Genomic DNA, 56,330 nt, shown 5'->3' with positions numbered 1-56,330 from the left:
ACCATCCGCGTGTGCGCCTGCTGCGCACCCCGGCGGGCGGTGGCGCGCCGGCGAACTGGAACGCCGTGACCCATGCCGCCACCGGCACCTATCTCAAGCTGCTGTGCGGAGACGACCTGATCGCGCCGACCTGCGTGGAGAAGCAGGTCGCGGCCCTGCAGGCGCACCCGACGGCGGTCGCCGCGGCCGCTCGCCGCGACCTGATCGACCCGGCGGGCGACGTGCTGCTCGCGGGCCGGGGCATCGATCCGTTGAGCGGCCTGGTCCCCGGACCGGAGGCGATTCGCGCGCTGGTGCGTGCCGGGACCAACCTGCTGGGGGAGCCGGGGTGCGTGCTGATCCGTCGTGAGGTCCTGGAGCGCGTCGGTGGGTGGCTCGCGCCTTATCCCTATCTGATCGACCAGTTCACGTACATGAGTGTGCTCGAGCACGGCGACCTCGTCGCGCTGCCCGAGACGCTCGCCAGCTTCCGCGTGAGCGACACGCAGTGGAGCGTGCGGCTCGCTTCCGAGCAGAGCCGCCAGGCAGCCGGCACCCACCGCCACTTCCGCGAGCGCCTGCCGGAGACCGTCACTCGCGGCGACGTGGCGCTGGGCAATGCGCGGGCCCGGATGACCGCCCTCATGCGACGTGCTGCCTACGTCGTCTGGCGCAAGCGCATGAAGGCGTCGGCATGAGGGTGCGCGTCGACTCGGCACGACTCGTCGGCCTCGGCTACTACGCCGCCCAGGCACTCCTGTCCGGGTTGCTCGCGTACCGCATCCTCGGCTTCGCCGGGCGGCGCTTCGACGTCCCGCTGGTCTACCGCAGCGACGCCCTCGCGGGCGGCTCCCAGATCAAGGCGACGCTCGAGACCGGGTGGTACGAGACCAACCCTCGCCTCGGCGCGCCGTACGAGCAGAACCTGCACGACTTCCCGGTGGCCGACAACCTCCAGTTCGCTCTCGCGAAGGTCTTCGGGCTGTTCACCGACCACTGGGCGACGGTGTACAACGCCTCCTATCTCGTCACCTTCCCCCTGACGGCCGTCGCGGCCACGTGGTTCCTGAGGGTCGTGGGAGTCGGTCGCGCGGGCGCGTTCTTCTTCGGACTCCTCTACGCCTTCACCCCCTACCACTTCTTCCACGGCCAGCCGCACCTCGCGCTGTCGATCCTGTTCGTCGTACCGCTCTTCGCGGCCCTCGTGTACAAGGTGCTCGACGAGCAGCCCATCTGGCGACGGCGCGACGACACGCGATGGTTCAATCCCGTCGGCCATCTGACCGGAACGACGCTCGGGACGCTGGCGATCATCGCGCTGGTCGGCTCGTCGAGCTCGTACTACTCGGTGTTCGGTCTCATCCTGATGACCTTGGCGATCCTGGTGAGTGCGTTCCGGCGCCGGTTCGCGCTGGTGGGCCACGGCGCCGTCGCCATGGCGGTTCTCATCGTCGTGATGCTCGCCAACATGGCGCCCGACATCCTCTACCAGCGCTCCGAGGGCGCCAGTCCAGCGGCGTTCGGGCGGGAGCCGCTGGAGTCGGAGCTGTACGCCTTCAAGCTCGCCGGCTTGGTCCTGCCCGTGCCGTGGCACCGGATCGTCTCCTTCGCGGAGTTCCGCTCCGAGTACAACGCCACCTTCCCGCTGCCGTCGGAGAGCCCGGCCCTCGGTGCTGTCGCGGCCGTCGGATTCCTCTTCCTCCTTCTGCTGCCTCTCGTCGTCGCGGTGGTCCGCCGCCGTCTCGATGAGGACGGCCCGTTCGGGCGAGCGCAGCGGAGGCTGTCCATGCTCGCGATCGTCGCCTTCCTGTGCGGCACCGTCGGCGGCTTCGGAACCCTCTTCGCCCTGTTCGTCTCTGCCGACATCAGAGCCTGGAACCGGATCATCGTCTACCTCGCGTTGTTCTCACTGGCGTCTGTCGCCCTCCTGGTCGACGGGGGAGTGCGGTGGCTCGCGGCGCGGCGCGGCGGGCTGGGCGCGGCGCCGCAGCGAGTGCTGTCGGTCGGCGTGTGCGGTGCCGTCGCGCTGGTCGGCCTGTACGACGCGACGCCCCCGCGGTCATGGAACGCCGACCCGGCGGTGCTGCGCGCGTGGGACAACGACGCTGACTATGTCGCCCGTGTCGAGGCGCGGATGCCGGCGGAGGCCAGCATCTTCGAGCTGCCCGTGATGGCCTTTCCCGAGTCCGAGCCGATCCATCGGATGGAGGACTACCAGGCGATCCGGCCGTACCTGCACTCGACCGACCTGCGCTGGAGCTATGGCGGGGTGAAGGGCCGTCCCCTCGCGGACTGGCAGGCGAGCCTCGCCGGCATGAGCACGCCGGCGTTGGTCACGGCTCTGGCCGCCGCGGAGTTCACCGGCCTCCACGTCGACCGCTTCGGCTACTCCCGGAAGTCGTTCACCCAGCTGGAGGCCGACCTCCAACGGCTGCTCGGCGCACCGCTGGTCAGTCGCAACAAGCGGTTCCAGTTCTACGACCTGCGCGACTTCGCCGCCGCGGCCGAGGACGCCTACGGCAGCAGGACTTGGGACGAGCTCGGTGAGCACCTCATCGAGGTCCCGCACTTCTACTGGCAGCCCGGGTTCGAGAACCCTGGCCGTCCGGACGAGAAGGGACGACTTCGACTCATCGGCTCGGAGCCGACGCCCGACGGGCTGATCGACAACCCGGGTGATGCCCGGACGATGCGTTTCTCGTTCCGCGTCGGAGCGGTCGGCGTCGAGCCGCCGACGTCGACCACGATCACGTGGCCCGACGGGAGCGAGCAGGTCGTGGGCGTCGACGCCGAGGGAACCGAGGTCGAGAGGGAGGTCGTCGTCCCGCCCGGACAGTCCCGGCTCCGGCTGACCGGGGCACCGGGCGCGCTGAGCGTCAACCTCTTCGACTTCGCCATGGTGGACCCCGTCGTCGCCGATCTCGAGCTCCGCGGCCCCTCCGCCGAGCTGGCCGGCTCGTCCGGCCGCGCCGATCGGTCCGGCAGGCGGGCCGGCTGATAGCGTTCCGCGGGTGAGCAACGCACAGACGGGGACGGATGCGGGGTCCCCTCCGGTGCACACGGTGTCGGTCGTCGTCCCTGTCTACCAGGGTGAGCGCACCCTCGCCTCCCTCCTCGCAGAGATCGAGCCCTACTGCACCGAGCAGGTGACCGAGGCGGGACACCGCTACGTCGTGACCGAGATCCTGCTCGCCTACGACAACGGCCCCGACGGCTCGGCCGCCGTCATTCGCGACCTCGCCGAGAAGTCGGACAAGGTCCGGCCGGTCTGGCTCAGCCGCAACTTCGGCCAGCATGCCGCGACCCTCGCCGGCATGGCGTCCTCGGGTGGGGACTGGATCGTCACCATGGACGAGGACGGCCAACACGATCCGGCCTACATCCCGGCGATGCTGGACGTCGCGATGCGGGAGCGTGCCGGTGTCGTCTATGCCAAGCCCGTCAACGCCGCGCCGCACGGGCTCCTTCGCAACCTCGCCTCGAAGGGCGCGAAGCGCGTGGTCGACGTGCTCGGCGGCGGGCAGGACATCTCGACCTTCCAAAGCTACCGCCTCGTCCTCGGCGAGATGGGTCGCAGCGTCGCGGCGTACGCGGGAGCCGGTGTCTATCTGGACGTGGCCCTCTCCTGGGTCAACGGCCGCATCGCGCAGTGCCCGATCGAGCTGCGTCAGGAGGGCGACCGGCCGTCGGGATACTCGACTCGGACGCTGCTGTCCCACTTCTGGCGACTGGTCCTGACCTCGGGGACGCGTGGCCTGCGTGCCGTCGCCCTGCTCGGTGCCCTGTTCGGCGTGCTCGGACTGGCCTTCGCGGTCTACGCGGTCGTCGGCAGCATCGTCGGTGGCATCTCCGCACCGGGCTGGACGTCGACGGTGGTCCTGATCTCCCTGGGAACCGGCGCGATCCTGTTCTCGCTGGGCGTGATCGCGGAGTATCTCGGCTCCGTGGTGGGGATGGCGATGGGCCGCCCGCTCTACCTCATCAGCCACGATCCGAACGAGGGCCCCCTCGGTCGCCAGCTCCCAGCCGACGCGGCGGCGCGCGAGTCGTGACCTCCGCCCCCCTGACCTGGGTGCTCGGCGCGGGTGGGCTGCTCGGCGGTGCGGTCGTGCCTGCGCTCCGGCAGGCGGCGACGCCGGTGTGGACGCCTCCGGAGTCGATGCGGTGGGGGACCTCGACGAGCGCCGAGCAGATCGCCTCCCTCGCGCAGCGCTTCCTCGACGCGGCCGCCCGGCATGGACGGGGATGGCAGGTGGTGTGGTGCGCCGGCGCTGGGGTGACCAGCACGGGGCAGGCGTCGCTCGATGCGGAGGTCCAGGCCTTCCGGTCGCTGCTGTCCGCGCTTGCTCCGGGGGCGAAGGCGATGTCCGGCGCGCTCTTCTTGGCGTCGTCCGCGGGCGGCGTCTACGCGGGATCGTCCGGATCTCCCCGTGACGAGCTCACCGAACCGCGGCCGCTCGCGCCCTACGGGCACGCCAAGCTGGCCCTCGAGGCCGCGGCGGCGGAGTTCAGCGAGAGCTCCGGCGTTCCTGTGCTCATCGGACGCCTGTCGAACCTCTACGGGCCTGGACAGAACCTCGCCAAGCCCCAAGGCCTGGTCTCCCACATCGCGCGGGCGCACCTGCTGGGGCAGCCCATCTCGATCTACGTGCCTCTCGACACGATGCGCGACTATCTCTACGTCACCGACGCCGCCCGGCTGGTCGTCGACGGCATGGACCGCCTGCGTCAGCCTGGCCAGGCACGACGGGGAGCCGTCATCAAGGTCTTCGCCTCCCACCAGTCCGTGACCGTGGGCTTCCTGGTGTCCGAGTTCCGGCGCGTCACCCGGCGGAAGCCACGCGTGGTCTACGGCGCGTCCAGTGCCGCGGCCTACCAGGCCCGCGACCTGCGCCTGCGCAGCGTCGTGTGGCCCGAGCTCGACAGCACTCCCGTCGTGCCGCTGCCCGTCGGCATGGGCCGCGTCATCCAGGCCATGACCGACGCGCTGCGGCTGGGCGAGCTGACCTGAGCTGACGTGACTGTCCGCGGACCGGCCTGAGCGCTCTCAGCCGCGTACGACGGAGCGCAGGCGTCGCGCTGCTCGGCGAGCCGCACCGCTCGGGGCCTGCTGCTTGGCCGGCGCCGGAGTGGTGCGGCGCCGGAAGGCCTCCGACGACCAGACCTCCTCCAGCCTGGCGCGGGCCGCCCGAGCGAGCGCGTCGTTGGAGAACTCCTCGGCGATGGTCTTCGCGGCGAGCTCGCCGCGCTCGCTGGCCTCTGCCGGGTTGTCCCTGACGTGCCTCATCAGTCGAGCGGCCTCGTCGAGGTCGGGCTCGGCCCACTGCGCCGTCGTCGGATAGGGATCCGCGCCGGCCGGGACGCTCACCTTGGCATAGGGGACGAGATAGGAGTTCTCAGGGCGAGTGAACTCGAGATTGCCCGAGTAGCCGGTCGCGATGACGGGCTTGCCGATGGCCATCATCTCGGCGAGGGTCTGGCCGAACCCCTCGGAGCGGTGCAGGCTGACGTAGCAGTCGGCGCGGTGCATCAGGTAGTCGAGCTCGGGTCGGCTGAGGTAGCGGTCGATGAGCACGATGTCGGGGCGCCCAGCCGCCGCGTAGCGCAGCTGCTCCTGGTCCTGCTGGCGCTTGCTCCCGTTGATGGCCTTGATGACCAGTCGCGCCTGGCCGGGCTCCGGATAGGCACGGAGATAGGCCTCCACGAGGCCGGCCGGGTTCTTGCGCTCGAAGACGCTCAGGTAGTCGAAGACGAACAGGTAGGTGAAGACGTCGTCGGCCGGTGCCTCGTCGAGGGCGGTGTCGCTGAACGTGGGGGCGTGTGCGGGATGGGGCACGACGACGACCGGACGGTCCGTGTGGGGTGCGATCGCCGCACGGTTGAACTCGCTGCACACCCAGATCTCGTCGAGGAGGCGCGCCGACTTCTGCATCCGCTTGGGGAAGTCGTCGAGCTCCCAGAACCACAGGCCGATGCGGTACCGGTTCTTGAGATAGGCAGCGCCGGCGTCCTTGGTGAACCGGCCGAGCTGGTCGGCGTTCACACAGATCAGCGCGGTGTCGTTGCGGAGACCGGGCGACGGCTGCCGGTCCTCCCAAGGCGCTCCGAGGCGGCTGAGCGTCCGCGTGTAGGTCGTCGTCGAGACCGGCACCCCGGCCCGCTCCAGGCTGGTGATGAACTGGCGTCCGGACTCGCCGAGTCCCAGGTCCGCCGTCAGATAGCCGGCGACCTCCACGCCATGGCGCGGAGTCGCGCCCGCGACCGGTTCGGCCGGGCGGCTCAGGAGGGCGCTGCGCCCAGGAGCGGCGGCGATCCGTCGTCCTGCGTCCAACCTTGCCTGCGGCACCGTGCCCTTGCGGACACCGAACTCCTCGACCCATGCGAGGAATCCGTCGACCCGACCGTTGCGCACCTCCGGGTAGGCACGCTTCAGGTCCACCCGGCCCAGGTACAGCTCTTCGAGATAGCGCGTCAGCCAGGGCAGCCGGCCTCCGGCGGCGGGAGTGTCCAGCCACTCCTGCAGGGACAGGCCCTGGTCCTGGCCGATCGCCAGGTCGCTCTTCTCTCCGTTGTCGATCGCGACGAGCTCGGTGCGGACCAGCCGCTTGGCGAGCGCGTCGAGGACGACCCCGTCCAGTGTCGAGAAGGGCGGCTTGAAGTCGGTCTGCCGCTGGACGAAGCCGTGCTTGCGCAGCCGCTCGCCGTAGCCGTCGCACAGCTCGCGGAGCAGGGGGTCCTCGCTCAGCTTCAAGCGCGGCTTCGCCCCCTGGTGCTTGCTCAGGAGATGAGGCTTCTGCGGGGAGTAGCCCGAGTAGTGGATGAAGGTCGGGGGCCGCCCCGAGATCAGGATGCGCCCGTCCTCGCCGCGGGTCAGGGGGCGGGTCGCCAGGTTCCAGTACGCGGCGTTCCACGACGGGTCCTTGACGATAACGTGGTCGAACAGGCCGGGCACGAGGTCGATGAACCGCTGGTCCGTGAAGAACCCGTTGGCCACGTCGACAACGGCGTCCGAGCGGAGCCGGGTCCGCCACCAGTCGAGCATGGCCCGGCCGTCGTCGGTGTTGCCGACACCGACGAAGCCCAGGTTGTAGGTGCCCGACAGCATGATCGCCTGCTCGCTCGGGGCGCCGCCGTCGCGAGGCATCGGCTCGGTCAGGTGCGGGGTCAGCACGATCGAGTGCTCCCGCGCGAGCCCCGGAAGCTCGTCGATCGCACGCTCGATCGAGATGTCCGGGTCGAAGTAGACGGCGTGGTCGTAGCCACGGTCGAGAAGCGACAGCAAGGACCATGGCTTGACTGCCGTTGCGAGCTCGATCAGCTCATAGATGGCGGTCATCCGCTCGAGGTCCGCCGGGTCCAGCCCGATCTCGTCCAGCATGAGCACGTCGGCGCCGTCCATCGTGGGCCGCTCGCTGGTCGGATCGTCGATGAGCACGACGTCGAAGGTGCCCTCCGGGTGGTGTCGCCGGAAGGAGTCGACCAGGACCTGCGCCTGGGCCAGATAGTTCCGCGCCACGATCGTGCACGCGTGCATCACAGTCATTTATCCGTCCCGAGAGAGTGGTTGATGGTCGATCGATGCTCCGGCTGCACGCGCATGATCATACGGCGGCGGGCGCGGCTACCATCGCGGGTATGCAGGACACCACGGCTGCCGACTACACGGCGCGACTTCGCGCGAAGCAGGATGTCTGGTGGAAGCGTGCCTTGCACGTCCAGGCCCCTTACCAATGGAACATCCGCAGGCAGGGCCTCGGCCGCACACTGGAGATCGGGTGCGGGATCGGCCGCAACCTGGCGACGCTGTCGGCCGGCTCCGTCGGCGTCGATCACAACGTCGAGTCGATCGAGGAGGCGCGGTCCCGCGGCTATGCGGCGCTGACGGTCGAGGAGTGGGAGCGCTCCGACCTCCGCGTGCCCGACGCCTTCGACGGCTTCCTGGTCGCCCACGTGATCGAGCACATGGATGGCGAGCAGGCACGGGCGATGATGAACGACTACCTGCCCTACCTCCGGCCCGGGGGCCGGGTCCTCTTCGTCTGCCCGCAGGAGCGGGGCTACGACAGCGACCCGACGCACGTGGAGTTCGTCGACGGCGAGGCACTGTGCGCCCTGGCCGTGGACGTCGGGCTGGTCCCGCAGAAGTCCTTCAGCTTCCCCTTCCCGCGGTTCACCGGCAAGGCGTTCATCTACAACGAGTTCTGCGTGGTCGCGACGAAGCCCGTGCACTCCTGACGGGCGCCAGTTCGCCCGTCCGCAGGCCAGGCTCGTAATCTCCACGCGTGAGTCGTCAGCAGCCCGAACAGCAGGCACCGCCGGTCCAGCGGATCAGGATCCGGTACGCCAAGCGCGGCCGGCTGCGCTTCACCAGCCACCGCGACGTCAGCCGCGCCATCGAGCGGGCCGTCGTGCGGGCGGGGATCCCGATGGCGTACTCGTCGGGCTTCCACCCGCACCCGCGGATCTCCTACGCCGGGGCGTCGCCGACCGGGGCGGCCAGCGAGTCGGAGTACGTCGAGCTGGGGCTCGCCGAGGTGCGCGAGCCCGTCGCGGTGGGGGAGGCACTGGACGCCGTCCTGCCCGACGGGCTCGACGTGGTCGCGGCGGTCGACGCGGCGTCGTCGGCGGCCGGCTCGCTGTCGGACCTGCTCACCGCGAGCCATTGGCTGATCGACCTCGGGTCGACCCCGGTGGAGCTGGCGCAGCAGGCGGTCGCGGCCTTCCTGGCGACCGACTCGGTCACGGTCGAGCGGATGACCAAGAAGGGGCTGCGCAGCTTCGACTGCCGCGCCGCGGTGGTCCGGCTGACCGTGACCCCCGAGGGTGACCTCGACCTGGTGCTGGAGCACACCGTGCCCGCCGTACGCCCCGACGACGTGGTCACCGGCCTGCGGGAGGCGAGTGGGCTCGAGGTTCCCGCGACCGGCCTGCTGACCCGGGTCGCGCAGGGCGTCCTCGACCGGGCGAGCGGTGCCATCGGCGATCCTCTGGCGACCCGCTGACGCGGCGGAGATGCCGGCCGGGCGGGGGCCGTGTGCGATACTCGCCACAGATTTCCACCCGCGCGCGTCCCACAGGACAGCGTGCGGCGAGATCGACGACGTTCTCGCCGGACGGCAGGTGACTGACCGCCCGGCACGGTGGAGACGGACCACCGCCCGACGCGACGCGCACGGCGACCGCGGCAGGCGAGCGGCCCGCCTCCGGCGACGCACGAACCGCGGAGGGTGTCGTCCCACGAAGGCTTGTGGCGCCGCCCCGTGCGCGCGCCGATGACACCCCGGGAACGTGAGCGGTCCCGGGCGGAGGAGTAGCGCCATGACCGACGCGCCCACGAACACCCCGAACGAGAGCCCCGCCGAGGCGCCCGCCCCCGCGGAGGCCGCGGAGAAGCCCGCCAAGCCGGCGAAGAAGGCCGCCGCGAAGAAGACGGCCGCCAAGAAGGCCCCGGCGAAGAAGGCCGCCGCCAAGAAGACCGCGGCCAAGAAGGCCCCGGCGAAGAAGGCCGCCGCCAAGAAGACCGCGGCCAAGAAGACGGCGAGCAGGGCCAAGGCCAAGGCGGAGGCCGCGCCGACCTCCGAGCAGCTCGAGCTGGCGACCGACGTGGCGCCCGCGCTCACCCCCGACGCCGCGCCAGAGGTGAGCGCCGAGGAGGCGAGGACCATCGCCGCCGCGCCCTCGACCGCGGTGCTCTTCCAGGCGCCCGTGGCGACGGCGACCCCGGCGACGGAGCCTGCCGAGGAGGACGACGAGGCCGGTGAGGCCCTCACCGCCGAGGCCGCGGCGACCGGGGAGGACTCCGGCGAGCGGTCCGGCGGGGCCGAGGCGACGACCGAGGACGCGGCCGAGGAGACCGCCGACGAGAACGCCGAGGAGAACGCCGAGGAGAACGCCGACGACGTGACCGCGACGGACGCCGAGGCCGCGGACCAGGCCACGGGCGAGGACGCCGCGGACGAGACCGACGGCGACGAGGACGCCGACGAGGCGGGCTCCGGCTCGGGCAACGCCCGCCGTCGCCGTCGCCGGGGCGGCCGCCGTCGTCGTAAGCCCTCGACCGGCGCCGACGGGGCCGAGGACGCGGACGGCGCCAGCGGCGAGGACGCCGACGGCGCCGAGGCTGCTCCCGCCACCGGGACCGGCGACGCGGCCGAGTCCGCGGACACCGCCGGTGACGGCGAGGAGTCCGAGGACGGCGAGGGTGCCTCGTCCGGGGGCTCCACCTCCTCGCGCCGGCGCCGCCGACGCCGTCGCGCCGGTGAGGGCGGCGACACCGAGGGCGACGACCCGGAGAACACCGTCACGCGAGTCCGCAAGCCGCGCTCGCCCGAGGACGAGATCACGGCCGTGTCGGGCTCGACCCGCCTCGAGGCCAAGAAGCAGCGCCGTCGCGAGGGCCGCGAGGCCGGTCGCCGCCGCGCTCCCATCGTCAGCGAGGCGGAGTTCCTCGCGCGCCGCGAGTCGGTCGAGCGGGTGATGGCCGTCCGGCAGCGCAAGGACCTCACCCAGATCGCCGTCCTCGAGGACAAGGTCCTCGTCGAGCACTATGTCGCCCGCGAGTCACAGACCTCGCTCATCGGCAACGTCTACCTCGGCCGCGTGCAGAACGTGCTGCCCTCGATGGAGGCGGCGTTCATCGACATCGGCAAGGGGCGCAACGCGGTGCTCTACGCCGGCGAGGTCAACTGGAGCTCGCTCGGCCACAAGGACGGCGAGCCCCGCAAGATCGAGTCCGTCCTGCAGTCCGGCCAGACCGTCCTCGTCCAGGTCACCAAGGACCCGATCGGCCACAAGGGCGCCCGGCTCACCAGCCAGGTCAGCCTCGCCGGCCGGTTCCTGGTGTACGTCCCCGACGGCACCACCTCCGGCATCTCGCGCAAGCTCCCCGACACGGAGCGCTCGCGCCTGAAGAACCTGCTCAAGGAGATCGTTCCCGACACCGCGGGCGTGATCGTGCGCACCGCCGCCGAGGGCGCCTCGGAGGAGGAGCTGACCCGCGACGTCGAGCGGCTCAAGGCGCGGTGGGAGGAGATCGAGGCCAAGGTCGCCAAGGGCAACGCGCCGCAGCTTCTCTACGGCGAGCCGGACCTCACGCTCAAGGTGGTCCGCGACCTGTTCACCGAGGACTTCGCCAAGCTGGTCATCCAGGGCGACGACGCGTGGGCGATGGTCAAGGAGTACGTCGAGCAGGTCGCCCCCGACCTCTCCGAGCGCCTCGAGCGTCACGAGCCGGGGGACGGCGTGGCCGACCTGTTCTCGACGTACCGGATCGACGAGCAGATCGCGAAGGGCCTGGACCGCAAGGTCTGGCTGCCCTCGGGCGGCTCGCTCATCATCGACCGCACCGAGGCGATGACCGTCGTCGACGTCAACACCGGGAAGTTCACCGGCTCCGGCGGCAACCTCGAGGAGACGGTCACCAAGAACAACCTGGAGGCCGCCGAGGAGATCGTGCGCCAGCTGCGGCTGCGCGACATCGGCGGGATCATCGTCGTCGACTTCATCGACATGGTGCTCGAGTCGAACCGCGACCTCGTGCTGCGCCGGCTCGTGGAGTGCCTCGGCCGCGACCGCACCCGCCACCAGGTCGCCGAGGTCACCTCGCTCGGCCTGGTGCAGATGACCCGCAAGCGGATCGGCACCGGTCTGCTCGAGGCGTTCAGCGAGACCTGCAGCCACTGCCAGGGCCGCGGCATCGTGGTCCACGACCTGCCCGTCGAGCCCAAGCGCGGCGGCGGGGAGCAGGACGAGCCCCGTCGCGCCAGCCGGCGCCGCAAGGGCAAGGGCGGGGGGCAGGCCGAGGCCGCAGCCGAGGCGCCCAAGGCGGTCCCGACCCCGAAGGACGTCGCCGCCATGGCCAAGCATCCGGACGAGCACGCCGACGAGCAGCCCGCCAAGCAGCCCGCCGAGCAGCCCGCCGAGCAGCCCGCGGAGCAGCCGGTGGCCGAGCCGACGCCCGAGCCCCAGCCCGAGCCGACCCCCGAGCCCCAGCCCGAGCCGACCCCTGAGCCGACCCCTGAGCTCGCGCCGACGCCCGAGCCCGAGCCCGAGCCCGAGCCGGAGCCTGTGGTGGCGGTGGCGACGACCACCGTGGTGACCCGGACCCGCCGTCGCTCGGCCAGCCGCCCGGCGGGACCGCCGACCACGGAGGGCGCGGTCGAGGAGGCCCCGACGCCCGCCGAGGAGCCGCCGGCCGAGGAGCCGCACGTCGAGCACGTGCCGGTCAAGCGCAAGGGCGGCTCGCGCAAGCGGTAGTCGCGTGCCGGGCCGGACTCCGACGCCGTGGTTTTGGTGGATCCGGCCCGGCTGCGTAACATTGTTCGTCGGTGCGCCGCCGAGGCGTTCCGTTCTGCTGGCACCCGGCATCGCGCGACGTAGCTCGCGACGTGGGATCCGCAGTGTGCCGTAGACCCAGACGTTGAACCAGAAGGAGCCCGGTGGTGTACGCGATCGTGCGCGCAGGCGCGAAGCAGGAGAAGGTCGCTGTCGGCGACGTCATCGAGATCGACAAGGTCGCCACGCCCGCGGGCGAGACGCTGACCCTCCCGGTCGTGCTCGCCGTGGACGGCGACAAGGTCACCAGCACCGGCCTCGACAAGGCCGCGGTGACGGTCGAGGTCCTCGGCGCCACCAAGGGCCCGAAGATCATCATCCAGAAGTACAAGAACAAGACCGGCTACAAGAAGCGCCAGGGTCACCGCCAGAAGTACACCCAGGTCAAGGTCACCGACATCAAGCTCTGAGTCCCCACCGGGCTCGACACACTCCGAAGGACTGAAACATGGCACACAAGAAGGGCGCGGCGTCCACCAAGAACGGCCGCGACTCCAACGCCCAGCGCCTCGGCGTGAAGCGCTTCGGCGGCCAGCTCGTCAACGCCGGCGAGATCATCGTCCGTCAGCGCGGCACCCACTTCCACCCGGGCTCCGGCGTCGGTCGCGGCGGCGACGACACCCTGTTCGCGCTGGTCCCCGGCGCGGTCGAGTTCGGCAAGAAGCGCGGCCGCAAGGTCGTCAACATCGTCCCGGGAGAGTGAGCTGACGCTTCGCTGATCACGAGGTCGAGCGCACGCCGCCGACCCACCCGAGGATTCGAAGGGCGTCCCCGTCGGGGCGCCCTTCGTCCATTTGGTTCGAGGCTCGCGCCTCGACCACCGTAGGAGAGACTGAACCCATGGCCGTGCCCAGCTTCGTCGACCGTGTCGTCCTCTTCGTGGCCGCCGGCCGCGGAGGGAACGGCGTCGCGTCGGTCCATCGCGAGAAGTTCAAGCCGCTCGGCGGTCCCGACGGCGGGAACGGCGGTCCGGGCGGCTCGGTCATCCTGCGGGTCGACCCCGACGTCACCACCCTGCTCGACTACCACCACAGCCCGCGCCGCAAGGCCGAGCACGGCGGCCACGGCGCCGGCGACCGCCGCAACGGGGCGCACGGCGCCGACCTGGTGCTGCCGGTCCCGGCGGGCACGGTCGTCAAGCAGCGCAACGGCGAGGTGATCGCCGACCTGGTCACGCCGGGCGCGGAGCTGGTCGTCGCCCAGGGCGGCCGTGGTGGGCTCGGCAACGCGGCCCTGGCGTCGAAGTCCCGCAAGGCGCCCGGATTCGCCCTGCTCGGTGAGCCCGGCGACGAGCTCGAGGTCGTCCTCGAGCTCAAGGTGGTCGCCGACATTGGGCTGGTGGGCTATCCCAGCGCCGGAAAGTCCAGCCTGATCGCCGCGATCTCCCGGGCGCGGCCCAAGATCGCCGACTACCCGTTCACCACGCTTGTGCCGAACCTCGGCGTCGTCACCGCAGGCGAGACGGTGTTCACCGTCGCCGACGTGCCCGGGCTGATCGAGGGCGCCGCCGAGGGCAGGGGTCTCGGCCACGACTTCCTGCGCCACATCGAGCGCTGCGCGGCGATCGTGCACGTCCTCGACACCGCCACCCTCGAGCCCGGCCGCAACCCGGTGGACGACCTCGAGGTGATCGAGGACGAGCTGCGCCGGTACGGCGGCCTCGAGGACCGCCCCCGCCTGGTCGCCCTCAACAAGGTCGACGTCCCCGACGGCCGCGGCATCGCCGAGCTGGTCGTGCAGGAGCTGCGCGAGCGCGGCCTGCGCGTCTTCGAGATCTCGGCCGTCTCGGGAGAGGGCACCCGCGAGCTGATCTTCGCCATGGCCGAGATCGTGGCCGAGGCGCGGCGCGCGAAGGCGTCCGAGATCCCCGCGCGGATCGTCGTACGGCCCAAGGCCGTGGACGACGACGGCTTCACCGTCAAGCGCACCGGCGCCGGCTGGCGGGTCAGCGGCACCAAGCCCGAGCGCTGGGTGCGCCAGACCGACTTCAGCAACGACGAGGCCGTCGGCTACCTCGCCGACCGCCTCAACCGCCTGGGGGTGGAGGCGAAGCTGCTCGCCCTGGGCGCGGAGGAGGGCGACGCCGTCCTGATCGGGCCCGCCGACGACTCGGTGGTCTTCGACTTCCGGCCGGGCATCGACGCCGGCGCCGAGAACCTGTCGCGGCGCGGCGAGGACGACCGCTTCCACGAGGACCGCCCGGCGGCCGCGCGCCGCCGCGAGATCCAGGAGCGCATGGGCGAGCGGGCCGAGGGCGAGACCCGGGCCGACGTGGCGCGGCGCCTCGACCAGCCCGACGTCTACGGCCCGAGCTCCTACGAGATCGGATCGGAGGAGGACCCGGACGCGAGGCCGGTGGCCATCGACCCGGACGACGACTGGCTGGAGGACGACCCCGGTGAGTGAGCGCGCCCTGGTGACGGCGGCCCGCAGGATCGTGGTCAAGGTCGGCTCGTCGTCGCTGACCACCGCGTCGGGCGGCATCGACCCGGACCGGATGAGCGCGCTCGTCGACGTCCTCGCCGGCGCCCGCGCCCGCGGTGCGGAGGTCGTGCTCGTCTCCTCGGGCGCGATCGCGGCCGGCCTGGCCCCGCTGGGCCTCAAGCGGCGCCCTCGCGGGCTCGCCGCACAGCAGGCCGCGGCCAGTGTCGGCCAGGGTCTGCTCGTGCACCGCTACACCGAGGAGCTGGCGCGCCACGGACTGATCGCCGGACAGGTCCTGCTCACGCTCGACGACGTCACGCGGCGCTCCCACTACCGCAACGCGCACCAGACCTTCGCCCAGCTCCTCGAGCTCGGGGTGATCCCGATCGTCAACGAGAACGACACCGTCGCCACCACCGAGATCCGCTTCGGCGACAACGACCGGCTGGCGGCGCTCGTCGCCCACCTGGTCCACGCCGACCTCCTGGTCCTGCTCTCCGACGTGGACGGCCTGTACGACGGCCCGCCCTCCCGCCCCGGAGCGCGGATGATCGCGGACGTCCGTGGTGCCGAGGACCTCGATGACGTGGTCGTCGGATCGGTGGGGGCCGCCGGCGTCGGGACGGGCGGCATGGTGACCAAGGTCGACGCCGCCGCCATCGCGACCGGCTCCGGGATCCCCGTGGTGCTCACCTCGGCGGACCGCGCCGGCGAGGCGTTGGCGGGCAAGCCGGTCGGGACCCTGTTCCACCCCACCGGCAAGCGGCGTCCCACCCGGCTGCTGTGGCTGCGGCACGCCACCGAGGCCAAGGGGGCGCTGGTCCTCGACGCCGGCGCGGTGCGCGCCGTCGCGGAGCGCCGCGCCTCGCTCCTGGCGGCGGGCGTCACCGGCGTCCAGGGCGACTTCAGCGCGGGCGACCCCGTCGACCTCCTCGGTCCCGACGGCCGCGTGGTCGCCCGCGGCCTGGTGAACTTCGACGCCGGGGAGATCCCGTCCCTGCTCGGCCGGTCCTCGAAGGAGCTCAAGCGCGAGCTGGGCGCCGCCTACGAGCGCGAGGTCATCCACCGCGACGATCTCGTCGTCCTCTAGCGTCCGTCATCCCCGACGAGGTGTGAGAGAAGGGGGTACGAGGTGTGAGAAAAGGCGCTGCCCAACACGCTCGCGCCCCCACGTCTCACCCCTCGCGCCCCCACTTCTCACACCTCGCGCGCGCAGTGGGCCCCGGCGGTTGGTCGTCGCCGACGGCGGCGCCGTAACCTGGAGACCTCATGAGCCACTCCCGGACGGTCTACCTCGACCACGCCGCGACGACGCCGATGTGCGATGTCGCGGTCGAGGCGATGACCGCCCACCTGCGCGAGGTCGGGAACGCGAGCTCCCTGCACGCGTCCGGGCGTCGCGCCCGCCGGATCGTCGAGGAGTCGCGCGAGACCGTCGCGCAGGCGCTGGGCGCCCGCCCCGCGGAGGTCGTGTTCACCTCCGGCGGCACCGAGGCCGACAACCTGGCCGTGAAGGGCCTCTACTGGTCGCGGCGCGACGCCGACCCGCGGCGCACCCGGATCCTCGCCACCGCGGTGGAGCACCATGCGGTGCTCGACGCGCTGGCCTGGCTCGAGGAGCACGAGGGGGCCCAGGTCGAGCTGCTGCCGGTCGACCGCGACGGCCGGCTCGAGGTCGAGGCCCTGCGCGCGAGCGTGGAGCGCGACCCCGGCTCGGTCGCCCTGGTGACGGTGATGTGGGCCAACAACGAGGTCGGCACGCTGCAGCCGGTCACCGAGGCCGTCGCCATCGCGCGGCCGCACGCGATCCCCGTCCACACCGATGCCGTCCAGGCGGTCGGCGCCACCCCGGTCGACTTCGCGGCCGCCGGCGTCGACGCGCTGTCGCTGTCGGGACACAAGGTCGGCGGTCCGCAGGGCGTGGGCGCGCTCGTCGTACGACGCGAGGTCGAGCTGGCCGCGCTCGTGCACGGCGGCGGCCAGGAGCGCGACGTGCGCAGCGGGACGCTCGACGTCCCAGCCATCGCCGGGTTCGCCGCCGCGGTCGAGCTGGCCGTCAAGCAGCAGGTCGAGCACGCCACCCGGATCGCCGAGCTGCGCGACGACCTGGTGCGCGCGGTACGCGCCGCCGTTCCGGACGCGGTGCTCAACGGCGACCCCCGCGACCGCCTGCCCGGCAACGCCCACCTGAGCTTCCCCGGCTGCGAGGGTGACTCGCTGCTCATGCTCCTCGACGCGCGCGGCATCGAGTGCTCCACCGGGTCGGCCTGCTCGGCAGGGGTGCCGCAGCCCTCGCACGTTCTGCTCGCGATGGGGCGCAGCAGCGACGAGGCGCGCAGCTCCCTGCGCTTCAGCCTCGGTCACACCAGCACCCCCGCCGACGTCGAGGCGCTCGCCGCGGCGATCGGCCCGTGCGTCGAGCGCGCCCGCGCGGCGCGCGCGTGAGCCGGAGCCACCGGTGAAGGTCGTCGCCGCGATGTCCGGGGGAGTGGACTCCGCCGTCGCAGCCGCCCGGGCCGCCGAGGCCGGGCACGAGGTCACCGGCATCCATCTCGCGCTGTCGCGCAACCCCGCGTCGTACCGCAGCGGCGCGCGCGGCTGCTGCACGATCGAGGACGCCAACGACGCCCGGCGGGCGGCGGACGTCATCGGCATCCCGTTCTACGTCTGGGACCTGTCCGACCGCTTCCACGCCGACGTGGTCGAGGACTTCATGGACACCTACGCGGCGGGGCAGACGCCGAACCCCTGCCTGCGCTGCAATGAGAAGATCAAGTTCGCCGCGGTCCTGGACCGGGCGCTGGGTCTCGGGTTCGACGCGGTCGCCACCGGCCACTACGCGACCGTGCGCACCTCGGCGAGCGGCGACGTCGAGCTGCACCGGGCGGCCGACGCGGCCAAGGACCAGTCGTACGTCCTGGGCGTCCTGGACGAGACGCAGCTGCGCCATTCGCTGTTCCCCCTGGGCGACACCACCAAGGACCGGGTCCGCGCCGAGGCCGCGGCGCGCGGGCTGCTGGTCGCCGACAAGCCGGACAGTCACGACATCTGCTTCGTCGCCGACGGCGACAACGCCGGATGGCTGCGCGAGAAGCTCGGCGACCGCGCGCCCAACCACGGCGGCGAGATCCGCGACGAGGCGACCGGCGAGGTCCTCGGCCGCCACGAGGGCACCTACCGGTTCACGATCGGCCAGCGCAAGGGCCTGCGCCTCGGGCGTCCCGCCCCCGACGGGCGTCCCCGCTACGTGCTCGACATCGAGCCCGTCTCCGGGACGGTCGTCGTCGGGCCACGCGAGCGGCTGGCCGTCGACCGTGTCGAGGGCGACCGGGTCCGCTGGTGCGGGCGCCCGCTCGCCGCCGGCACCGTCCTCGACGGTGACGGCGTCACCGTCCAGCTGCGCGCGCACGGCGCCGAGCACCGTGCCCTCGTCCGTGTCGGCCCCGACGAGCTGCACGTCGACCTGCTCGACCCCGCGGACGGCATCGCGCCCGGCCAGGCCGTCGTCGTGTACGACGGCACGCGGGTCGTCGGCTCGGCGACGATCGTCCGGACCCGGCGGGTGGCTGCGTGACCGCCCCGCTGAGGGCCACCGGGATCGGCTCCTTCCCGGGCGACTCGCAGCGCGACTACGACGAGGCGCTCGCCGTCGTCCTCGGGGAGCTGGCCGCCGACGAGCGGGGGCTGCCCTTCGTGCCGGAGGTCCCCGGCCGCGGGCCGACGGCCGGGATGACCGGACGCACCCTCGGGCTGGTCACCGAGCTCGACGCCGACCTCCAGCCGGAGGGATGGCGACTGACCGGCACCTCGGGTGCCCCCGCGCTCGACCAGCGTCGTGCGCGCAGCCTCCTTGCCCAGGACCTCGACGGCCTGGAGGAGCGCGCGAGCGGCCACACCGGTGCCTTCAAGGTGCAGGTCACCGGGCCGTGGACCTTGGCGGCGAGCGTCGAGCGGCCACGCGGGGACAAGGTGCTGGCCGACCACGGCGCCCGCCGTGAGCTCGCCCAGGCCCTGGCCCTCGCGGTGACCGACCACGTCGCCGACCTGCGCCGCCGGCTGCCCGCCGCCGGGGAGCTGGTCGTGCAGATCGACGAGCCCGCGCTGCCGGCCGTCCTGGCCGGCGCCGTCCCCACGGCCTCGGGGTTCGGCCGGCACCGGACCGTCCACCCGCCCGAGGCGAGCGAGACCCTCGCCGGGGTGGTCGCCGCCGCCGCCGAGGCGGGCGCGACGCCGTGGGTGCACTGCTGTGCCGCCGGCGTCCCGATCGGGCTGCTGCGCGGCGCCGGCGCTCGCGGCGTGATGGTCGACCTCGACCTGCTCGACGCCGACGGGCACGACGCGGCGGCGGAGGCGCTCGAGGCGGGCGACACGGTGGCGCTCGGGATCGTGCCGACCACCGGGGAGGTGCCGTCCGAGGGGCAGGTCGTGGAGCGGGTGCTGCGCTGGCTCGACATGCTCGGGCTCGACCCGGAGGCCGTCGCCGGCGGCCTCGTCGTGACGCCGGCCTGCGGCCTGGCCGGGAGCGCCGCCGAGCGGGCGCGCCGGGTCACCGAGCTCCTGCGATCGGTGGCGCGCTCGCTGGGCTGAGCGCGTCGTACGACTGGGCGGCGGCCGGCGGGGTACCGACCGGGCTCCCGACCAAGGAGCAACGAATGCCCGACCTGACCGGCAAGCGCGTCGCCATCATCACCGGCGACCACGTCGAGGAGCCCGAGCTCGTGGGACCCCGCGACCGCCTGCGGGAGGCCGGCGCCGAGGTCCTCGTCCTCTCCCGCGACGGCGCGCCGGTCCAGGCGGTCGAGGGGGACGTCGAGCCGACGCGGCGGATCGAGGTCGACGGCGCCTACGAGGACCTGGACGCCGACGCGATCGACGCCCTGGTCGTCCCGGGCGGCACCGTCAACGCCGACCGGCTGCGCACCGACGAGCGGGCGCAGACCCTGGCGCGCAAGGTCGCGGGATCGGGCAAGCCACTGGCCGTCATCTGTCACGGGCCGTGGCTGCTGGTCTCGTCCGGCCTCGTCGACGGCTTCCGGCTGACCAGCTGGCCCAGCCTGCAAGACGACATCCGCAACGCCGGTGGGCACTGGGTCGACGCCGAGGTGGTCGTGGACCGCAACCTGGTGACCAGCCGCAAGCCCGACGACGTACCGGCCTTCGTCGAGGCGCTCGCTCGGCTGCTCGCCGCCGGTTGAGACGGACCGAGGGCCCGCCGGAGGATCGCTCCGGCGGGCCCTCGGGTCGTCCCGGGACGTCGGGATCAGCCGACGTGCACGCCCTCGGGGGCGTCGGTCGCCAGCTCGGTGTGCTTGACGTTGAGGAACGCCCAGATCACCGCGGACGCCGCCAGCATCAGGAGCGAGGCCACCAGGAAGGCGTGGGTCGCGCCCTCGGGGAAGCTCGAGCCGAAGATCGCGGCCTCGAGGAAGCTGAGGTCGGTGCCGGGCACCGCCGCGTTCGGGTCGCCGCCGCCGGCGACGATCGCCTCCGCCATCGGGCCCGCGACCTCGCTGGCCTGGTTGTTGGAGAAGTGGAGCGCCACGGTGCTCAGGGTCGCGAGACCGAGCGCGCCGCCCACCTGCTGCATGGTGTTGAGCACACCCGAGCCGATGCCGGAGTCCTCACTCCGCACGTGGTGCACGGCGGTGAGGGTCATCGGCACGAACACCATGCCCATGCCGAAGGACATCAGGACGATGAACGGGAAGACGTGCGCCCAGTAGTTGATGTCCGCGCCGCCGTCGGCCAGCGCGCCCAGCACCGCCTTCGGGGACTCGTCGACCGGGATCCGCGAGAACATGAAGAGCGCCGCGGCCGCCAGCAGGGTGCCGGTGCCCGCGAGGTAGCGGGCGTCGATCCGGGAGACCAGGTTGGACGCGAGGCCCGCGCCGAAGACGATGCCGAACGAGAACGGCAGGAACGCGAAGCCGGCCTCGAGCGGGCCGAAGCCCATGATCTGCTGGATGAACAGGCTCAGGAAGTAGAACATCGCGAACATCGCGGCCGGGGCGATCATCATCGCCGCGAAGCTGGTCGCCCGCGTGCGGTTGGCGAAGATCCGGATCGGCAGCAGCGGGTGGGCGACGCGCGACTCGATGACCGCGAACGCGACGAGGAGCACGACACCTGCCACCAGGGAGGTGATGGTCTGCGCGTGGTCCCAGCCGTAGGCCTCCTCGCCGGCGCGCGAGAGTCCGAACACGATGCCGAGCAGGCCGAGGGTGCCGGTGATGGCGCCGGGGATGTCCATCTCGCCGGGGTGGGACTCGGACTCCGCCAGGACGCGGGGAGCGAGGAAGGCGGCCACGAGGCCGATCGGGACGTTGATGAGGAAGGTCAGCCGCCACCCGTCGACGTCGATGCCGAGGAAGGAGTCGAGGCCGGTGAGCCAGCCGCCGAGGATCAGGCCGATCGCCGCGCCGACGCCGGACATCGTCGCGTACGCCGCCATCGCCCGGTTGCGCTGCGGGCCGGCCGGGAAGGTCGTGGTGATCAGGGCCAGCGCCGCGGGCGCCGCCATGGCCGCACCGATGCCCTGGAGGGCACGGGAGGCGAGCAGCAGTCCCTCGCTCGTCGCGAGACCGCCGAGGAGGGAGGCCACGGCGAAGGTGGCCAGGCCGAGCATGAACAGGCGGCGGCGGCCGTACAGGTCGCCGAGACGGCCGCCGAGCAGCAGCAGCCCGCCGAACGCGAGGGCGTAGCCGGTCACGATCCAGGTGAGGTTGGCCTGCGAGATGGACAGGTCGGCACCGATGTAGGGCAGCGCGATGTTGGCGATGGTGGCGTCGAGCACCACCATCAGCTGCGCGGTGAGGATCAGCACGAGCGCGAGCCCGGCGTGCTTGGTGGGAGTGGTCACCTCGGCGTCTGCGGACGAGGTCGTCTCCGCAGGGTCGAGTGATTCGACGTTGGTCATGGTGTTCCTTCGTGTGGGTGGAGAGGAGAGGGTGGAGCGGTCAGCCGCGGGTGGCGGCGGGAATGATCACCTGGTCGACCACGCGGGCGATCAGGTCGGGTGTCGGCTGCTCGCCGAGGAGGAACATGCGGTGCAGCACGATGCCGGGCAGCGCCGCGGTGAGGATGTCGAGGTCGAGGTCCTCGCGCAGCTCGCCGCGCTGGCGGGCCCGCTCGTACACCTCCCGCCCGACGGCGACCTTGGGGGCGATGAACCGCTCCCGGAAGGCCGCGGCGAACTGCGGGTCACGCCCGATCGCGGTGACCACGCTGCCGAGCAGCGAGGTCTGGTGGCGGTCGGTGAGGCCACCGGTCCCGCAGAACATGCTGAGCAGGTCCTCGCGCAGGCTTCCCGTGTCCGGGGGCGCCTGCAGGGGGGTCTTCTCCGACATCAGGGCGTCGATGACGAGGGCGGCCTTGCCCTCCCACTTGCGGTAGAGGGTCGCCTTCGACGCCTTGGCCTGGGCGGCGACGGCATCCATGGTCAGCCGGTCGTAGCCGACCTCGACGAGCACGGCCAGGGCCGCGTCGAGGATCTCCTGCTCGCGGTCGCCCTCGACGCGGGGTCGGGTGGGCGCCTCGGGGGAGCTCGGCTTGCGGGGGGACACGGGGCCTCCGGGGATCGGGTCGGATGAAACGAAACGGTTCCGTTCTGAATAGATAATACGGAACGGTTTCGTTTCGTCAACTTCATTTCTCGGGGATCGATTCCCGACCCTGCCGCAGACCGCCGACACCGTGTCGGAGCGACAGGGAAGAATGCGGTCCATGAGCGACGCCGCCGACCTCCCCGTCGTCCCGCCCGAGGCCCGCGACGAGCACGCCACGCTCGTCGACGAGGTGGAGGAGGCCCGCTGGCGCTACTACGTCCTCGACCAGCCGACCCTCTCCGACGCCGACTTCGACGCGCGGATGCGGCGGCTGGAGCAGCTGGAGGAGGAGTACGCCGAGCTCCGGACGCCGGACTCGCCCACCCAGAAGGTCGGGGGAGCGGTGTCGACGGAGTTCACCGCGGTCGACCATCTCCAGCGGATGGAGAGCCTCGACAACGCCTTCTCCTTCGAGGAGCTGGGCGCCTGGTACGCCCGCCTGTCCCGCGACGGCATCGCCGACCCCGCCCTGCTGTGCGAGCTCAAGGTCGACGGCCTGGCCATCAACCTGCTCTACGAGCAGGGACGTCTGGTCCGGGCGCTGACGCGCGGCGACGGGCGGACCGGCGAGGACGTCACGCCCAACGTGCGGACCATCGACTCGGTCCCTCACCGGCTGACCGGCACCGACGAGTTCCCGGTGCCCGCTCTGGTGGAGGTGCGCGGCGAGGTGTTCTTGCCCGTCGAGGCCTTCGAGGCGCTCAACGTGGCGATGACCGAGGCCGGCAAGCCCGCGTTCGCCAACCCGCGCAACGCCGCCGCCGGGTCGCTGCGCCAGAAGGACCCGCGGGTCACCGCCACCCGCGCCCTCGGGATGGTCTGCCACGGCATCGGCGCACGCGAGGGCTTCGAGCCCACCGCCCAGTCGGAGGCCTACCGGGCGCTCGCGGCGTGGGGCCTGCCCGTCTCCGAGCGGGTCGAGGTGGTGCCGACGCTCGCCGACGTCGAGGGCTACATCGCCCACGCCGGGGAGCACCGCCACAGCCTGGTGCCCTACGAGATCGACGGCGTCGTGGTGAAGGTCGACGACGTCGCCCTCCAGCGGCGGCTCGGCTCGACCAGCCGCGCGCCCCGCTGGGCGATCGCGTACAAGTACCCGCCCGAGGAGGTCAACACCCTGCTCAAGGACATCCGGGTCAACACCGGGCGCACCGGCCGTGTGACGCCGTACGGCGTCATGGAGCCGGTGCGCGTCGCGGGCTCGACCGTCGAGATGGCCACCCTCCACAACGCGCACGAGGTGCGCCGCAAGGACGTGCGGCCGGGCGACACCGTCGTGCTGCGCAAGGCCGGCGACGTGATCCCGGAGATCGTCGGGCCGGTGCTGCCGCTGCGGCCCGAGGGCCTCGCGGAGTGGGAGATGCCGACCCACTGCCCGGCGTGCGGCACCGAGCTGGTCCAGCAGAAGGAGGGCGACAAGGACCTGCGCTGCCCCAACCACGAGCACTGCCCCGCGCAGGTCCGCGAGCGCGTCTTCCATGTCGCCGGGCGCGGCGCGTTCGACATCGAGGGCCTGGGCTACGAGGCGGCCGTCGCGCTGCTCGAGGCCGGGGCGATCGCCAACGAGGGCGACATCTTCGACCTCGACGCCGCGCGCCTGCTCACCGCCCCGCTCTTCACGCGCGCGCCCAAGAAGGGGGAGGAGGGCCCCCAGCTCAGCGCCAACGGCGAGAAGCTCCTCGCCCACCTGGCCGAGCGCAAGCAGGTCCCGCTGTGGCGGGTCCTCGTCGCCCTCTCCATCCGCCACGTCGGGCCCACCGCGGCCCGTGCCCTGGCCACCGAGTTCGGCTCGATGGCCGCGATCCGGGGGGCCTCGGAGGCCGAGCTGGCCGCCGCCGAGGGCGTCGGCCCGACCATCGCCGCCGCCGTCATCGAGTGGTTCGGCGTCCCGTGGCACACCGCGATCGTCGACAAGTGGGAGGCCGCCGGCGTCGCGATGGCCGACGAGCGCGACGAGAGCGTGCCGCGCACCCTCGAGGGCCTCACCATCGTCGTCACCGGCTCGTTGCAGGACTTCTCCCGCGACTCGGCGAAGGAGGCGATCCTGTCCCGCGGCGGCAAGGCCGCCGGGTCGGTCTCGAAGAAGACCGACTTCGTGGTGGTGGGCGAGAACGCCGGCTCCAAGGCCGACAAGGCCGAGCAGCTGAAGATCCCGGTGCTCGACGAGGACGGCTTCAAGGCGCTGCTGCAGAACGGTCCGCCCGCCCCCGCCGAGGCACAATGACCGCATGAGGCGCTGGGTCCCCGTCGTGCTGCTCGCGCTGCTCGGCACCGCCTGCTCGAGCACCGGCGAGCGCGGCGGAGAGCGGGACGGGGCGCCGCCGCGTCCGGAGCCGAGCGTCTCGGCCGCACCCACCGCGGGCTCGCCCACTGCCGCGCAGCCCGCCGTGCCCCACCCGGTGTCACTGCCCGCGCTGGCGCGCAAGCAGTTCGACGGCGGTCGGCTGCGTCTCGGCGAGGAGGTGGCCCGCACCGCCGGCCACCGGCAGTACGCCGTCACCTACCGCGGCGGTGGGCTCACCCTGTCCGGGCGGCTCGCCGTCCCCGAGGGCCCGGGGCCGTTCCCCGCGGTCGTGCTCGCGCACGGCTACATCGACCCCGCGGCGTACGTGAACGGCCAGGGGATGACGCGCGAGCGCGCGTGGTTCGGCGAGCACGGCTACATCGCCCTCCACGTCGACTACCGCGGCCACGCCGGCTCCGACCCCGACGCCAGCCGCGGCCTCGACATGAGGCTCGGCTACACCGAGGACGTCGTGAACGCCGTCCACGCGCTGCGCTCGTGGGACGGCCCGGTCGACGACGAGCGGGTCGCCCTCGTCGGCCGCTCGATGGGCGGGGGCGTCGTCTACAACGCGCTCGCGGTGCAGCCCGGCCTGGTCGACGCGGCGGTGGTGTTCGCCCCGGTCAGCTCGGATGCCGTCGACAACTTCGAGCGCTGGATCCGCCCCGACCCCGGCCGCAGCACTGCCGCCCGCCGCATCCTGCGCGCGTACGGCGAGCCCAGCGAGCAGCCGGACTTCTGGGCCGGGATCAGCGCCCGGACCTACTTCCGCGACATCACCGAGCCGGTGCTCATCCATCACGGGACCTCCGACGACTCCTGCCCGATCCGCTGGAGCCGCGCCACCGCCCGGCTGATGGAGCGCGCCGGTGTCGACGTGACGATGCGGACCTACCCGGGCGAGGAGCACGCCTTCGGCCCGCAGTGGGGCCGGTCGATGGAGCGGACCGGCCGGTTCCTGCGCCGCCACCTCTCCTGAGGCGAGCCCGGCCGGCGCGGCCGACGGGTCAGAGCGAGGCGAGCCAGGTGTCGGCGGACACCGCGTCCGGCAGCCGCGCGACCTCGAGGCCCGGATGCGCGAGGCGCGCGCCCTCGACCCACCCCTGGTCCGGCTCGCGGGCGTCCGGGCGGATCCGGCGCAGCGTGCGCCGCACCCGGCCGGCGAAGGACGCGGCCTCGAGGTCCACCTGGACCAGGAGCTCGGCGCGCTCCAGCAGGACCGGCCGCGCCCACGCGTCCTCGGCGGTCGTCACCCATCCGCCGAAGGCCGCGAGCCGGGCCACCTCGGCCGGCCCGGACAGGTCGGCGAGCGGGACCAGCGGCACGTCGAGGGCGCCCGCCAGGCGCCGCAGGAAGCCGGTCAGCGCGTCGCCCGGCGTACCGGCGACCACCACGCGCTCCGGGAGCCGGCGTGGGGCGGGGGCAGGGACGTGCACCCGGCGAAGTCTAGGGACCGGATCGCCACCTAGAATCGCCGGCATGTCTCAACTCACCCGCGACGAGGTGGCCCACCTGGCCGACCTCGCCCGGATCGACCTCGACGACGCCGAGCTGGACCACCTGGCCCCCCAGCTCAACGTCATCCTCGAGGCGGTCGCGTCCATCAGCGGTGTGGCCGGCGACGACGTGCCGCCGACCTCGCACCCGATCCCGCTCACCAACGTCTTCCGCGAGGACGTCGTCGTGCCCGGCCTCACCGCCGAGCAGGCGCTGTCCGGCGCGCCGGAGGCCGAGGAGCAGCGGTTCCGGGTCCCGCGGATCCTGGGGGACGAGCAGTGAGTGAGCGAACCGACCAGGCGGCCGAGCTGATCAGGAAGACCGCCGCCGAGCTGGCCGACCTGCTGGCCGCGGGCGAGACGACCTCCGTGGAGGTCACCCAGGCGCACCTCGACCGGATCGCCGCCGTCGACGGCGACGCCGAGTCCGGCGTCCACGCCTTCCTCCACGTCGACGCCGAGGGCGCGCTGGCGCAGGCGGCAGCGTCCGACGCGCGCCGCGCGGCGGGGGAGACCCGCCACCTCCTCGACGGCGTCCCGATCGCGGTCAAGGACGTGCTCGCGACGCAGGGCCTGCCCACGACGTGCGGCTCGAAGATCCTCGAGGGCTGGGTCCCGCCGTACGACGCGACCGTGGTCGCCAAGATCAAGGCCGCCGGCCTGCCGATCCTGGGCAAGACCAACATGGACGAGTTCGCCATGGGCTCCTCGACCGAGCACTCGGCGTACGGCCCGACCCGCAACCCGTGGGACCAGTCACGGATCCCGGGCGGCTCCGGCGGCGGCTCGGCCGCTGCGGTGGCCGCCTTCGAGGCGCCGCTGGCCCTCGGCACCGACACCGGCGGCTCGATCCGCCAGCCCGGCGCGGTCACCGGCACCGTCGGCGTGAAGCCGACCTACGGCGGGGTGTCCCGCTACGGCCTCGTCGCGCTCGCCAACAGCCTCGACCAGGTCGGCCCGGTCACCCGGACCGTCCTCGACTCCGCCCTGCTGCACGAGCTGATCGGCGGCCACGACCCGCTCGACTCGACGTCGGTCGACACTCCCGTCGGCGGCTTCGTGGACGCCGCGCGCCAGGGCGCGGCGGGCGACCTCGCCGGCCTCAAGGTGGGCGTCATCAAGGAGCTGGCCGGCGACGGCTGGCAGCCGGGCGTGATGGAGCGCTTCGCCGAGACCGTCGCGCTGCTCGAGGACCTGGGCGCGGAGGTCACCGAGGTCTCGTGCCCGACCTTCGTGCACGCGATGGCGACCTACTACCTGATCCTGCCGGCCGAGTGCTCCTCCAACCTCGCCAAGTTCGACGCCATGCGCTACGGCCTGCGCGTCGTGCCTCAGGGCGACCCGAGCGCCGAGGCGGTCATGAAGGCCACCCGCGACGCCGGCTTCGGCGACGAGGTCAAGCGCCGGATCATGATCGGCACCTACGCCCTGTCGAGCGGCTACTACGACGCCTACTACGGCCAGGCGCAGAAGGTCCGCACGCTGATCTCCCGCGACTTCGCCGCGGCGTTCGAGGACGTCGACGTCCTGGTGTCGCCGACCTCGCCGACCACGGCCTTCCCCCTGGGGGAGAAGCTCGACGACCCGCTGGCGATGTACCTGCAGGATCTCGCGACGATCCCGGCCAACCTGGCCGGCGTACCGGGCATCTCGGTGCCCGCCGGCCTCGCCGAGGAGGACGGCCTGCCGGTCGGCTTCCAGGTGCTGGCGCCGGCGCTCGCCGACGAGCGGCTCTACCGCGTCGGCGCCGCCGTCGAGGCGGCCCTGACCTCCCGGTGGGGCGGTCCGATCCTGGCCAAGGCGCCGGAGCTGGAGGGTGGACGATGACCGAGGTGCTCGTTCCGTTCGACGAGGTCGTCGCCACGTACGACCCGGCCCTCGGCCTCGAGGTGCACGTCGAGCTCAACACCAACACGAAGATGTTCTGCGGCTGCCCGACGGAGTTCGGCGCCGCGCCCAACAGTCAGGTCTGCCCGACCTGCCTGGGCCTGCCGGGCGCGATGCCGGTCGTCAACGGCAAGGCCGTCGAGTCGGCGATCCGGATCGGGCTGGCGCTGAACTGCTCGATCGCGGAGTGGTGCCGGTTCGCCCGGAAGAACTACTTCTACCCGGACATGCCGAAGAACTTCCAGACCTCCCAGTACGACGAGCCGATCGCCTTCGACGGCTGGCTCGACGTCGAGGTGGACGGGGAGACCTTCCGGATCGAGATCGAGCGCGCCCACATGGAGGAGGACACCGGCAAGTCCACCCACGTCGGCGGGGCGACCGGCCGCATCCACGGCGCGGACTACTCGCTCGTGGACTACAACCGGGCCGGGATCCCTCTGATCGAGATCGTGACCCGGCCGATCCTGGTGCCGGCCGAGAAGGCGCCGGCGGTCGCCCGTGCGTACGTCGCCCAGCTCCGCGACCTGATCGTCGCCCTCGGCGTCTCCGACGCGCGGATGGACCAGGGGTCGATCCGCGCGGACGTGAACCTGTCCCTCGCCCCCAAGGGGGCGGGCGTGCTGGGCACGCGCTCGGAGACGAAGAACGTCAACTCGCTGCGCTCGGTCGAGCGGGCGGTGCGCTTCGAGATGTCCCGGCACGCCGGCATCCTGGACGCGGGCGGCTCGGTGCTGCAGGAGACCCGGCACTTCCACGAGGACACCGGGACGACGTCCTCGGGACGCGAGAAGTCCGACGCCGAGGACTACCGGTACTTCCCGGAGCCCGACCTCGTCCCCGTCGCCCCGTCGCGGGAGTGGGTCGAGGAGCTGCGCGGCACCCTGCCCGAGAACCCGACCCAGCGCCGGGCGCGGCTGCAGGCGGAGTACGGCTTCTCCGACCTCGAGATGCGCGACGTCTGGGCCGCGGGAGCGCTCCCGCTGATCGAGGCCACGGTCGCCGAGGGCACCGCGCCGCAGTCGGCCCGCAAGTGGTGGGTGGCCGAGCTGCTGCGCCGCGCCAACGACGCCGGCGTCGAGCTGGCCGAGGTCGGCGTGACGCCGCAGCAGGTCGCCGAGGTGCAGGCCCTGGTCGACGCGAAGACGATCAACGACAAGCTCGCGCGCCAGGTCTTCGACGGCCTGATCGCCGGCGAGGGCACCCCCGCGGAGATCATCGAGAAGCGCGGCCTGGCCCTGGTCTCCGACGACGGCCCGCTGCTCGCCGCGATCGACGAAGCGCTGGCCGCCCAGCCGGACATCGCCGACAAGATCCGCGGGGGCAACCACGCCGCCGCCGGCGCGATCATCGGCGCGGTCATGAAGGCCACCCGCGGCCAGGCCGACGCCGCCCGCGTGCGGGAGCTGATCCTGGAGAAGCTGGCCTGACGGCGAGCACCGCAGCTGTAACTGCCTGTTCGCGCTGCTACCTGACCTGTAGACGGGTCAGGTAGCGACAAGAACAGTTAGTTACAGCTGCGGAGTGCGCACCACGTGCGGCCGGATGCGGGCCAGGGCGGGCGGCAGAGGTACGCTGCCCCGGACACATCGACAACACGCCCGTGGTGGGGGAAGCCGGTCGAATCCCGGCGCTGACCCGCAACCGTGGACCGCCCCTCGGGGGAGCGGTGAGCCGGAGCACCCGCCGCAGCGCGTCCTGACACAACGCTGTCGCGGAGAGCAGCGGGTCAGCGGCACAGGACCACCTGGGCCCGCCCGCCGCCTGCAGCGGGAAGGCCCCACATGTCCCCTCGTTCGCTCGTACGCCGCTCGGTCGCGGCCGTCGCCGGCACCGCCGTCGCCGCCGGAGGACTGCTGGCCTTCTCCCCGGCTCCGGCCGCGCAGGCCGCCGACCCGACTGCCCAGAACGCGGGGTTGGCCTGGCTGGGCAAGCAGTTCGACGGCGCGAACCTGATCGCCGGGGATGTCACCTCCACGATCGAGTACGCGCTGTCCGCCACGGCGCTCGGTGCGACACCCGACGCCCGCGCCAAGCTCGGTGTCGATGCGGCACTCGAGAGCTATGTGGAGAAGGGCGACCAGAACGTCGCGATGGCGGCGATCTTCTACGAGACGGTCGGGGCCGACCCGACCGACACGCCGGCGGGCAATCTGATCGTGAAGCTCGAGGCAGCCATCGACGACACGACCGGCGAGCTCACGACCTACCCGTACACCTACGGCCAAGCGCTCGCCGTCCAGGCTCTCCGCGGCTCGGAGGCCGCCACAGAGACGGACAAGGCCTACGACTTCCTGGTCGGGAAGCAGCGGTGCGCGGACGGTGGCTTCGGGTGGGGCGCGACCGACGACCCGGCCACCTGCACCTCGTCCAGCGACGAGACCTCTCTCGGCATCCGCGCGATCAGTGGCATGGCCGGCTCGGAGGACGTCGTCGCCAGCGCCTCGGCATGGTTGGCTGGCCAACACCGCAACGGAGCGTTCGGGTACATCAGCTGGGTCGCGCCCTACGACTTCGTTGAGAGCGCCAACAGCACCGGGCTCGCCGCGGAGGCCCTGCGCCTGGCCGGCAGGACCGAGGCCGCGGCGAGCGCCGCCGCGTGGGTGCAGCGCCACCAGACAGTCGGCACGGCGTGCGACGGAAAGCTCTCGGTCGAGAAGGGTGCGATTCCCGCGGATGTGTCCTACGTGAGCGAGGGCAGGACGTTCGGGATCACCGCGGAGACGAGGTCCAGCTGGACGCTCGCGACCGCCCAGGCGGTCCGCGCGCTCCCGTCCGCGACCTCCGCCGCCGGTGCTCCGTCACTCAGCGTGCCGGCCTTCGTCCACGTCTCCGATCTGTTCGACGTGCGCGCGTCGGGCCTGGCGCCGAGTGGGAACGCCTGCGTGACTCTGGGCGGCTCGTCGGCGTGGGTCCAGGGCGGCAGCGCTTCCTTGAAGGCTCCTGCGGGCACCGGACGCCACCTGGTCACCCTGACCACGATCGGCGGCTCGGTCACGGCCACGGTGCACGCCCTCGCCGCGACCACGCTCAAGGTCAAGGCGCCCTCGACGGTGAAGGCCAAGAAGAAGGCCACGATCAAGGTCAAGCGGCTCGCGGCGGGCGAGTCCGTGACCGTGAAGATCGGCAAGAAGAAGGCCACCGGCACGGCCAACGCCCAGGGCGTGGCCACGGTGAAGGTCAAGGTCACCAAGCGCGGCAAGGCCAAGGTCAAGGTCAAGGGCCAGTTCCCCGACCGTCGGGGCAAGGCCACGATCCGGGTCGTCTGATGACGCTCCACGCGACGTTCCGCACGGCGGCCGCGACGATCCTCGTCGCGGGCGCCGTGGCGCTCCTTCCCCAGGGGCCGGCGCGTGCAGCGGCCTGCGGCGGCTCGACCGGCGTGTCGGTCGTCGTCGACTCCAACGAGCTCGGCGCGGGCATCAGCTCGGGCTGCGACCCGCACGTCGGCGACGACGTGGCGGCGAAGAACTTCGCCGACGCCGGCTACGCGCTGGAGTACAGCAAGGCCGCCGGCATGAGCGGCTTCGTCTGCAAGGTCAACGGCAACCCGAGCAACGGCGACTGCACCGAGACCGACTCCTACTGGAGTCTGTGGTGGTCCGACGGGAAGAGCGGCACCTGGACCTACGCCAACCGCGGCGTGGCCAGCCTGCGCATTCCCGACGGCGGCTATGTCGCCTTCTCCTGGCACAAGGGCAGCGGCCAGGCCGCGCCCCCGGACGTCGCCCCGACCCCGCGCGTGGTCGAGGCGAAGCCGACCCCCACCGCGAGCCCGACCCGGTCGACGGCCACGAAGAAGTCGCCCGCGGGGAAGAAGCCCACCCCGAGCGCGCCGGCCGCGACGAGCACGACGACCGCGAGCGTGACCCCGACCGCCACCCCGACCCCGAGCGGTACGCCGACGCCGACCGAGGCCGCGACCTCGACGGCCCCGACCGACGTCCCGAGCCAGACCTCGACCACTGGCCTGCCGTCGATCGACGAGATCACCGAGGGACCGGAGGCCACGGCCGCCGACGTGGACGCAGCGGACGGCGACGGCGGGTTCCCGGCGTGGCTGGGCGTCGGACTGGTCGTCCTCGTGCTGGGCGCGGCCGCCGCCGTACCCGTGCTCCGGCGCCGCCAGGGCTGACCCACGTGACGGGCGCAGGACGATGAGGCTGCCGCGGGATCTCCATCCCGTGGCCTGGTGGGCCTGGGCCGTGGGCCTGGCGGTCGCGGCGTCCTGCACGACCAACCCGATCCTGCTCGGGGTGCTGCTGGGCGTCATCACCCTCGTCGTCCTCACCTGCCGCTCCGACCAGCCGTGGGCGCGCTCGTTCCGTCTCTACGTCTGGCTCGGTGTGGTCGTCGTGCTGGTGCGGATCCTGTTCCGCCTGCTGCTCGGCGGCGACGTCCCGGGACATGTGCTGCTCACGCTGCCGAGCATTCCCCTGCCGGACTGGGCGGCGGGGATCTCGCTGCTGGGACCGTTCACCCGCGAGGAGCTGCTGGCGGCGACCTACGAGGGCCTGCGCCTGGCGACGCTGCTCGTCGCGGTCGGCGCCGCCAACGCGCTGGCCAACCCGAAGCGGCTGATGAAGTCGCTGCCGCCCGCGCTCTACGAGATCGGCACGGCGATGACGGTGGCGATCAGCGTCGTCCCCCAGCTCGCCGACAGCGCCCGCCGGGTGCGCGCCGCGCAGCAGCTGCGCGGTGGGCCGCAGGGACGGCTCCGCCGGATCCGCGGCGTACGACGGCTGCTGGTCCCGATCCTCGAGGACTCCTTCGACCGCTCCCTCGCCCTGGCCGCCGGGATGGATGCCCGCGGGTACGGCCGCTCAGGGGAGCTCACCACCCCGCAGCGGCGGATCACCGGCGCGCTGATCATCGCGGGCCTGGTCGGCGTCTGCGTCGGCGTCTACGCCTTCCTCGACAGCACCGCTCCCCGGGTGCTGGCGCTGCCGATGCTCGGGCTCGGGCTGCTCGTCGCGCTCGGCGGCTTCGCGACAGCGGGGCGCCGGGTGCAGCGCACCCGCTACCGGCCGGACCGCTGGCAGCTGCCCGAGCTGGTCGTCGCCGCCTCCGGTGTCGCCTCGGGGGCAGGGATGTGGGCGACGCAGCGCTGGGAGCCGCTGGTCGCCCACCCGAGCGTCGTGGTCCGCCCCGGGCTCTCGCTGCTCGCCCTGGCCGCCGTCCTCGTCGCGGTCGCCCCGGTCTGGGCCGCCCCGCCGCCGGTGACCGCCCAGCGCCGCGAGGAGGCGATGGCCTGATGCTGGAGCTGCGCGGGATCACCCTCCGCTACGACGCGGACGACGACGCCCCGCCGACCTCCGTCCTCGACGGGGTCGACCTCACGGTCGCCGACGGCGAGCTCGCCGTCCTCGCCGGACCGACGGGCGCGGGGAAGTCGACGCTGCTCGGCGTCGTCGCCGGCCTGGTGCCGTCCTACTCCGGGGGCACGCTCACCGGCGAGGTCCTCCTCGACGGCGCCAGCATCGTCGCGCGGCCGGCGCGCGAGCGGGCCCACGCCATCGGGTACGTCGGCCAGAACCCGGCCGCCTGGTTCGTCACCGACACGGTCGAGGAGGAGCTCGCCTTCGGGATGGAGCAGCTCGGCATCGCCGCGCCGACGATGCGCCGGCGCGTGGAGGAGACCCTCGACCTGCTCGGCATCGCGGACCTGCGGCACCGCGACCTGCGGACGCTCTCCGGCGGCCAGCAGCAGCGGGTCGCCATCGGGGCGGTGCTGACCACCCACCCGCGGCTGCTGGTGCTCGACGAGCCGACCTCGGCCCTCGACCCGACGGCCGCCGAGGACGTGCTGGCCACCCTGACCCGGCTGGTGCACGACCTCGGCGTCTCCGTCCTCGTCGCCGAGCACCGCCTCGAGCGCGTGGTCCCCTTCGCCGACCGGATGTGCCTGCTGGGTGCCGACCCGGACCGGCCGGGGGCGCTCACCGTCGGCGACCCGGCGGAGGTGCTCCGCACGTCCCCGATCGCACCGCCGCTCGTCGAACTCGGTCGTCTCGCGCGCTGGGACCCCCTTCCGCTGACCGTCCGCGACGCCCGGCGCCGCGCGCCCGCGCTGCGGGCGCTGCTCGGTGAGCCGCCACGCCGCGAGGAGCCGCGTCCCGACGCGCCGGTGGTCGACGTACGACGACTGGTGCTCGGGCACGGCCGGACGCCGGTGCTGCGGGAGGTCGACCTGACCCTGCGGCCGGGCACGGTCACCGCGCTCATGGGCCGCAACGGAGCGGGGAAGTCGACCCTGCTGTGGGCGCTCCAGGGCCGGCACGCCGCCGCGTCGGGGACCGTCCGGGTCGCCGGCGTCGACCCCGCGGGCCTCAAGCCCGACCAGCGGCGCGCGACGACCGGCCTGGTCCCGCAGAGCCCGACCGACCTGCTCTACCTCGAGACGGTGGAGGGGGAGTGCGAGGCGGCCGACGCCTCGGCGCGCGCGGAGGCGGGCACCTGCCGGTCCCTCCTCGACCGGCTGGCTCCCGGCATCGCGCCCGAGCGCCACCCGCGGGACCTCTCCGAGGGCCAGCGCCTCGCCCTCGCCGTCGCGATCGTGCTCACTGCGCGCCCGCCGGTGCTGCTGCTCGACGAGCCCACCCGCGGCCTCGACTACCCGGCGAAGCGGGCGCTCGCCGGTCTGCTCCGCGAGCTGGCCCACGGCCCGGACGGCCACCGCACGGTCCTCGTCGCCACCCACGACGTGGAGTTCGTCGCCCAGGTCGCCGACGACGTCGTGGTCCTCGCCGAGGGCGAGGTGGTCTCGGCCGGACCGGTCGTGCCGACGGTCGCGGAGTCGCCCGCCTTCGCCCCGCAGGTCACCAAGGTCCTCGGCGCCGGATGGCTCGGCGTCGACGACGTGGCCGCACGCCTCCCCACCGAGGTCCGGCCGTGAGCCGGTCCGCCGCAGCGCCCGAGCGGCCCCGCACCGTCGCCGTACCGCTGCGGCTCCGGTCGGGCGTGGTCCTCGCGGTCACGTCGGTCATCGGCCTGCTGATGCTGGCCTGGCCGCTGCTCCTCGAGGTCGACCCGGGCGCGGAGCGCGTGGACCCGCCGTTCCTGTTCCTGCTCCTGCTGCCGGTGATCCTCGGCGTGGTCCTCGCCGAGCTGAGCGAGGGCGGGATGGACGCCCGGGTGCTCGCGGTGCTGGGGGTCCTCAGCGCGGTCAACGCGGTGCTGCGGCTGGTCAGCGCCGGCACGGCGGGCCTGGAGCTGGTGTTCTTCCTGCTGATCCTGGGCGGGCGCGTGTTCGGCGCCGGCTTCGGGTTCGTGCTCGGCTGCACCTCCCTGTTCGCCTCGGCGCTGATGACGGCCGGCGTCGGGCCCTGGCTGCCGTTCCAGATGCTCGTCGCCGCGTGGGTCGGGATGGGAGCCGGGCTGCTGCCGCGCGGCGTGCGGGGACGCGGCGAGATCGCCCTGCTGGCCGCGTACGGCGTCGTCTCCGCCTACCTCTACGGGCTGCTGATGAACCTGCAGGGCTGGCCCTTCATCGCCGGGATCCAGCTGCCCGGGCAGGACTCGTCCGAGCTGTCCTATGTGCCGGGCGCCGCGGTGCTCGACAACCTGCACCACTTCCTCGTCTACACGCTGCTGACCTCGACCGGCGGCTGGGACACCGGGCGTGCGGTCACCAACCTGCTCGCGATCCTGCTCCTCGGTCCGGCGGTGCTGGCGACCCTGCGGCGGGCGGCGCGGCGCGCACGGATCGAGTCGCCGTAGCGGCTGTTCGCGACGCGCGGATCACGGCTCGACGAGCAGGATCCGGTCGTCCTCGGCGGCAGGGGTGCCCCTGCCGTCCTCGTTGCTGGTCGTGAGCCACAGGCGGCCGTCCGGGGCCCGGGCGACGGTGCGCAGCCGGCCGTACTCGCTCGCGGCGTCGCCCTCCGGTGCGAAGTACGCCGCCGGGTCGCTCACCTGGCCGTCGGCGACCTTGATCCGCCAGAGCCGCTCGCCGTTCAGCGCGGCCATCCACAGGTACGTCCCGGCGAAGGCGAGACCGGAGGGCGATGCCTCGTCGGTCGACCAGGTGAGCTCGGGCCGGGTGTACTTCGCCGGACCGCCCGCGCCCTCGACGACGGGCCAGCCGTAGTCCGCGCCCGGGACGATCCGGTTGAGCTCGTCGGCCCGACTGTCTCCGAACTCCGAGGCCCACAGCAGGCCCTTGTCGTCGAACGCGAGGCCCTGGACGTTGCGGTGTCCCCAGGACCACACCGCGGTGCCGAAGGGGTTGCCGGGAGCCGGCTCGCCGTCGGCGGTGATCCGGAGGATCTTGCCGGCCATCGAGTCGCGGTCGCGCGCCAGCTGGTCGTCCCCGGTCTCGCCCGTGGAGACGTAGAGGAAGCCGTCGGGGCCGAACGCCAGCCGGCCCCCGTCGTGGATGCGGCCGCTGGGGATGCCGGTCAGGACGGGCTCGGTCGCGCCGAGCTCGTCGCCGTCGAGGCGCGCACGGACGACCCGGTTGTCCTCGTCGGTGCACACGTAGAAGTAGAGGAGCCCGTCGGAGGCGAAGGACGGCGAGACCGCCACGCCGAGCAGGCCCGCCTCCCCGCCGGGGGCGGTCTCCGGGATGCGGCCGACCTCGACGACCTCCCCCTGCTTCCCGGTCGTCTTGCCGTCGCCGCCGACGGCGGGCGGCGTCACGAGCAGCACGCGCCCGCTGTCGCGCTCGGTCACGACCCCCCGGCCGTCGGGCAGGAAGTCCACGCCCCACGGTGTGGCGAGGTCGCTCGCCACGGTCGCGACGACGTCGGGGACGCCGTCGATGGTGAAGATGACCTCGCCGTCGACGACCGAGCCCGTCGGGGCCGCCGTCGCGGTGCCCCGCACGTCGACCGTGCTCACATTCCCGCCCTGCCCGCACCCGGCAGCCAGCAGGCCGGCCACGGCCAGTGCGGCGACTCCGGCGGTGCTGCGCGCGACGCGGCTCACGCGAGCTGCTCCAGGAACTCCAGCAGCAGGGCGTGGACCCGCTCGGGCTGCTCGAGCTGCACGAAGTGGGAGCCGCGCAGCTCGGCGTACGTGCTCTGCCGGCCGCGCTCGACCAGCCGCCGCGACGCGCTCGCCATGTCGCGCGCACCGGCGAGGACGTCCCAGGTGGCGGCGACGAACATGGTCGGTACGTCGATCCGGCTCAGCCGGACCCGTGGGTGCCGCGAGGTGCTGATGGCGAGATGGGCGTACCAGTCGACCGGGGTGGTCACGAACTCCTTCAGGCCGCGGGCCGCGGCCTCGGGGTCGGGGACCGGGAACATGAACCCGGTGCGGCCGAGCAGCCGCACGGTCGAGGCGTTCACGGGCAGCCGCCGCGCGAGCGGGTTGAGGGCCCAGCCGGCGTGGCGGGCGACGCGGCAGGCGTTGACCGTCACGGTGCGGGCGACCAGCCGCGGCAGGTGCAGGGGACCGAGCATGGTGGCGAAGGTGTCGCCGGGGACACCGCACATGGCGAAGATGCCGCGCACCCGCTCCGGATGCCGGTAGGTCAGCTCGAAGGCGGTGTTGACGCCCATCGACCAGCCCATGAGGACGGCGCTGTCGATGCCGAAGTGGTCCATGACCGACAGCCCGTCCTGGACGAAGTGCTCGATCTCGACGTGCTTGGGGTCGCGCGGCCGCTCCGAGCCACCGACGCCGCGGTGGTTCCACGACACGACCCGCACCCCGCAGTCGGGGTCGAGCAGCCAGGGCCACAGGTAGGCGTTCGTGCCGAGCCCGTTGCAGAGCACGACCGTCGGACCGTCGATCGCCCCGTCCGGGTCGTTCGTCCAGGCGCGGACGTGCGTCCCGTCGTCGGACAGGATGTCGCGGAAGGCGATCGACGCGGACCGGACGCGCTGCTCGGGCCGGGGAGCGGAGGTCGACATGGCGCCGATTCTGCCGGACCGGCTCCCCGGGGCAGGGGACGTCAGGCGTGGAGCGAGACGGAGCCTCCTGCGAGGTCGTCGCGGGCAGGGGTACGGCGGGCGTCGGCGCGGGCCGCGAGGAAGGCCTCGACGTCCTCGCGCTCGGCGCGTCGCTGGGTGCACGCGGTGAGCGCGACCATGGCGTTGCGGCGGGCCTGCTGCTGCAGCGCGGCCGACCACGTGTGGGCGAGACGGGTCACGGTGGCGGGCAGTGACATCGGGTGTCGGCTCCGGGTGGGGGATGGGGGGAGCTCCGACCCTACGACCGCCGACGGAGGACCGAGGTCACGTCGGGGTGACATCTGGGTGAACCTCGGCGCGGGTCGCGCGGGTCGCGCCCACGCTGGCCACCACGACGCAGCCGATCGCGACCCACTGCACCGGCGCCAGGGCCTCGCCGACGACGACGAGTCCGGCGAGCGCGGCCGCGGCGGGCTCGATGCTCATGAGCACGCCGAAGGTCGCGGTAGGGAGCGTGCGCAGCGCCGCGAGCTCGGCGCTGTACGGGATCACCGAGCTCAGCAGCCCGACGGCCGCCCCGAGCAGCAGGACGCGCTGGTCGACCAGGTCCGCGCCGTCCACGGTGAGCAGGAGCGGGGTCAGCAGCACCACCGCGACGAGGCTGGCGACCCCGAGACCGTCGATGCCCTCCCAGCGCCGACCGGTCGCCGCGCTGGACAGGATGTAGCCGGCCCACGCCGCCCCGGCGAGGACGGCGTACGCGACGCCGACGGGATCGAGGTGGCCGCGCTCGAAGCCGAGCAGGAGGACCCCGAGGGCTGCCAGCGCGACCCAGCCGAGATCGCGCGGGCGGCGGAAGCCGACGGCGGCGAGGACCAGGGGGCCGATGAACTCGATGGTGACGGCGACGCCGATCGGGATCCGCGAGAACGACTGGTAGATGCCCCAGTTCATCGCGCCGAGGCAGGCGCCGTACCGTGCCGCGACCAGCCAGTCCTCGCGGCTCCGGCCGCGCAGCCGCGGCCGTGCCCAGAGCAGGAGCACCAGCGCGCTGGTCGCCAGGCGCAGCCAGACCACGCCGTTGGGGGAGAGGTCGTCGAAGAGCAGCTTCGCGAAGCCCGCGCCCAGCTGCACCGACCCGATGCCCAGCAGGACCAGCCCGATCGCCACGCCGAGCGGCGGGCCGTGGCGGGGCGTCGTGTGCACGGCCCCAAGGTAGGACCCGCCGCGCGGATGCGACGAACCGCCGGCCCCCCACTGGCCGGCGGTCCGCCGCAGCTGTAACTACCTGTTCGTGTCACTGCCCTACCGGTCTACGGGTCAGGTAGCAGCATGAACAGGTAGTTACAGCTCCTCACCCCTCCCGGAGCGGGCCGGTCACTTCGCCACGACGAGACCGTCGATGGAGACCTTGCGCCCGTCCCTGCTGGTGACCTTGATCGTGAGCGTGCCCGTCTGGACGCCGGCGAAGTCGGCCAGCGGTACGGCGACCTGGCTGCCCTTGCCCTTGAGGCTGATCCGCTTGAGGAGGCTGCCGTTCCAGGTGACCTTGACCTTGCCGCCCTTCGCGGCCTTGGCGACGACCAGCTCGAGGTGGCGGGCGTGGATGCCGGCGAGCGTGAGCTTGCGCCCCTTCCGCTTGGTGGTGGTCACCGTGTCGTTGAACGCCCCGGCCGCGGCGCGGTGCTTCCACTTCTTGCCGGTCAGCGCCGTGTCGTCGAGCGGGACGGTGGTGCAGCGCTCCTCGGAGCGGAAGCCGAGGTTGTTGGCCTTGTCCGTGCCCTGGACCTGGAAGCAGTGGGTGCTGCCGAACGCCCCGGCGAACGGCTGGGACGTGGTCGTGACGTTGTTCGCGATGACCTGCTGCGGGCCGAAGCCGGCGTTCCAGGCCGCGGTGCGCGCCATGACGTCGGTGCTCTTGACGCCGGACAGGGCGTCGCCCACCTGCCACGAGACGGGGAACGACGGCGAGCCGACCCGGGCGCCGGGACCGGTCACGGCCGCGGTCGGGCCCGCGACGTCGAGGAAGTCGGCCTCGACGTAGGAGTTGAACCCGTTCGCCACGACGCCCGCGGCGACCACATTGCCCTCACGGTCCATGTCGGCGGCGAAGGCGCTGTTGGTGGCGCCCGCGTCGTACTCCGAGAAGAGCAGGACCGGGTTCGTGCGGTGGCGCAGGGTCAGCCGGTCGCCGCTGTTGTGCACCACGACCTGTGCCGCGCGGTCAGAGACCAGGCTGAGGTGCGGCAGCTGCACGATCGTGCTCGGGTCCGCGACGCTCGGGGCGCCGAAGTCCTGCTCGGGCTTCGCCAGCGCGGCGCGGATCGCGTAGCCGTTGTTCTCGAACGCCGTCCAGGTCGCCTGCATGGTGCCGTTCGGGCTGATCGCCAGGTGGCGGTGGACCGCGGTGACGCCGGGCGCGGAGAGCGCCTCCGCGGAGCCGAGGGCCCCGGTCACGCCGACCCGCGTCACCACGGCGCGCGTGCCGTCGACCTCCTTGCCGCCGGCCATGACCGCGCCGCGGCCGTCGTCGCCGAGCACGGCCTCCGAGTCCAGGGCGGTCTCGCCGGCCCACTCCACGGGCTTCGGGCCGAGCCAGCCGAGGGCTGCGGTACGCCGGGTGACCATGGTCCGCGTGCCGTTGGCGGTGTCGCGGTAGGACAGCAGGACCTGGCCCGCCGGGTTGGCGTCCAGCGAGGGCGCGAAGGTGTGGAAGCCGAAGGCGTCCATCACGGGCGCGCTGCCCTTCGGCCACGAGGTGGTCCGCACCCGGTTGGTGCCCTGCTTCTCCGCCTCGTAGGCGACGTGGACCCGGCCGGCGCCGTCGATGTCGGCGTCGAGCGAGACCACGGTCTCGATGTCGACCGCCGGGCTGAGCAGCGTCGAGCCGTCCCAGCTGCCGTTGCCGAGGTAGCGGGTGCCGCGCACCTTCTCCTCGCCGCCGGTGGTCTGGTTCCACACGACCGCGAGGTCGCCCGCGTCGTTGGCGACGGCCTGGACGTCGTGGGCGTTCGTCACGGCCGCGACCGTCACCTGCTGGGGTGCGCTCCACACGCCGTCCGTGGCGATGGCGGCGTACACGCGGGTGCCGCCGACGACCTCGCGGGTCCAGGCCGCGAGCGCGTCGCCGGAGCCGAAGGCGGCGACGTCGACCGAGGTCGGCTCGTTGCCGAAGTTGCTGATGTTGCCGCCGTTGACGCCGCCGACGGCGCCGGCCGGGCTGCCGGTCAGGCCGAGGGTGCCGACTGCGAGTGCCGCGGTCGTCAGCCCGAGGAGGTGGGTGCGGAGGGTCCTGGTCATCGTCGTGCTCCCTAAGGGTGGCCGGGCGGGGCCCGGGGTTCGTCGTCCGTCGGGGGTAGGAGCGCGGCGTCGGATGGACCTTGCAGAAAACCCGCGCAGGAAGTCGGGAGAAATTCCGAGCCGCTCGGCGATGACTTCCGGGCGTGGTCCGGGTCACAGTGGGGAGGGCCGGCGGCGCGAAGGAGGAGCGATGACCACGATCCTGATGGTGGGCACCCGCAAGGGGCTGTGGGTGGGGCGGTCGGAGGACCGCGAGCACTGGGAGCTCACCGGTCCGCATCACGACATGGAGGAGGTCTACTCCTGTCTCGTCGACACCCGCGGCCCGCGGCCGCGGCTCTTCGCCGGCGCCTCCTCCAGCTGGCTCGGCCCGCAGCTGAGGTGGTCCGACGACCTGGGGGAGACCTGGCAGGAGACCCCGAACGGTGCCGTCCGGTTCCCGGAGGGCGCCGGCGCGACCGTCGAACGGATCTGGCAGGTCGTGCCGGGCACGCAGGAGGGCGTGCTGCACGCGGGCACCGAGCCGGGCGCGGTCTTCACCTCCACCGACGGCGGCGCGAGCTTCCGCCTCGAGGAGGGGCTCTGGAACCACCCGCACCGTGCGGAGTGGGGCGCCGGCTTCGGTGGGCAGGCGTTCCACACCGTGCTCCCGCATCCGACCGACCCGTCCTCCCTGACCGTCGCGATCTCCACCGGCGGCGTCTACCGCACCGTCGACGGCGGCGCGACCTGGGAGCCGCGCAACCGGGGCATCCGCGCCGACTTCCTCCCGGAGGACCAGCGCTACCCCGAGTTCGGGCAGTGCGTGCACAAGGTCACCCGGCACCCGTCGCGACCGGAGCGCCTCTACGCGCAGAACCACGGCGGCGTCTACCGCTCCGACGACGAGGGCGGCTCCTGGACCTCGATCGGGGACGACCTGCCGAGCGACTTCGGCTTCCCGATCGTCGTCCACCCGCATCGACCCGACACCATCTGGGTGTTCCCGCTCGGCGGCGGCGACCGGCGCTACCCGCCCGACGCCGCGGCCCGCGTGTGGCGCTCCGACGACGCGGGGGAGTCGTGGACGGCGTACGACGAGGGCCTGCCGGACGCCTTCTACGTCGGCGTGATGCGCGACGCGATGTGCGTCGACTCGCACGACCCGGCCGGCCTCTACTTCGGCGCGCGCAACGGCTCGGTGTGGGCCTCCGCCGACGACGGAGAGAGCTGGCGGCAGATCGCGGCCGACCTCCCCGACGTGATGTCCGTCAAGGTCGGGGTCGCCTGAGCGACGGCGAGCCTCCCGGGGCCTGGGATACCCCGCACGGGCCGCCGGGGCCCCGACTAACCTGTGCGCATGACCGATGCCCCCGACATCAAGCCCCGCTCGCGCGACGTCACCGACGGCCTGGAGAAGGCCGCGGCCCGTGGCATGCTCCGCGCGGTAGGCATGGGGGACGAGGACTTCGCGAAGCCGCAGATCGGCGTGGCCTCGAGCTGGAACGAGATCACGCCCTGCAACCTGTCGCTGGACCGGCTGGCCAAGGCCGTCAAGAACGGCGTGCACGCCGGCGGCGGCTACCCCCTCGAGTTCGGCACGATCTCGGTGTCCGACGGGATCTCCATGGGCCACGAGGGGATGCACTTCTCGCTGGTGAGCCGCGAGGTCATCGCCGACTCCGTCGAGGTCGTGATGAGCGCCGAGCGCCTCGACGGCTCGGTGCTGCTCGCCGGCTGCGACAAGTCCCTGCCCGGGATGCTGATGGCCGCCGCCCGGCTCGACCTCGCCAGCGTCTTCCTCTACGCCGGCTCGACGATGCCCGGCAGCGTGGACGGCCGCGACGTCACGATCATCGACGCCTTCGAGGCCGTCGGCGCGTGCCTCGCCGGCAAGATCACCCGCGAGGAGGTCGACCGCATCGAGCGGGCGATCTGCCCGGGTGAGGGCGCCTGCGGCGGCATGTACACCGCCAACACCATGGCGGCCGTCGGCGAGGCGCTGGGGATGTCCCTGCCCGGGTCCGCGGCGCCGCCGGCGGTCGACCGACGCCGCGACGGCTACGCCCACAAGTCGGGCCAGGCCGTCGTCGAGCTGCTCCGCAAGGGCATCACCGCGCGCCAGATCATGACCAAGGAGGCCTTCGAGAACGCCATCACCGTCGTCATGGCCCTCGGCGGCTCGACCAACGCCGTGCTCCACCTGCTGGCGATCGCCCGCGAGGCCGAGGTCGACCTGACGCTCGACGACTTCAACCGGATCGGCGACAAGGTGCCGCACCTTGCCGACCTCAAGCCGTACGGCAAGTACGTCATGAACGACGTCGACAAGATCGGCGGCATCCCCGTCGTGATGAAGGCGCTCCTCGACGCCGGTCTGATGCACGGCGACTGCCTGACCGTCACCGGCAAGACGATGGCGGAGAACCTGGCCGACATCGACCCGCCCGAGCTCGACGACGACGTGATCCACAAGCTCGACCGGCCGATCCACAAGACCGGCGGGCTCACCATCCTCAAGGGCAGCCTGGCTCCGGAGGGCGCGGTCGTGAAGACCGCGGGCTTCGACGACTCGGTCTTCCGCGGCACCGCGCGCGTCTTCGACGGGGAGCGCGCCGCGCTCGATGCGCTCGCCGAGGGCCGGATCGTGGCCGGCGACGTCGTCGTCATCCGCTACGAGGGGCCCAAGGGTGGCCCCGGGATGCGGGAGATGCTCGCCATCACCGGAGCGATCAAGGGAGCCGGGCTCGGCAAGGATGTCCTGCTGATCACCGACGGTCGCTTCTCCGGCGGCACGACAGGCCTCTGCGTGGGACACATCGCCCCGGAGGCGGTCGACGCCGGCCCGATCGCGTTCGTGCGCGATGGCGACCCGATCGTGCTCGACGTGCTGAACCGCTCGCTCGAGGTCGAGATCGACGACATCGAGGCGCGCAAGGTCGGCTGGGCACCGCTGCCGCCGAAGTACACCCGCGGCGTGCTGGGCAAGTACGCCGCGACGGTCCGTTCGGCCGCGCACGGCGCGGTCACCAGCTGAGTCGATGGCCAAGGTCCACGAGCGGGTCGACGGACGGCTCCGGCGGTTCGTCGACGCCCAGCGGCTCTTCTTCGTGGCGACCGCGCCGCTCGCCGAGGACGGCCGCGTCAACGTCTCCCCGCGCGGCATCCCCGGCACCTTCGGGATGCTCGACGAGACGACCTTCGCCTGGGTCGACGGCACGGGCAGCGGCAGCGAGACCATCGCCCACCTGCGCGAGAACGGCCGGATCACCGTCATGTTCTGTGCCTTCGAGGGCCCGCCCAACATCGTGCGCTTCCACGGCCGCGGCCGGGTCGTGACGGTGTACGACGAGGGCTACGCCGCGATGGCCGCGCGCTTCGGCGACCTGCCCGGAGCCCGGGCCGTGATCGTCGTCGACATCGACCGGATCTCCGACGCGTGCGGCTGGGGCGTCCCGCTGATGGAGTACGCCGGGGAGCGCGAGATGCTGCAGCCCTACTTCGAGCGCCGCGGCGTCGAGGGCTCGGCCGACTACCGGCGCCGCAAGAACCGCGCGAGCATCGACGGGCTGCCGGCCTTCGACTTCGACCCGCTGAAGGAGTGGTCGACCCTCGAGGGCCTCGGCCGGATCCGCACACGGCTCGCCGCGCAGATCGACGGCTGGTCCACCCCGGTCTCGCACGCCGTCGCGCTCGACGGGGAGATCGGCCACGTCAACCGTCCCGGCGACCAGCACGGCCTGCCGGCCGTCGTCCTCGCGACGGTGCTCAAGCACGACGGCAGCACCGCGACGCTCGAGATGACCCGCCACCAGCTGGACGAGGCGATCGGCGCCCTCGCCCCGGCCGCCACGTGCACCGAGGTCGAGCACCCCAACCTCGCCGCCTGGCGCGCCGTGCGCGACCGGCACGACGAGCGCGGCGGAGCGATCAGCGCGGTCTTCGTCCGGGACGGCGCCGACCCGGTCACGTCCCCGACCGACGCCGCGCTGCGCAGGCGCTGGTGAGCGTCCTGGACCGGCTCGCTGCCGCCTTCCTGGGCGCGGGCCTCGTGATGCTGGTGGTCCTGGCGGCCACTCCCGCACAGGAGCCGGGCGGCGCGGCGCTCAGCTCGACGCACGTCGCCGAGCATGTGGGGGAGGCGCCCGCGGACGGTGCCGCGGAGGAGCACGCATCGGCCGGCGTTCCGCGCTGGCGCTCCGAGCGCGCCCTGCCGGACAGGGGCATGCTCATCGCCTACTACGGCAGCCCCGGCACCGGCGCGCTCGGCGTCCTCGGGGAGACCTCGCCTGCCCAGGCCTTCCGACGCCTGCAGCGGGCGGCCGCCCCGTTCGAGCGGCCCGGACGCCCCGTGCGCCCGGTGTTCGAGCTCATCGTCAGCATCGCGGACGCCCATCCGGGCAAGGACGGCGACTTCAGCCACGACGTGCGCAAGCGCGACGTGCGCCGGTACGTCGACGCCGCGCGCGAGCTCGGCGCACTCCTGGTCCTCGACATCCAGACGGGCCGCTCGGACTTCCTCGAGGTCGCGCAGCGCTGGTCGTGGGCGCTGGAGCAGCCGCACGTGGGCCTGGCGATCGACCCGGAGTGGCGGATGCGCCGACACGAGGTCCCCGGCCGCGTGATCGGCGGTGTCGGGGCGGGGGAGATCAACCGCACGAGCGCCTGGCTGTCCGAGCTCGTCCTCGAGCACGACCTGCCGGAGAAGGTGTTCGTCGTCCACCAGTTCCGCAGCTCGATGGTGCGGCACATCGGCCGGGTGAAGGCGCGCGACGGGCTCCAGCTGGTCCAGCACGTCGACGGCTTCGGCACGCGCGGGCAGAAGCTCGACACCTACCGCGCCGTCGCCCGTCCGGACCTGTTCGCGATGGGCTTCAAGCTGTTCTACGACGAGGACGTCCACCGGATGGGTGCCCGGGCGGTCCACCAGATCCGACCCCGCGTCCGCTTCGTGTCCTTCCAGTGACGGGTGAGGCGAACCATGGGTGACCGTGACGAGCACGGCCGGCGCGTCGGCACCCCGGTGCCGGGCTGGGAGCCGCGGCCCTGGCCGGAGCCGGTCCGGCTCGAGGGGAGCCACGTCCACGTCGAGCCGCTGACCTCGGCGCGCTACGCCGAGCTGTTCGCCGCGACCTGCGGGCCCGACGACGCCGACCTGTGGGCCTACCGGCCGATCCCGATGCCGGCCTCCCTGCCGGAGCTGTGGATGCACCTCGCCGCCCACCTGGACGACCCGGGGATCGTCACCTTCGCGCTCGTCCCCCAGGAGGGACCGGCGGCGGGTACGGCGGCCGGCATCGCGTCGTACATGAGGATCGAGCCGGCCCACGGCCAGATCGAGGTCGCCGGGGTGCTGTTCGGTCGCTCACTCCAGCGCACGCGCGCGGCCACCGAGGCGATCCACCTGCTGATGGGACACGCCTTCGACGATCTCGGCTACCGGCGCTTCGAGTGGAAGTGCGACAGCCTCAACAAGCCGTCCCGGCGGGCGGCGCTGCGCCTCGGCTTCACGGAGGAGGGGCGCTTCCGCAACCACATGGTCGTCCAGGGCCGCAACCGCGACACCGACTGGTTCTCGGTGACCGACGCCGAGTGGCCCGTGGTGCGCGCCGCCCACCGGCGGTGGCTCGACCCGGCGAACTTCGACGACGAGGGCCGCCAGCGCACCGCGCTCGGAGCGTCGACCCGCTAGCGGGGTCGGTGTCCGCGGGCGGTGCTTGACTCGACCCATGGACCAGCGGATCAGCTTCATCACCCTCGCGGTGGAGGACCTCGACGCCACCCGCCGCTTCTACCGCGACGGCCTGGGCTGGAGCCCGGAGCTCGACGTGCCCGGCGAGGTGCTGATGTTCCGGGCCGGCGAGCATCTCCTGCTCTCGCTGTGGGACCGGCGCCACTTCGAGGCCGAGGTCGGCGCGACCATGAGCGGGCCGGGCGTCGCGCCGGTGACGATCGCGCACAACATGCCCACGCCCGCCGGTGTCGACGAGGTGCTGGCGGCGGCCCGGGCCGCCGGCGCCCCCGTCGTCCACGAGGCCGCGCAGCGCGACTGGGGCGGCTACTCCGGATACTTCGCCGACCCCGACGGCTATCGCTGGGAGGTTGCGTTCAACCCCGGTCCGGTGGGCCGGCTCGTCCTGCCCTGAGCGCGCCGGACCTCGCGGGGAGCGCGGACCAATGACGTATCCTGAGACCGGCGTCTTGCCATCTGAGACGTTGTGCGACACTGGTTCGACGGCACGACGTGGGGCGGCTACGGTGATTCCATGCATGACCTGCTTCTCGTACGCACCGGACGCGCCGGCTGAGCCTGACCAGGACAACACGTCAGTCACCGCCAGCGCGTCCACCCCTCGTTGCCCAGCAACCGAGGGGTTTTTTGTTGAGTACGACCCACAGTTCAGCCCCACCACAGCAGACAAGGAACGACTCGGATGAGTGAGCAGCAGGGCTCGGGCGCCGACTCCCCGGCAGCGGGCATCACCGGAGCGCAGAGCCTGGTCCGGTCGCTCGAGGCGGCCGGGGTCACCGACATCTTCGGCATCCCGGGCGGCGCGATCCTCCCGGCCTACGACCCGCTGATGGACAGCAGCATCCGTCACATCCTGGTCCGGCACGAGCAGGGCGCCGGCCACGCCGCGCAGGGCTACGCGGCCGCGTCCGGCAAGGTCGGCGTGTGCATGGCCACGTCGGGTCCGGGAGCCACCAACCTGGTGACGCCTCTCGCCGACGCGCACATGGACTCGCTCCCGATGGTCGCGATCACGGGCCAGGTCGGCGCATCGCTGATCGGCACCGACGCCTTCCAGGAGGCCGACATCCGCGGCATCACGATGCCGATCACCAAGCACAGCTTCCTGGTGACCGACCCGGCGGAGATCCCGACCAAGATCGCGGAGGCCTTCCACATCGCCTCGACCGGGCGTCCCGGACCGGTCCTGGTCGACGTCACCAAGTCCGCCCTGCAGTCGACGACCGACTTCCGGTGGCCCACCGAGCTCAACCTGCCGGGCTACCGTCCGGTGACCCGCCCGCACGCCAAGCAGATCCGTGAGGCCGCCCGGCTCATCCTCGAGTCGCGCAAGCCGGTCCTGTACGTCGGCGGCGGGACCATCCGCTCCGGCGCCGCCAAGGAGCTGCGCGCCCTCGCCGAGCTCACCGGCATCCCCGTCGTCACGACGCTGATGGCCCGGGGCGCGTTCCCGGACAGCCACCCCCAGCACCTCGGCATGCCCGGCATGCACGGCACCGTCGCCGCGGTGGCCGCCCTGCAGAAGAGCGACCTGATCATCAGCCTCGGCGCGCGCTTCGACGACCGTGTGACCGGCAACCTCGACTCCTTCGCGCCCGGCGCGAAGGTGATCCACGCCGACATCGACCCCGCCGAGATCGGGAAGAACCGCTTCGCCGACGTCCCGATCGTGGGCGACGTGCGCGAGGTCCTCGTCGACCTGGTCACGGCCCTGCGCACCGAGCAGGAGGCGGGCAACACCGGCGACTACGAGGGCTGGGTCGCGTTCTGCGCCGGGGTGAAGAAGAAGTACCCGCTCGGCTACGACCAGCCGACCGACGGCGGCCTCGCTCCGCAGTACGTCCTCGAGCGGCTCGGCGCCATCTCCGGTCCCGACACGATCTACACCGCCGGCGTCGGCCAGCACCAGATGTGGGCAGCCCACTTCGTCGGCTACGAGCGCCCCAACACCTGGATCAACTCCGGGGGCCTCGGGACCATGGGCTTCTCCGTGCCGGCCGCGATGGGCGCCAAGGTCGCGATGCCCGACCAGACCGTGTGGTCGGTCGACGGCGACGGCTGCTTCCAGATGACCAACCAGGAGCTCGCCACCTGCGCGATCAACAACATCCCCATCAAGGTCGCGGTCATCAACAACGAGTCGCTCGGCATGGTGCGGCAGTGGCAGACGCTGTTCTACAACTCCCGCTACTCCAACACCGACCTGCACTCCAAGCGGATCCCGGACTTCGTCAAGCTCGCCGACGCCTACGGCTGCGTGGGGCTGGCGTGCGAGTCGCCCGCCGACGTGGACGCCACGATCCGCAAGGCGATGGAGATCGACGACGTGCCCGTGGTCGTCGACTTCCGGGTGCACCGCGACGCCATGGTCTGGCCGATGGTCGCCGCCGGCACGAGCAACGACGACATCAAGTACGCGCGCGACCTCGCGCCCCAGTTCGACGAGGATGACCTGTAGCCATGGCCAAGCACACCCTGTCCGTCCTCGTCGAGGACAAGCCCGGCGTCCTGGCGCGCATCTCCGCCCTCTTCAGCCGGCGGGGGTTCAACATCGAGTCCCTCGCCGTCGGCCCGACCGAGCACCCGGAGATCTCCCGGATGACGATCGTCGTCAACGTCGAGTCCTCCCCGCTGGAGCAGGTCACCAAGCAGCTCAACAAGCTCGTCGAGGTCATCAAGATCGTCGAGCTCGACCCGTCCGCGTCCGTCAACCGCGAGCTGGTCCTGGTCAAGGTCGGCGCCACCGCGGAGAACCGCGGCGAGGTGCTCGACATCGTCCAGCTCTTCCGGGCGAAGGTGATCGACGTGGCCGCGGACGCGATCACGATGCAGATCGTCGGGAACGACGGGAAGATCGCCGACTTCCTGCGCGTGCTGGAGCCCTTCGGGATCCGCGAGCTCGTGCAGTCCGGCATGGTGGCCATCGGCCGCGGGCCGCGCTCGATCTCCGAGCGCACCAAGCCCGTCGCCGTACCGGTGCCGCCTGCCGCCCACGCCTGAGTCAACCCCACCACCGAGGTCGCGGGCTCGCTGCGCCCGCACCTCAACCACCGAGATATAAGGAGAAGCCCGACGTGGCTGAGATCTACTACGACGACGACGCCGACCTGTCCCTCATCCAGGGCAAGCACGTCGCCGTCATCGGTTACGGCAGCCAGGGCCACGCCCACGCGCTGAACCTGCGCGACTCCGGCGTGGACGTCCGCGTCGGCCTCAAGGAGGGTTCCAAGAGCCGCGCCAAGGCGGAGGAGGAGGGTCTGCGGGTCCTCACCCCGCGCGAGGCGGCGGAGGAGGCCGACGTCATCGTCATCCTCGCCCCCGACCAGGTGCAGCGGCACCTGTACGCCGACGACATCGCGCCGGCGCTCGCCGAGGGCGACACCCTCGTGTTCGGGCACGGCTTCAACATCCGCTTCGGCTACATCCAGCCGCCGGCGGGCGTGGACGTCATCCTCGTCGCGCCGAAGGCCCCCGGCCACACCGTGCGCCGCGAATACGTCGCGGGCCGCGGCATCCCGGACATCATCGCGGTCGAGCAGGACGCCTCGGGCAAGGCCTGGGACCTCGCGAAGTCCTACGCGAAGGGGATCGGCGGCACCCGTGCCGGCGTCATCAAGACCACCTTCACCGAGGAGACCGAGACCGACCTCTTCGGCGAGCAGGCCGTGCTCTGCGGTGGCGTCTCGCAGCTGATCCAGTACGGCTACGAGACCCTCACCGAGGCCGGCTACCAGGGCGAGATCGCCTACTTCGAGGTCCTCCACGAGCTCAAGCTCATCGTCGACCTGATGTGGGAGGGCGGCATCGCCAAGCAGCGCTGGTCGGTCTCCGACACCGCCGAGTACGGCGACTACGTCTCCGGCCCGCGCGTCATCGACCCGCGCGTCAAGGAGAACATGCAGGCGGTCCTCGCCGACATCCGCAGCGGTGCGTTCGCCGAGCGCTTCATCGCCGACCAGGACGCCGGCGCGCCGGAGTTCCAGGCGCTGCGGGAGAAGGGCGCCCAGCACCCGATCGAGGCCGTCGGCAAGACCCTGCGCTCGCACTTCTCGTGGGCGCACACCGACGACGACTACACCGAGGGCTCGGCCGCGCGCTGATCTCGCACGACGAGGCGCCCCGGAGCCATCCACGGAGCTGGGGCGCCTCGTCGCTGCCCGCGGGACGTCGACACTGCGTGATCGGTCCGCGACCGGGCGGTGAACCCCCGCTGCACTTCATACCGGTATGGGCAGGTGCCCGTCAACGCCCGTCCTGCCCGCCGCTGCCTGTCACCGGTCCTCCCCGCGCCGGTCCCGCCCGGTCTCCCGCCCCGCGCGGGGCGGTCGGCTCAGGTGCCGGTCGAGGTGGTGGAGGAGGTCGCGCGCGCTCTGCTCGGTGACGAGCAGGCGGGGCCGCGCCGCCTCGAGCGCCTCGATGACGATCCAGGTCTCGCGCTCTCCGACATAGCGCCCCGTCCTGATGCAGAGCTCGAGCGGCCGGATGGTCGCGTTCAGCGGCACGTCGTCGCCCGCGCCGGCTCGCGCGGTGAAGATCGTCGCCTCGCTCTGGTGGTAGCGATCCTCGGGATGGTCGTCCTCGCAGTGGGTGCGGGCGCACCACCGCGGGCACTTCTCGTCCAGCCAGCTCGGCACTCCCGTGTCCACCATCGCCCTCCTCGGCCTCGTCATCCGAACCTAGGAGAGGGGTCAGACGCGAACCCCCATCGATGCCCGCCTTGTCCACAACCGCTCACGCTCCCGATAGCCATACTCGTATGGTCGCAGCAAGATGGGCATACGGGAATGATGGGGCCATGGCGGGTCGGGCTGTGGACGGATGGGCCGCGTACGGACGGCAGCTGGGAGTCAACCTGCAGCGCGCCCGGATGGCTGCCGGCCTGAGCCAGGAGCGCGTCGCCCATCTCGCCGGGATCGCGAGCTACACGTACCAGAAGTTCGAGAAGGGCGAGTCGCGTCCCGGCACGCCCATGAACCCCCAGCTGCTCACCCTGCTCGCCCTGAGCCAGGTGCTCGACACGCCCCTGGTCGACCTGCTGCCCGACACCCAGCCCGACGTGCTCGGTCCCTCCTGACCCGGCGCGGCCGACGAGTCGCCCCGCCGCTGTCAGCCGCTGAGCACGAGCAGCACCGCCCCCGCACCGACCAGCGCGACGCCGCCCCACTGGAGCCCGGAGAGCCGCTCGCCGAGGAAGGTCACCCCGAAGATCGCGACCAGGATGACGCTGAGCTTGTCGACCGGAGCGACCAGGGACGCGTCACCGACCTTGAGCGCCCGGAAGTAGCAGATCCACGACGCGCCTGTGGCGAGGCCGGACAGCACGAGGAACACCCAGGTCCGGGCTCCGATGTCGGTGGGCGCATGGAGCTTGCCCAACGTCAGCAGGATCAGCCCGAGGGTCACGAGGATGACGACGGTGCGGATGAGGGTCGCGACGTCGGAGTCGATGTCCTTGACCCCCACCTTCGCGAAGATCGCCGTCAGGGCTGCGAACACCGCGGACAGCAGGGCCCAGAACCACCATGCCGAGGTCAGCTCCATCCTCGGATCCTCGCACTCCCGGGGCCGGATACGCCGGCGACCCGGCGCGTCCGTCCCCATGGGGTCGGGACGCACCGGGTCGGTGCGGGGCGGGCGCCACCTCGTCGGCGGACCTACTTGACCTCGGAGCGCAGCAGCGCGCGGGTGCCCACCAGGAGCGGCAGCACCAGCCAGATCACCGACGTGACCCCGAGCTGGGCCCACATCTCACCGGTCATGTCGTTGTCGAACAGCCGCATCGTCGCCCAGTTGTGGTCGATCCAGGCGCCGTTCTCCGACCACCACTCCTGCGTGCTGGCGAGCGCGCTGGAGACGCCCGGAAGCACCAGGGAGTACACGAAGTAGGAGACGATCGCGGCCGGCGAGTTGCGCAGCACCACGCCGAGCATGAAGCCCATCAGCATCCCGATCTCGTTGGCCAAGATGATCTGGGCGAACTCGCCGACCTCGACGTTCCAGGTCGGGTCGACCCCGGCGATCGCCGTACCGACGACGTTGCCGAGCGCGCCGACGCCGGCGGCGACGAGCATCGAGACCGCGCCGATGAGGACCGTCAGGAGTCCCTTGGCCGCCAGCACCCGGCGTCGGCTCGGCACCAGGGTGAAGGTGGTCAGCGCCGTGCGCTGGCTCCACTCGCTGGAGACGGCGAGGATCGCGACGAGGGGAAGGATGACCGCCATCGGGAACCCGACGGCCGAGGCGAAGGTCTCGTAGGTCAGCTCGTCACGCGGCGCGAAGATGACCGTCGCACCGGTGGCGATGACGGCGAGCAGGACGATGCTCGCCATCAGCCAGAAGCCCGAGCGGGTGTCGAACATCTTGCGCAGCTCGACCGAGACGATGCGGCGGAACGGGGTGCGCTCCGGCGTCGTACGGGGAGTGCCGGTGGTGGTCGTGGTCGTGGTCGCGGGGGTCGGGGCGACGGTGGTGGCGGTCATGCCGCTGCTCCTTGCTGGGTGGAGGTGCTGGTGTTGTCGACGGCGTCACGCTGGCTCTCGGCCGTGAGGGCCAGGAACATCTCCTCGAGCCCGGCCCCGTCGGCCGCGCGCAGCTCGGTGAGCGCGATGCCGGCGGCGAAGGCGACCTGGCCCACGCGGCCGAGGTCGGCCTCGGCGAGCACGGCGCCGCCGGAGGTCGGCCGCGCGGCGATGCCGTCGGCGACGAGTGCGGCGGCGAGGGCGACCCCGTCGGCCGCCCGGACGAGCGTGCCGGCTCCGGCCAGCAGCTCGTCCTTGGTGCCCTGGGCGACGATCCGGCCGTTGCCGATGACGACGAGGTCGTCGGCGATGACCTCGATCTCGTGCAGCAGGTGCGAGGACAGCAGCACGGTGCCGCCCTGGTCGGCGAAGTCGCGCAGCAGGTCGCGCATCCACCGGATCCCGGCGGGATCGAGGCCGTTGGCCGGCTCGTCGAGGATGAGGACCTCCGGGTCGCCGAGCAGGGCGGTCCCGATGCCGAGCCGCTGGCGCATGCCGAGCGAGTAGTTGCGGACCCGGCGGCTCGCCTCGTCCGGTGTGAGGCTGACCCGCTCCAGCATCGCGTCCACCCGAGTGCGGGGCAGGCCCATCGTGAGAGCTGCGATGGTGAGGATCTCGCGGCCGGTGCGACCGGCGTGCTGCGCGGAGGCGTCCAGCAGGACGCCGACCTCGCGGCCGGGGTCGGGGAGGTCGGCGAACCGGCGTCCGAGCACGCGGACCTCGCCGGAGCCGGGAGCGGTGAGGCCGACCATCACGCGCATGGTGGTCGACTTGCCGGCTCCGTTGGGACCGAGGAAGCCGGTCACCCGGCCAGGCTGCGCGGTGAAGGACACGTCGTCGACGGCGGTGAAGCTGCCGTAGGACTTGGAGAGGGACTCGACTGTGATCATGGCGGCAAGCCTGTCGCCGTCGGCTCCTCCCGCGCTTCGGGCACAACCCCGGAGCCGTCCCTGAGCCGACCCTGAGGTGCTTCGGGGTCGCGCGGCCGGGAAGGTTCCCGGCCCGGAGCCGGTTGGGCTCACATGCGGATCGAGATCTGGGCCGACGTCGTGTGCCCGTGGTGCTACATCGGCAAGCGACGACTGGAGAGGGCGCTCGACGCCTTCGAGCACCGCGATGCGGTCGAGGTCGTGTACCGCTCCTACGAGCTGGACCCGTTCGCGCCCGAGGTCGGGACGGAGACCACCGTGCAGGTGCTGGGCCGGAAGTTCGGGGCCGACGAGCCGCAGACCCGGGCGATGATGGCGCGGGCCGACGAGGTCGCGGCCGGCGAGGGCCTCCAGTTCGCCCACGCCGACGCTCTCCACGCACGAACCCTCACCGCCCACCGGCTGCTGCACCTCGCCAAGGAGGCGGGCGCGCAGGAGGCGCTGCTCGAGGAGATCCTGGCGGCGTACTTCACCCGCGGCGAGTCGCTCGGCGACCACGACGTGCTGCGCCGGGCAGCGGCGGCCGTGGGCCTGGACCCGGCGCGGGTCGAGGAGGTGCTCGCGGGCCAGGAGTACCGCGACGCGGTCATGGCCGACGTCGCGCAGGCGCGCGCCTACGGCTCCGACGGGGTGCCGTTCTTCGTCATCGACGGGCGCTTCGGCATCTCCGGCGCCCAGCCGACGGAGCTCTTCGCCCAGGCTCTCGACCAGGCGTGGTCGAGCCGCGAGAGCGCCTGAGCGCCGTCCTACGGCAGCAACAGGACGACGGTCTCGGCGACGCAGGCGGGCTTCGCCTCGTCCTCGATCTCCACGGTGTGGTGCACCGTGAGCTGCTTGCCGCTGGGGACGTCGACGACCGTCCCCATCCGCACGTGCAGGCGGATCCGCTTCCCGACGCGCAGCGGTGCGGGGAAGCGGACCTTGTTGACGCCGTAGTTGAGCTTGGCGCCCGGGGTGCGCAGCGTGAACACCTGGCTGCCGAGCCAGGGCACCAGCGCCAGCGTGAGGTAGCCGTGGGCGATCGTGCCGCCGAAGGGGCCGTCCTTGGCGCGCTCCAGGTCGACGTGGATCCACTGGTGGTCACCGGTCGCGTCGGCGAACTGGTTGACCCGTCGTTGGTCGATCGTCACCCAGTCGCTGGTCCCGAGGTCGGTCCCGGCCGCCTCGGCCAGCTCGTCGAACGTCGTGAACACCCGCATGGCCTGACTCCCTCGTCGTACCCGTCCTCTGACATCTCGACCTTAGGGCCCGGGCGGCGCCGGTGCGAGTAGGCTGGCCACCACGCACAGCGTCGTGCCGCACGTCCCCACCCGCACATCCGGTAAAGGTTGCCCGCTGTGACTGCCCCGACCGCACGTCCTGTCGTCCTCATCGCCGAAGAGCTGAGCCCCGCCACCGTCGAGGCGCTGGGCCCGGACTTCGAGATCCGCCACTGCAACGGTGCGGACCGAGCCGAGCTCCTTCCCGCGCTCGCGGACGTGGACGCGGTCCTGGTGCGCTCCGCCACCAAGGTGGACGCCGAGGCGCTCGCCGCCGCGCCCCGGCTCAAGGTCGTCGCGCGCGCCGGGGTCGGCCTCGACAACGTCGACGTCAGGGCCGCCACGCAGTCGGGGGTGATGGTCGTCAACGCCCCGACGTCCAACATCATCTCCGCCGCCGAGCTGGCGGTCGCGCTCATGCTCGCCGCGGCGCGCCACGTCTCCCCGGCCCATGCCGCGCTGCGGGCCGGGGAGTGGAAGAGGTCGAAGTACACCGGCATCGAGCTGTTCGAGAAGACCGTGGGCATCGTCGGCCTGGGCAGGATCGGCGTGCTGGTCGCCCAGCGTCTCGCGGCCTTCGGCATGAACGTCATCGCCTACGACCCCTACGTCCAGGCCGGCCGCGCCGCCCAGGTCGGCGTCCGCCTCGTCGACCTCGACACCCTCATGGCCGAGTCGGACTTCATGTCGGTGCACCTGCCCAAGACCGCCGAGACCATCGGTCTC

At 72.5% G+C, this 56,330-nt stretch carries 50 protein-coding genes, 1 pseudogene and 1 riboswitch (2 of these 52 only partly in view); of the genes and pseudogenes, 37 read left to right on the top strand and 14 right to left on the bottom strand.

Annotated features, from left to right (window positions below):
- The 4 genes in view from ACJ5H2_RS15340 to ACJ5H2_RS15325 are tightly spaced (at most 13 nt apart) and all read left to right on the top strand, a layout consistent with a single transcriptional unit that may run on beyond the window.
- Window positions 1–677, top strand: the 3' portion of a protein-coding gene (locus tag ACJ5H2_RS15340) for a glycosyltransferase family 2 protein (RefSeq protein WP_408896281.1). 160 nt of this gene lie to the left of the window's left edge; 677 of the gene's 837 nt are visible here — the last part of the coding sequence; the start codon falls outside the window, past its left edge; it ends in the stop codon at window positions 675–677.
- Entirely contained in the window at window positions 674–2,977 is a 2,304-nt protein-coding gene (locus tag ACJ5H2_RS15335) for a hypothetical protein (RefSeq protein ID WP_408896280.1), read from the top strand. Before ACJ5H2_RS15340 ends, ACJ5H2_RS15335 begins: the two co-directional genes overlap by 4 nt.
- Before the next feature lie 13 nt (window positions 2,978–2,990).
- Window positions 2,991–4,031, top strand: coding sequence for a glycosyltransferase (locus ACJ5H2_RS15330; RefSeq protein WP_408896279.1), 1,041 nt, complete (start codon window positions 2,991–2,993; stop codon window positions 4,029–4,031).
- The gene (locus ACJ5H2_RS15325; RefSeq protein WP_408896278.1) at window positions 4,028–4,990 is read left to right on the top strand and encodes an NAD-dependent epimerase/dehydratase family protein; all 963 of its coding nucleotides are present in this window, start codon (window positions 4,028–4,030) and stop codon (window positions 4,988–4,990) included. Before ACJ5H2_RS15330 ends, ACJ5H2_RS15325 begins: the two co-directional genes overlap by 4 nt.
- Before the next feature lie 36 nt (window positions 4,991–5,026).
- Here the strand turns inward: ACJ5H2_RS15325 and ACJ5H2_RS15320 are convergent, their stop codons facing one another.
- The gene (locus ACJ5H2_RS15320; protein ID WP_408896277.1) at window positions 5,027–7,522 is read right to left on the bottom strand and encodes a glycosyltransferase; all 2,496 of its coding nucleotides are present in this window, start codon (window positions 7,520–7,522) and stop codon (window positions 5,027–5,029) included.
- Between the two features lie 92 nt (window positions 7,523–7,614).
- On the opposite strand from ACJ5H2_RS15320, the gene ACJ5H2_RS15315 reads away from it, so the two are divergent.
- The 11 genes from ACJ5H2_RS15315 (at window position 7,615) to ACJ5H2_RS15265 (ending at window position 19,931) form a co-directional block, all read left to right on the top strand.
- Window positions 7,615–8,214 carry a class I SAM-dependent methyltransferase gene (locus ACJ5H2_RS15315; protein WP_408896275.1) on the top strand — a complete coding sequence of 200 codons (600 nt, stop codon included), beginning with the start codon at window positions 7,615–7,617 and terminating at the stop codon, window positions 8,212–8,214.
- A 47-nt stretch (window positions 8,215–8,261) separates the two neighbouring features.
- Window positions 8,262–8,981: a TIGR03936 family radical SAM-associated protein gene (locus ACJ5H2_RS15310; protein ID WP_408896274.1), complete on the top strand. Its 720-nt coding sequence runs from the start codon at window positions 8,262–8,264 to the stop codon at window positions 8,979–8,981.
- A gap of 316 nt (window positions 8,982–9,297) precedes the next feature.
- The gene (locus ACJ5H2_RS15305) at window positions 9,298–12,234 is read left to right on the top strand and encodes an Rne/Rng family ribonuclease (protein ID WP_408896273.1); all 2,937 of its coding nucleotides are present in this window, start codon (window positions 9,298–9,300) and stop codon (window positions 12,232–12,234) included.
- A 185-nt stretch (window positions 12,235–12,419) separates the two neighbouring features.
- Window positions 12,420–12,722 carry a 50S ribosomal protein L21 gene (rplU, locus tag ACJ5H2_RS15300; protein ID WP_408899641.1) on the top strand — a complete coding sequence of 101 codons (303 nt, stop codon included), beginning with the start codon at window positions 12,420–12,422 and terminating at the stop codon, window positions 12,720–12,722.
- Window positions 12,723–12,760: 38 nt separating this feature from the next.
- Complete coding sequence (gene rpmA, locus ACJ5H2_RS15295; RefSeq protein ID WP_408896272.1) at window positions 12,761–13,015, top strand: 50S ribosomal protein L27; 255 nt, start codon at window positions 12,761–12,763, stop codon at window positions 13,013–13,015.
- Between the two features lie 137 nt (window positions 13,016–13,152).
- Window positions 13,153–14,718, top strand: a complete 1,566-nt coding sequence (obgE, locus tag ACJ5H2_RS15290; protein ID WP_408896271.1) for a GTPase ObgE — start codon at window positions 13,153–13,155, stop codon at window positions 14,716–14,718.
- Complete coding sequence (gene proB, locus ACJ5H2_RS15285; RefSeq protein ID WP_408896270.1) at window positions 14,711–15,826, top strand: glutamate 5-kinase; 1,116 nt, start codon at window positions 14,711–14,713, stop codon at window positions 15,824–15,826. The genes obgE and proB overlap by 8 nt, the downstream gene beginning before the upstream one ends.
- Window positions 15,827–16,005: 179 nt before the next feature.
- Window positions 16,006–17,181: a cysteine desulfurase family protein gene (locus tag ACJ5H2_RS15280; protein ID WP_408896269.1), complete on the top strand. Its 1,176-nt coding sequence runs from the start codon at window positions 16,006–16,008 to the stop codon at window positions 17,179–17,181.
- Window positions 17,182–17,194: 13 nt separating this feature from the next.
- Window positions 17,195–18,310 (top strand): tRNA 2-thiouridine(34) synthase MnmA, encoded by a 1,116-nt coding sequence (mnmA, locus tag ACJ5H2_RS15275; RefSeq protein ID WP_408896268.1) that lies wholly within the window; start codon window positions 17,195–17,197, stop codon window positions 18,308–18,310.
- Window positions 18,307–19,323, top strand: a complete 1,017-nt coding sequence (locus ACJ5H2_RS15270) for a methionine synthase (protein ID WP_408896267.1) — start codon at window positions 18,307–18,309, stop codon at window positions 19,321–19,323. The genes mnmA and ACJ5H2_RS15270 overlap by 4 nt, the downstream gene beginning before the upstream one ends.
- Before the next feature lie 65 nt (window positions 19,324–19,388).
- Window positions 19,389–19,931 carry a type 1 glutamine amidotransferase domain-containing protein gene (locus ACJ5H2_RS15265; protein ID WP_408896266.1) on the top strand — a complete coding sequence of 181 codons (543 nt, stop codon included), beginning with the start codon at window positions 19,389–19,391 and terminating at the stop codon, window positions 19,929–19,931.
- Between the two features lie 65 nt (window positions 19,932–19,996).
- Here the strand turns inward: ACJ5H2_RS15265 and ACJ5H2_RS15260 are convergent, their stop codons facing one another.
- Window positions 19,997–21,652: an MFS transporter gene (locus tag ACJ5H2_RS15260; RefSeq protein WP_408896265.1), complete on the bottom strand. Its 1,656-nt coding sequence runs from the start codon at window positions 21,650–21,652 to the stop codon at window positions 19,997–19,999.
- Window positions 21,653–21,692: 40 nt separating this feature from the next.
- On the bottom strand, window positions 21,693–22,298 hold the full coding sequence (locus ACJ5H2_RS15255) for a TetR/AcrR family transcriptional regulator (protein ID WP_408896264.1): 606 nt from the start codon (window positions 22,296–22,298) through the stop codon (window positions 21,693–21,695).
- 160 nt (window positions 22,299–22,458) lie between these two features.
- Between ACJ5H2_RS15255 and ligA the strand changes: the two genes are divergently transcribed.
- Entirely contained in the window at window positions 22,459–24,564 is a 2,106-nt protein-coding gene (ligA, locus tag ACJ5H2_RS15250; protein ID WP_408896263.1) for an NAD-dependent DNA ligase LigA, read from the top strand.
- A 4-nt stretch (window positions 24,565–24,568) separates the two neighbouring features.
- Window positions 24,569–25,603 carry an alpha/beta hydrolase family protein gene (locus ACJ5H2_RS15245; protein ID WP_408896262.1) on the top strand — a complete coding sequence of 345 codons (1,035 nt, stop codon included), beginning with the start codon at window positions 24,569–24,571 and terminating at the stop codon, window positions 25,601–25,603.
- Window positions 25,604–25,631: 28 nt separating this feature from the next.
- Here ACJ5H2_RS15245 and ACJ5H2_RS15240 read toward each other — a convergent pair whose 3' ends face one another.
- Window positions 25,632–26,060 carry a hypothetical protein gene (locus ACJ5H2_RS15240; RefSeq protein ID WP_408896261.1) on the bottom strand — a complete coding sequence of 143 codons (429 nt, stop codon included), beginning with the start codon at window positions 26,058–26,060 and terminating at the stop codon, window positions 25,632–25,634.
- Between the two features lie 43 nt (window positions 26,061–26,103).
- Here ACJ5H2_RS15240 and gatC point away from each other — a divergent pair, with 43 nt between their 5' ends.
- From gatC to ACJ5H2_RS15200, 8 genes are all read left to right on the top strand, one after another.
- Entirely contained in the window at window positions 26,104–26,403 is a 300-nt protein-coding gene (gene gatC, locus ACJ5H2_RS15235) for an Asp-tRNA(Asn)/Glu-tRNA(Gln) amidotransferase subunit GatC (RefSeq protein WP_215814895.1), read from the top strand.
- The gene (gene gatA / locus ACJ5H2_RS15230; RefSeq protein ID WP_408896260.1) at window positions 26,400–27,947 is read left to right on the top strand and encodes an Asp-tRNA(Asn)/Glu-tRNA(Gln) amidotransferase subunit GatA; all 1,548 of its coding nucleotides are present in this window, start codon (window positions 26,400–26,402) and stop codon (window positions 27,945–27,947) included. The genes gatC and gatA overlap by 4 nt, the downstream gene beginning before the upstream one ends.
- Window positions 27,944–29,437 carry an Asp-tRNA(Asn)/Glu-tRNA(Gln) amidotransferase subunit GatB gene (gene gatB, locus ACJ5H2_RS15225; protein ID WP_408896259.1) on the top strand — a complete coding sequence of 498 codons (1,494 nt, stop codon included), beginning with the start codon at window positions 27,944–27,946 and terminating at the stop codon, window positions 29,435–29,437. The genes gatA and gatB overlap by 4 nt, the downstream gene beginning before the upstream one ends.
- A gap of 179 nt (window positions 29,438–29,616) precedes the next feature.
- A riboswitch (cobalamin riboswitch) is annotated at window positions 29,617–29,692 on the top strand.
- 99 nt (window positions 29,693–29,791) lie between these two features.
- The gene (locus tag ACJ5H2_RS15220; RefSeq protein WP_408896258.1) at window positions 29,792–31,276 is read left to right on the top strand and encodes a hypothetical protein; all 1,485 of its coding nucleotides are present in this window, start codon (window positions 29,792–29,794) and stop codon (window positions 31,274–31,276) included.
- Window positions 31,276–32,142 (top strand): hypothetical protein, encoded by an 867-nt coding sequence (locus ACJ5H2_RS15215; protein ID WP_408896257.1) that lies wholly within the window; start codon window positions 31,276–31,278, stop codon window positions 32,140–32,142. The genes ACJ5H2_RS15220 and ACJ5H2_RS15215 overlap by 1 nt, the downstream gene beginning before the upstream one ends.
- A gap of 22 nt (window positions 32,143–32,164) precedes the next feature.
- Window positions 32,165–33,262 carry an energy-coupling factor transporter transmembrane component T gene (locus ACJ5H2_RS15210; protein WP_408896256.1) on the top strand — a complete coding sequence of 366 codons (1,098 nt, stop codon included), beginning with the start codon at window positions 32,165–32,167 and terminating at the stop codon, window positions 33,260–33,262.
- Window positions 33,262–34,902: an ABC transporter ATP-binding protein gene (locus tag ACJ5H2_RS15205; protein ID WP_408896255.1), complete on the top strand. Its 1,641-nt coding sequence runs from the start codon at window positions 33,262–33,264 to the stop codon at window positions 34,900–34,902. The genes ACJ5H2_RS15210 and ACJ5H2_RS15205 overlap by 1 nt, the downstream gene beginning before the upstream one ends.
- Window positions 34,899–35,726: an ECF transporter S component gene (locus ACJ5H2_RS15200; RefSeq protein ID WP_408896254.1), complete on the top strand. Its 828-nt coding sequence runs from the start codon at window positions 34,899–34,901 to the stop codon at window positions 35,724–35,726. The genes ACJ5H2_RS15205 and ACJ5H2_RS15200 overlap by 4 nt, the downstream gene beginning before the upstream one ends.
- A gap of 21 nt (window positions 35,727–35,747) precedes the next feature.
- On the opposite strand, the gene ACJ5H2_RS15195 is transcribed toward ACJ5H2_RS15200, so the two are convergent.
- From ACJ5H2_RS15195 to ACJ5H2_RS15175, 5 genes are all read right to left on the bottom strand, one after another.
- Window positions 35,748–36,935, bottom strand: coding sequence for a PQQ-dependent sugar dehydrogenase (locus ACJ5H2_RS15195; protein ID WP_408896253.1), 1,188 nt, complete (start codon window positions 36,933–36,935; stop codon window positions 35,748–35,750).
- Complete coding sequence (locus tag ACJ5H2_RS15190; protein ID WP_408896252.1) at window positions 36,932–37,867, bottom strand: alpha/beta fold hydrolase; 936 nt, start codon at window positions 37,865–37,867, stop codon at window positions 36,932–36,934. Before ACJ5H2_RS15190 ends, ACJ5H2_RS15195 begins: the two co-directional genes overlap by 4 nt.
- A 41-nt stretch (window positions 37,868–37,908) precedes the next feature.
- Complete coding sequence (locus ACJ5H2_RS15185) at window positions 37,909–38,124, bottom strand: hypothetical protein (protein ID WP_408896251.1); 216 nt, start codon at window positions 38,122–38,124, stop codon at window positions 37,909–37,911.
- A 67-nt stretch (window positions 38,125–38,191) separates the two neighbouring features.
- Window positions 38,192–39,073 carry an EamA family transporter gene (locus tag ACJ5H2_RS15180; RefSeq protein ID WP_408896250.1) on the bottom strand — a complete coding sequence of 294 codons (882 nt, stop codon included), beginning with the start codon at window positions 39,071–39,073 and terminating at the stop codon, window positions 38,192–38,194.
- 171 nt (window positions 39,074–39,244) lie between these two features.
- Window positions 39,245–41,167, bottom strand: coding sequence for a hypothetical protein (locus ACJ5H2_RS15175; RefSeq protein ID WP_408896248.1), 1,923 nt, complete (start codon window positions 41,165–41,167; stop codon window positions 39,245–39,247).
- A gap of 190 nt (window positions 41,168–41,357) precedes the next feature.
- Between ACJ5H2_RS15175 and ACJ5H2_RS15170 the strand changes: the two genes are divergently transcribed.
- The 9 genes and pseudogenes from ACJ5H2_RS15170 (at window position 41,358) to ilvC (ending at window position 50,998) form a co-directional block, all read left to right on the top strand.
- A complete protein-coding gene (locus ACJ5H2_RS15170; protein WP_408896246.1) occupies window positions 41,358–42,437 on the top strand; it encodes a WD40/YVTN/BNR-like repeat-containing protein in 1,080 nt (359 codons plus the stop codon).
- 69 nt (window positions 42,438–42,506) lie between these two features.
- Complete coding sequence (ilvD, locus tag ACJ5H2_RS15165) at window positions 42,507–44,183, top strand: dihydroxy-acid dehydratase (protein ID WP_408896245.1); 1,677 nt, start codon at window positions 42,507–42,509, stop codon at window positions 44,181–44,183.
- A 4-nt stretch (window positions 44,184–44,187) separates the two neighbouring features.
- Entirely contained in the window at window positions 44,188–45,153 is a 966-nt protein-coding gene (locus ACJ5H2_RS15160) for a pyridoxamine 5'-phosphate oxidase family protein (RefSeq protein WP_408896244.1), read from the top strand.
- Window positions 45,150–46,112 (top strand): hypothetical protein, encoded by a 963-nt coding sequence (locus tag ACJ5H2_RS15155; protein ID WP_408896243.1) that lies wholly within the window; start codon window positions 45,150–45,152, stop codon window positions 46,110–46,112. The genes ACJ5H2_RS15160 and ACJ5H2_RS15155 overlap by 4 nt, the downstream gene beginning before the upstream one ends.
- A 15-nt stretch (window positions 46,113–46,127) precedes the next feature.
- Entirely contained in the window at window positions 46,128–46,838 is a 711-nt protein-coding gene (locus tag ACJ5H2_RS15150) for a GNAT family N-acetyltransferase (RefSeq protein WP_408896242.1), read from the top strand.
- 37 nt (window positions 46,839–46,875) lie between these two features.
- Window positions 46,876–47,292, top strand: coding sequence for a VOC family protein (locus ACJ5H2_RS15145; RefSeq protein WP_408896241.1), 417 nt, complete (start codon window positions 46,876–46,878; stop codon window positions 47,290–47,292).
- Between the two features lie 240 nt (window positions 47,293–47,532).
- A pseudogene (locus ACJ5H2_RS15140) lies at window positions 47,533–49,356 on the top strand (acetolactate synthase large subunit); the annotation flags it as partial.
- 2 nt (window positions 49,357–49,358) lie between these two features.
- Window positions 49,359–49,898 carry an acetolactate synthase small subunit gene (ilvN, locus tag ACJ5H2_RS15135; RefSeq protein ID WP_408896240.1) on the top strand — a complete coding sequence of 180 codons (540 nt, stop codon included), beginning with the start codon at window positions 49,359–49,361 and terminating at the stop codon, window positions 49,896–49,898.
- A 74-nt stretch (window positions 49,899–49,972) separates the two neighbouring features.
- Window positions 49,973–50,998 (top strand): ketol-acid reductoisomerase, encoded by a 1,026-nt coding sequence (gene ilvC, locus ACJ5H2_RS15130; protein ID WP_408896239.1) that lies wholly within the window; start codon window positions 49,973–49,975, stop codon window positions 50,996–50,998.
- Window positions 50,999–51,169: 171 nt separating this feature from the next.
- Here the strand turns inward: ilvC and ACJ5H2_RS15125 are convergent, their stop codons facing one another.
- A complete protein-coding gene (locus tag ACJ5H2_RS15125) occupies window positions 51,170–51,547 on the bottom strand; it encodes a DUF6907 domain-containing protein (protein WP_408896238.1) in 378 nt (125 codons plus the stop codon).
- A 146-nt stretch (window positions 51,548–51,693) separates the two neighbouring features.
- Here ACJ5H2_RS15125 and ACJ5H2_RS15120 point away from each other — a divergent pair, with 146 nt between their 5' ends.
- A complete protein-coding gene (locus ACJ5H2_RS15120; protein ID WP_408896237.1) occupies window positions 51,694–51,972 on the top strand; it encodes a helix-turn-helix domain-containing protein in 279 nt (92 codons plus the stop codon).
- A 32-nt stretch (window positions 51,973–52,004) separates the two neighbouring features.
- On the opposite strand, the gene ACJ5H2_RS15115 is transcribed toward ACJ5H2_RS15120, so the two are convergent.
- From ACJ5H2_RS15115 to ACJ5H2_RS15105, 3 genes are all read right to left on the bottom strand, one after another.
- A complete protein-coding gene (locus tag ACJ5H2_RS15115) occupies window positions 52,005–52,439 on the bottom strand; it encodes an EamA family transporter (RefSeq protein ID WP_408896236.1) in 435 nt (144 codons plus the stop codon).
- Between the two features lie 113 nt (window positions 52,440–52,552).
- The gene (locus ACJ5H2_RS15110) at window positions 52,553–53,377 is read right to left on the bottom strand and encodes an ABC transporter permease (RefSeq protein WP_408896235.1); all 825 of its coding nucleotides are present in this window, start codon (window positions 53,375–53,377) and stop codon (window positions 52,553–52,555) included.
- Window positions 53,374–54,306 carry an ABC transporter ATP-binding protein gene (locus tag ACJ5H2_RS15105; protein ID WP_408896233.1) on the bottom strand — a complete coding sequence of 311 codons (933 nt, stop codon included), beginning with the start codon at window positions 54,304–54,306 and terminating at the stop codon, window positions 53,374–53,376. The genes ACJ5H2_RS15110 and ACJ5H2_RS15105 overlap by 4 nt, the downstream gene beginning before the upstream one ends.
- A gap of 132 nt (window positions 54,307–54,438) precedes the next feature.
- Between ACJ5H2_RS15105 and ACJ5H2_RS15100 the strand changes: the two genes are divergently transcribed.
- Entirely contained in the window at window positions 54,439–55,083 is a 645-nt protein-coding gene (locus ACJ5H2_RS15100; protein ID WP_408896232.1) for a DsbA family oxidoreductase, read from the top strand.
- Window positions 55,084–55,091: 8 nt separating this feature from the next.
- Here ACJ5H2_RS15100 and ACJ5H2_RS15095 read toward each other — a convergent pair whose 3' ends face one another.
- Entirely contained in the window at window positions 55,092–55,544 is a 453-nt protein-coding gene (locus ACJ5H2_RS15095) for a MaoC family dehydratase (RefSeq protein ID WP_408896231.1), read from the bottom strand.
- Window positions 55,545–55,682: 138 nt separating this feature from the next.
- Here ACJ5H2_RS15095 and serA point away from each other — a divergent pair, with 138 nt between their 5' ends.
- Window positions 55,683–56,330: the start of a phosphoglycerate dehydrogenase gene (serA, locus tag ACJ5H2_RS15090; RefSeq protein ID WP_408896230.1), read on the top strand. It continues 957 nt past the right edge of the window; 648 of the gene's 1,605 nt are visible here — the first part of the coding sequence; the start codon lies at window positions 55,683–55,685; its stop codon lies off the right edge, out of view.

The sequence above is a fragment of the Nocardioides pymetrozini genome (assembly GCF_046058985.1).
Lineage (GTDB): Bacteria > Actinomycetota > Actinomycetes > Propionibacteriales > Nocardioidaceae > Nocardioides.
Note: the sequence above shows the minus strand (reverse complement) of the source record. Positions and strands in the feature narration are given on the sequence as shown.

What these genes read in the sequence shown, in the direction of transcription:
- ACJ5H2_RS15280 (WP_408896269.1), top strand. Translation starts at nt 16,006, where the DNA reads ATGAGCCACTCCCGGACGGTCTACCTCGACCACGCCGCGACGACGCCG.
- ACJ5H2_RS15220 (WP_408896258.1), top strand. Translation starts at nt 29,792, where the DNA reads ATGTCCCCTCGTTCGCTCGTACGCCGCTCGGTCGCGGCCGTCGCCGGC.
- ACJ5H2_RS15320 (WP_408896277.1), bottom strand. Translation starts at nt 7,522, where the DNA reads ATGACTGTGATGCACGCGTGCACGATCGTGGCGCGGAACTATCTGGCC.
- ACJ5H2_RS15190 (WP_408896252.1), bottom strand. Translation starts at nt 37,867, where the DNA reads ATGTCGACCTCCGCTCCCCGGCCCGAGCAGCGCGTCCGGTCCGCGTCG.
- ACJ5H2_RS15215 (WP_408896257.1), top strand. Translation starts at nt 31,276, where the DNA reads ATGACGCTCCACGCGACGTTCCGCACGGCGGCCGCGACGATCCTCGTC.
- ACJ5H2_RS15205 (WP_408896255.1), top strand. Translation starts at nt 33,262, where the DNA reads ATGCTGGAGCTGCGCGGGATCACCCTCCGCTACGACGCGGACGACGAC.
- ilvD (WP_408896245.1), top strand. Translation starts at nt 42,507, where the DNA reads ATGACCGATGCCCCCGACATCAAGCCCCGCTCGCGCGACGTCACCGAC.
- gatB (WP_408896259.1), top strand. Translation starts at nt 27,944, where the DNA reads ATGACCGAGGTGCTCGTTCCGTTCGACGAGGTCGTCGCCACGTACGAC.
- ACJ5H2_RS15100 (WP_408896232.1), top strand. Translation starts at nt 54,439, where the DNA reads ATGCGGATCGAGATCTGGGCCGACGTCGTGTGCCCGTGGTGCTACATC.
- ilvN (WP_408896240.1), top strand. Translation starts at nt 49,359, where the DNA reads ATGGCCAAGCACACCCTGTCCGTCCTCGTCGAGGACAAGCCCGGCGTC.
- ACJ5H2_RS15150 (WP_408896242.1), top strand. Translation starts at nt 46,128, where the DNA reads ATGGGTGACCGTGACGAGCACGGCCGGCGCGTCGGCACCCCGGTGCCG.
- ACJ5H2_RS15120 (WP_408896237.1), top strand. Translation starts at nt 51,694, where the DNA reads ATGGCGGGTCGGGCTGTGGACGGATGGGCCGCGTACGGACGGCAGCTG.
- ACJ5H2_RS15110 (WP_408896235.1), bottom strand. Translation starts at nt 53,377, where the DNA reads ATGACCGCCACCACCGTCGCCCCGACCCCCGCGACCACGACCACGACC.
- ACJ5H2_RS15115 (WP_408896236.1), bottom strand. Translation starts at nt 52,439, where the DNA reads ATGGAGCTGACCTCGGCATGGTGGTTCTGGGCCCTGCTGTCCGCGGTG.
- obgE (WP_408896271.1), top strand. Translation starts at nt 13,153, where the DNA reads ATGGCCGTGCCCAGCTTCGTCGACCGTGTCGTCCTCTTCGTGGCCGCC.
- ACJ5H2_RS15145 (WP_408896241.1), top strand. Translation starts at nt 46,876, where the DNA reads ATGGACCAGCGGATCAGCTTCATCACCCTCGCGGTGGAGGACCTCGAC.
- ACJ5H2_RS15245 (WP_408896262.1), top strand. Translation starts at nt 24,569, where the DNA reads ATGAGGCGCTGGGTCCCCGTCGTGCTGCTCGCGCTGCTCGGCACCGCC.
- ACJ5H2_RS15305 (WP_408896273.1), top strand. Translation starts at nt 9,298, where the DNA reads ATGACCGACGCGCCCACGAACACCCCGAACGAGAGCCCCGCCGAGGCG.
- ACJ5H2_RS15095 (WP_408896231.1), bottom strand. Translation starts at nt 55,544, where the DNA reads ATGCGGGTGTTCACGACGTTCGACGAGCTGGCCGAGGCGGCCGGGACC.
- ligA (WP_408896263.1), top strand. Translation starts at nt 22,459, where the DNA reads ATGAGCGACGCCGCCGACCTCCCCGTCGTCCCGCCCGAGGCCCGCGAC.
- rpmA (WP_408896272.1), top strand. Translation starts at nt 12,761, where the DNA reads ATGGCACACAAGAAGGGCGCGGCGTCCACCAAGAACGGCCGCGACTCC.
- ACJ5H2_RS15175 (WP_408896248.1), bottom strand. Translation starts at nt 41,167, where the DNA reads ATGACCAGGACCCTCCGCACCCACCTCCTCGGGCTGACGACCGCGGCA.
- ACJ5H2_RS15315 (WP_408896275.1), top strand. Translation starts at nt 7,615, where the DNA reads ATGCAGGACACCACGGCTGCCGACTACACGGCGCGACTTCGCGCGAAG.
- ACJ5H2_RS15265 (WP_408896266.1), top strand. Translation starts at nt 19,389, where the DNA reads ATGCCCGACCTGACCGGCAAGCGCGTCGCCATCATCACCGGCGACCAC.
- ACJ5H2_RS15170 (WP_408896246.1), top strand. Translation starts at nt 41,358, where the DNA reads ATGACCACGATCCTGATGGTGGGCACCCGCAAGGGGCTGTGGGTGGGG.
- ACJ5H2_RS15260 (WP_408896265.1), bottom strand. Translation starts at nt 21,652, where the DNA reads ATGACCAACGTCGAATCACTCGACCCTGCGGAGACGACCTCGTCCGCA.
- ACJ5H2_RS15185 (WP_408896251.1), bottom strand. Translation starts at nt 38,124, where the DNA reads ATGTCACTGCCCGCCACCGTGACCCGTCTCGCCCACACGTGGTCGGCC.
- ACJ5H2_RS15335 (WP_408896280.1), top strand. Translation starts at nt 674, where the DNA reads ATGAGGGTGCGCGTCGACTCGGCACGACTCGTCGGCCTCGGCTACTAC.
- ACJ5H2_RS15210 (WP_408896256.1), top strand. Translation starts at nt 32,165, where the DNA reads ATGAGGCTGCCGCGGGATCTCCATCCCGTGGCCTGGTGGGCCTGGGCC.
- gatC (WP_215814895.1), top strand. Translation starts at nt 26,104, where the DNA reads ATGTCTCAACTCACCCGCGACGAGGTGGCCCACCTGGCCGACCTCGCC.
- ACJ5H2_RS15125 (WP_408896238.1), bottom strand. Translation starts at nt 51,547, where the DNA reads ATGGTGGACACGGGAGTGCCGAGCTGGCTGGACGAGAAGTGCCCGCGG.
- ACJ5H2_RS15105 (WP_408896233.1), bottom strand. Translation starts at nt 54,306, where the DNA reads ATGATCACAGTCGAGTCCCTCTCCAAGTCCTACGGCAGCTTCACCGCC.
- ACJ5H2_RS15160 (WP_408896244.1), top strand. Translation starts at nt 44,188, where the DNA reads ATGGCCAAGGTCCACGAGCGGGTCGACGGACGGCTCCGGCGGTTCGTC.